43 protein-coding genes (2 of these 43 cut by a window edge) are annotated in these 57671 nt (G+C 69.3%); 25 read left to right on the top strand and 18 right to left on the bottom strand.

Features of this window, described 5'->3' with window-relative positions; genetic code table 11:
* The 14 genes from OZ403_RS39095 to OZ403_RS39160 all read left to right on the top strand — a co-directional run.
* Positions 1-1460, top strand: partial view of a hypothetical protein gene (locus tag OZ403_RS39095; protein ID WP_268783157.1) — the 3' portion only. It extends 778 nt beyond the left edge of the window; 1460 of the gene's 2238 nt are visible here — the last part of the coding sequence; the start codon falls outside the window, past its left edge; its stop codon occupies positions 1458-1460.
* A 5-nt stretch (positions 1461-1465) separates the two neighbouring features.
* Positions 1466-2518 carry a hypothetical protein gene (locus OZ403_RS39100; protein WP_140796235.1) on the top strand — a complete coding sequence of 351 codons (1053 nt, stop codon included), beginning with the start codon at positions 1466-1468 and terminating at the stop codon, positions 2516-2518.
* A gap of 119 nt (positions 2519-2637) precedes the next feature.
* Positions 2638-3201 carry an RNA polymerase sigma factor gene (locus OZ403_RS39105; protein ID WP_140878132.1) on the top strand — a complete coding sequence of 188 codons (564 nt, stop codon included), beginning with the start codon at positions 2638-2640 and terminating at the stop codon, positions 3199-3201.
* A gap of 74 nt (positions 3202-3275) precedes the next feature.
* Positions 3276-3998, top strand: coding sequence for a hypothetical protein (locus OZ403_RS39110; protein WP_268783158.1), 723 nt, complete (start codon positions 3276-3278; stop codon positions 3996-3998).
* Positions 3995-5584: a hypothetical protein gene (locus OZ403_RS39115; RefSeq protein WP_268783159.1), complete on the top strand. Its 1590-nt coding sequence runs from the start codon at positions 3995-3997 to the stop codon at positions 5582-5584. Before OZ403_RS39110 ends, OZ403_RS39115 begins: the two co-directional genes overlap by 4 nt.
* Before the next feature lie 40 nt (positions 5585-5624).
* Positions 5625-9440, top strand: coding sequence for an FG-GAP-like repeat-containing protein (locus tag OZ403_RS39120; protein WP_268783160.1), 3816 nt, complete (start codon positions 5625-5627; stop codon positions 9438-9440).
* 104 nt (positions 9441-9544) lie between these two features.
* Positions 9545-10240, top strand: coding sequence for a class I SAM-dependent methyltransferase (locus tag OZ403_RS39125; RefSeq protein ID WP_442929828.1), 696 nt, complete (start codon positions 9545-9547; stop codon positions 10238-10240).
* A gap of 102 nt (positions 10241-10342) precedes the next feature.
* Complete coding sequence (locus OZ403_RS39130) at positions 10343-10621, top strand: hypothetical protein (RefSeq protein ID WP_140796240.1); 279 nt, start codon at positions 10343-10345, stop codon at positions 10619-10621.
* Between the two features lie 19 nt (positions 10622-10640).
* Positions 10641-11066 carry a DUF4326 domain-containing protein gene (locus OZ403_RS39135; RefSeq protein ID WP_268783162.1) on the top strand — a complete coding sequence of 142 codons (426 nt, stop codon included), beginning with the start codon at positions 10641-10643 and terminating at the stop codon, positions 11064-11066.
* Between the two features lie 21 nt (positions 11067-11087).
* The gene (locus OZ403_RS39140; protein WP_268783163.1) at positions 11088-12053 is read left to right on the top strand and encodes an ornithine cyclodeaminase family protein; all 966 of its coding nucleotides are present in this window, start codon (positions 11088-11090) and stop codon (positions 12051-12053) included.
* A 250-nt stretch (positions 12054-12303) separates the two neighbouring features.
* Positions 12304-15153 carry an Ig-like domain-containing protein gene (locus tag OZ403_RS39145; protein WP_268783164.1) on the top strand — a complete coding sequence of 950 codons (2850 nt, stop codon included), beginning with the start codon at positions 12304-12306 and terminating at the stop codon, positions 15151-15153.
* Positions 15154-15551: 398 nt separating this feature from the next.
* The gene (locus tag OZ403_RS39150) at positions 15552-17318 is read left to right on the top strand and encodes a chloride channel protein (RefSeq protein ID WP_140858093.1); all 1767 of its coding nucleotides are present in this window, start codon (positions 15552-15554) and stop codon (positions 17316-17318) included.
* A gap of 25 nt (positions 17319-17343) precedes the next feature.
* Positions 17344-17622: a hypothetical protein gene (locus OZ403_RS39155; RefSeq protein ID WP_140796245.1), complete on the top strand. Its 279-nt coding sequence runs from the start codon at positions 17344-17346 to the stop codon at positions 17620-17622.
* A gap of 291 nt (positions 17623-17913) precedes the next feature.
* The gene (locus OZ403_RS39160; protein ID WP_268783165.1) at positions 17914-20772 is read left to right on the top strand and encodes an Ig-like domain-containing protein; all 2859 of its coding nucleotides are present in this window, start codon (positions 17914-17916) and stop codon (positions 20770-20772) included.
* A gap of 1 nt (position 20773) precedes the next feature.
* Here OZ403_RS39160 and OZ403_RS39165 read toward each other — a convergent pair whose 3' ends face one another.
* Both OZ403_RS39165 and OZ403_RS39170 read right to left on the bottom strand, forming a co-directional pair.
* Positions 20774-21154, bottom strand: a complete 381-nt coding sequence (locus OZ403_RS39165) for a helix-turn-helix domain-containing protein (protein WP_140796247.1) — start codon at positions 21152-21154, stop codon at positions 20774-20776.
* Positions 21155-21252: 98 nt separating this feature from the next.
* On the bottom strand, positions 21253-21774 hold the full coding sequence (locus OZ403_RS39170) for a hypothetical protein (protein WP_140796248.1): 522 nt from the start codon (positions 21772-21774) through the stop codon (positions 21253-21255).
* A gap of 473 nt (positions 21775-22247) precedes the next feature.
* Between OZ403_RS39170 and OZ403_RS39175 the strand changes: the two genes are divergently transcribed.
* The 3 genes from OZ403_RS39175 to egtD all read left to right on the top strand — a co-directional run bounded on the left by OZ403_RS39175 (position 22248) and on the right by egtD (position 25034).
* The gene (locus OZ403_RS39175) at positions 22248-22448 is read left to right on the top strand and encodes a hypothetical protein (protein ID WP_140796249.1); all 201 of its coding nucleotides are present in this window, start codon (positions 22248-22250) and stop codon (positions 22446-22448) included.
* Between the two features lie 207 nt (positions 22449-22655).
* Positions 22656-23999 (top strand): ergothioneine biosynthesis protein EgtB, encoded by a 1344-nt coding sequence (egtB, locus tag OZ403_RS39180; RefSeq protein ID WP_268783166.1) that lies wholly within the window; start codon positions 22656-22658, stop codon positions 23997-23999.
* A gap of 9 nt (positions 24000-24008) precedes the next feature.
* Positions 24009-25034 carry an L-histidine N(alpha)-methyltransferase gene (gene egtD, locus OZ403_RS39185; protein WP_140800549.1) on the top strand — a complete coding sequence of 342 codons (1026 nt, stop codon included), beginning with the start codon at positions 24009-24011 and terminating at the stop codon, positions 25032-25034.
* Between the two features lie 66 nt (positions 25035-25100).
* On the opposite strand, the gene OZ403_RS39190 is transcribed toward egtD, so the two are convergent.
* The 8 genes from OZ403_RS39190 to mnmG all read right to left on the bottom strand — a co-directional run bounded on the left by OZ403_RS39190 (position 25101) and on the right by mnmG (position 40134).
* The gene (locus OZ403_RS39190) at positions 25101-25301 is read right to left on the bottom strand and encodes a hypothetical protein (RefSeq protein ID WP_140796252.1); all 201 of its coding nucleotides are present in this window, start codon (positions 25299-25301) and stop codon (positions 25101-25103) included.
* Between the two features lie 299 nt (positions 25302-25600).
* Positions 25601-26146, bottom strand: a complete 546-nt coding sequence (locus tag OZ403_RS39195; RefSeq protein ID WP_140800550.1) for a hypothetical protein — start codon at positions 26144-26146, stop codon at positions 25601-25603.
* Positions 26147-26148: 2 nt separating this feature from the next.
* Positions 26149-26601, bottom strand: a complete 453-nt coding sequence (gene bacM / locus OZ403_RS39200) for a bactofilin BacM (protein WP_140796254.1) — start codon at positions 26599-26601, stop codon at positions 26149-26151.
* Positions 26602-26604: 3 nt separating this feature from the next.
* Entirely contained in the window at positions 26605-27495 is an 891-nt protein-coding gene (locus tag OZ403_RS39205; RefSeq protein ID WP_140796255.1) for a ParB/RepB/Spo0J family partition protein, read from the bottom strand.
* A gap of 25 nt (positions 27496-27520) precedes the next feature.
* Complete coding sequence (locus tag OZ403_RS39210; RefSeq protein WP_140796256.1) at positions 27521-28312, bottom strand: ParA family protein; 792 nt, start codon at positions 28310-28312, stop codon at positions 27521-27523.
* Between the two features lie 8385 nt (positions 28313-36697).
* A complete protein-coding gene (locus tag OZ403_RS39215; RefSeq protein ID WP_237081667.1) occupies positions 36698-37354 on the bottom strand; it encodes a hypothetical protein in 657 nt (218 codons plus the stop codon).
* Between the two features lie 180 nt (positions 37355-37534).
* Positions 37535-38188 (bottom strand): 16S rRNA (guanine(527)-N(7))-methyltransferase RsmG, encoded by a 654-nt coding sequence (gene rsmG / locus OZ403_RS39220; protein ID WP_140800552.1) that lies wholly within the window; start codon positions 38186-38188, stop codon positions 37535-37537.
* Positions 38189-38286: 98 nt separating this feature from the next.
* Entirely contained in the window at positions 38287-40134 is a 1848-nt protein-coding gene (gene mnmG, locus OZ403_RS39225) for a tRNA uridine-5-carboxymethylaminomethyl(34) synthesis enzyme MnmG (RefSeq protein ID WP_268783167.1), read from the bottom strand.
* Positions 40135-40889: 755 nt separating this feature from the next.
* Between mnmG and OZ403_RS39230 the strand changes: the two genes are divergently transcribed.
* From OZ403_RS39230 to OZ403_RS39240, 3 genes are all read left to right on the top strand, one after another.
* Positions 40890-42152, top strand: a complete 1263-nt coding sequence (locus OZ403_RS39230) for a multidrug effflux MFS transporter (protein WP_268783168.1) — start codon at positions 40890-40892, stop codon at positions 42150-42152.
* The gene (locus OZ403_RS39235) at positions 42149-42928 is read left to right on the top strand and encodes an alpha/beta fold hydrolase (RefSeq protein WP_140800555.1); all 780 of its coding nucleotides are present in this window, start codon (positions 42149-42151) and stop codon (positions 42926-42928) included. The genes OZ403_RS39230 and OZ403_RS39235 overlap by 4 nt, the downstream gene beginning before the upstream one ends.
* Before the next feature lie 180 nt (positions 42929-43108).
* The gene (locus OZ403_RS39240) at positions 43109-43858 is read left to right on the top strand and encodes a hypothetical protein (protein WP_268783169.1); all 750 of its coding nucleotides are present in this window, start codon (positions 43109-43111) and stop codon (positions 43856-43858) included.
* 70 nt (positions 43859-43928) lie between these two features.
* Here OZ403_RS39240 and OZ403_RS39245 read toward each other — a convergent pair whose 3' ends face one another.
* Positions 43929-46760 (bottom strand): M16 family metallopeptidase, encoded by a 2832-nt coding sequence (locus OZ403_RS39245; RefSeq protein WP_268783170.1) that lies wholly within the window; start codon positions 46758-46760, stop codon positions 43929-43931.
* 220 nt (positions 46761-46980) lie between these two features.
* On the opposite strand from OZ403_RS39245, the gene sppA reads away from it, so the two are divergent.
* The gene (gene sppA, locus OZ403_RS39250) at positions 46981-48771 is read left to right on the top strand and encodes a signal peptide peptidase SppA (RefSeq protein WP_237077882.1); all 1791 of its coding nucleotides are present in this window, start codon (positions 46981-46983) and stop codon (positions 48769-48771) included.
* Positions 48772-48855: 84 nt separating this feature from the next.
* Here the strand turns inward: sppA and OZ403_RS39255 are convergent, their stop codons facing one another.
* A complete protein-coding gene (locus OZ403_RS39255) occupies positions 48856-49449 on the bottom strand; it encodes a cysteine dioxygenase (protein ID WP_268783171.1) in 594 nt (197 codons plus the stop codon).
* Between the two features lie 295 nt (positions 49450-49744).
* Between OZ403_RS39255 and OZ403_RS39260 the strand changes: the two genes are divergently transcribed.
* From OZ403_RS39260 to OZ403_RS39275, 4 genes are all read left to right on the top strand, one after another.
* On the top strand, positions 49745-50986 hold the full coding sequence (locus OZ403_RS39260) for a general secretion pathway protein GspE (RefSeq protein WP_268783172.1): 1242 nt from the start codon (positions 49745-49747) through the stop codon (positions 50984-50986).
* 399 nt (positions 50987-51385) lie between these two features.
* Complete coding sequence (locus tag OZ403_RS39265) at positions 51386-51712, top strand: ArsR/SmtB family transcription factor (protein WP_011557403.1); 327 nt, start codon at positions 51386-51388, stop codon at positions 51710-51712.
* On the top strand, positions 51709-52149 hold the full coding sequence (locus OZ403_RS39270; protein ID WP_140796266.1) for an SRPBCC family protein: 441 nt from the start codon (positions 51709-51711) through the stop codon (positions 52147-52149). Before OZ403_RS39265 ends, OZ403_RS39270 begins: the two co-directional genes overlap by 4 nt.
* Before the next feature lie 17 nt (positions 52150-52166).
* Positions 52167-52553 (top strand): DoxX family protein, encoded by a 387-nt coding sequence (locus OZ403_RS39275; RefSeq protein ID WP_140796267.1) that lies wholly within the window; start codon positions 52167-52169, stop codon positions 52551-52553.
* Between the two features lie 60 nt (positions 52554-52613).
* Here the strand turns inward: OZ403_RS39275 and OZ403_RS39280 are convergent, their stop codons facing one another.
* From OZ403_RS39280 to yidD, 6 genes are all read right to left on the bottom strand, one after another.
* A complete protein-coding gene (locus tag OZ403_RS39280) occupies positions 52614-53219 on the bottom strand; it encodes a Uma2 family endonuclease (RefSeq protein ID WP_174259025.1) in 606 nt (201 codons plus the stop codon).
* 76 nt (positions 53220-53295) lie between these two features.
* Positions 53296-54624 (bottom strand): tRNA uridine-5-carboxymethylaminomethyl(34) synthesis GTPase MnmE, encoded by a 1329-nt coding sequence (gene mnmE / locus OZ403_RS39285; protein ID WP_268783173.1) that lies wholly within the window; start codon positions 54622-54624, stop codon positions 53296-53298.
* Positions 54625-54673: 49 nt separating this feature from the next.
* Complete coding sequence (locus OZ403_RS39290) at positions 54674-54901, bottom strand: hypothetical protein (protein WP_140796270.1); 228 nt, start codon at positions 54899-54901, stop codon at positions 54674-54676.
* A gap of 48 nt (positions 54902-54949) precedes the next feature.
* Positions 54950-55732: a hypothetical protein gene (locus tag OZ403_RS39295; protein ID WP_140796271.1), complete on the bottom strand. Its 783-nt coding sequence runs from the start codon at positions 55730-55732 to the stop codon at positions 54950-54952.
* Positions 55729-57540, bottom strand: coding sequence for a membrane protein insertase YidC (yidC, locus tag OZ403_RS39300; RefSeq protein WP_140800563.1), 1812 nt, complete (start codon positions 57538-57540; stop codon positions 55729-55731). The genes OZ403_RS39295 and yidC overlap by 4 nt, the downstream gene beginning before the upstream one ends.
* A 49-nt stretch (positions 57541-57589) precedes the next feature.
* Positions 57590-57671, bottom strand: partial view of a membrane protein insertion efficiency factor YidD gene (gene yidD, locus OZ403_RS39305; protein WP_140796273.1) — the 3' end only. 137 nt of this gene lie beyond the right edge of the window; the window shows 82 of its 219 coding nt (coding positions 138-219); its start codon lies off the right edge, out of view — the gene reads right to left on this strand; the stop codon is at positions 57590-57592.

Genomic DNA, 57671 nt, shown 5'->3' on the forward strand with positions numbered 1-57671 from the left:
AGGCCCAGCTCGCCCTGCCCGCGAATGGTGGCAGCTGCGTGTTCCACGTCCAGCTCGGCTACGCCGGCGGCGACAGCTGTCACATCCAGGTCGGCTTCGATGACGGCACGGGCGACGACGAACTCTGGGTCTGCAACTGGCGGAGGCTGGAGTCCGAGTTCGTCGTCCCCCACAGCGACTTGCGCCAGGGCTGGGACGAAATCGTCAACAACGACGACGTGGCCCCCAGGCCTCACGCGACCTTCAAGGCCGCCCTCAAGCGAATCCTCGACCCGCTGTTCATCGAGCTGAACTTCCCCGATGCCTTTTGCGCCGTCTACACGGCCGCCAACATCAATACCCTGCTGTCGGCGCGGGGGGGCGTGGATACCTTCATCATGCCGGGCGCGTACGTCCACCCCAGGCTCACCGCGGACAAGAACTGCACGTTCCTGCCCCCCACCGACCTGGATGCCCTCAGGGACCTCGTCCTCCACAATGCGCCGGCGGATCCTCGCCGGTTCATGCTCGTCTGGACGGACATGCTGCCCAAGACGCTGTCTGACGATGACGCAAACGTGGCCGCCGCGACGCCCGGCGAGTACGTGGCCGTGTTCGAGGCCAAGGACACCCCGGTGGAGCACTCGACAGCCAAAGGGCAGCTCACCGCCCTGCGCAACCCCGTGTGCACGAGCGCCGCGGACCTGTGGGGCGTGGAGAAGGTCTACTGGCGCATCACCGGCTTCCGCAAACAGGGCGACACCGAGTGGTTGGAGAAGGAGGTCATCTGGAAGGAGGACGAGCCAGGGCAAAGCGAACTCAACTCCCTCTGGAATTACTGGGAGGAGCCCACGGAGGTGCTTCCAACGACCGAGGCGGAAGCCTCGAAGTGGGTCGACTTCGTCTCCTCACAGAAGTTCAAGATCAAGCTGCCCAACACGGACCCCAATGACCCCGGGCAGTATCTGGACTGGAACGGCTACGAGCACCGAATCGTGGTCACCGTGGGGCTCCGTCACTTCCAGATGGGGGCGAACGCCAACGCCGTCCAGGGGAAGATAAGGATGACGCCGTGCATGGGCCTTGGCACCGCCGATGGCGTCGCGCGAACGCTGTGCCATGAGATGGGCCACAACCTGGGCCACGCGTACATCGAGAACAAAGGTGAAGCGACCGACAAGCGAGGCCGCCTCCCCAGGCACCAGATTCCAGGCATCCCGTTCGACGCCTTCATCCCCGCGGGCTTCTTCTATGCAGGCCGCGGCCACAAGGGCGCGCACTGCGCGCATGGATTGAAGGCCGCTGGAAAGAACCTGGGCGCCAGGAGCTTTGCCCCTGCCGACTTCCAGCTCGACACCAACTGCGTTCTCTTCGGCCAGGGTGACCAGACGAAGACGGTGCAGTTCAACTACTGCCCGGAGTGCACGCGCTACATCCGGGCCAGCGACGCGCTCGACATCACGACGAACTGGAAGGCCTAGTGGACATGGCACCGGGCATCTTCGAAATCGAGGGCCAGGACTACTGGACGGACCCGTTCAAGTTCAGCGCACGGGTGCTGCGCAAGTTCCTCCCCGAGGGACGCTATGGGCTGTTCCTGGACACGCCAGCGGAAGCGAACCTCGTGCGGATCGACCGCATCCCCCTGCTGGCGCTGTACGCGGCCAGGCAGCAGGAGATGCGCATCTACGACCCATGGAGCACCGGCCATCTCGTGGCCGTGCGGATGGAAGACCGGACGCTCGACATCACTCCGCTGTTCGAACCACCGGAGCAGCCGGGGCTGTTCGACCAGGACCCGCCGCCCTCCGAGCCCCCGGGCTCAGGCGCCCTGGCCGTCGTCGAGCAGACGGACGCGCTCCGCCTGGATGCCCTGCAACAGCCCGGGCACTACGTGCTGACGGCGCTGATGCTGGACCGCACGTCCAACCGCGTGCAGCTCCACATCACCCGCCCCACGCCTGGCGGATACCAGGACGAGGAGGTTGCTCGCTTTCTGGAGGCCATGCGTCAGCAGCCTCCACCGCCCGAGCCCGTGCGGTATGCCCCCGGCGAGGACGAGCGCCAGTTCAAGGCCCGACCGGACAGTCCTCCCGCGCCGGAGGCCCCGGGCATCGCCGTGCACGGTGAGCGGGTGTTCCTGTACGAGCAGGGCCGGCCCGCATGGATCCGCGGCACCTTCCAGGTGCCCGTGCTGGCCCACGAGCGGGTTCCGCCCAGGCCCGAGAAGGACGACGACGGCTACGGCGAGCCCCGCCCGGTGGCCATCGTCCCCGTCTTCCTGGTGGTGATTGGCAGTCGCACGGGCGAAGCCGAGGTGATTTCCCTCCGCGTCCCCTGCTTCCAGGACGCGCCCGTGGAAGCGGGGTCCCTGGTGACGGGGCACTTCGAATACGACCTCTTCCAGCACCCCGCCTTCACCGGGAAGGCCCAGACGAACTTCGTCTACGCCTTCTGTGGGGAAGCCATGAGCGGTCCCACGCGGATGGCCGTGGTGACGCGCGACATGCTGGAGTTGGGGGGCCGCCGCCGGCCGTAGGTCTCCACGCCCGGGCGGGTTCCTTTTCCGGAGCCCGCCCGAAAATGGTTTCGTCCATTTTCCCCGCCCCGGACGTTGGGCATTTCGTGGACCCTGCAGGCCCCTCCAGACGCGGCCCCTTGAGCGACGACACCTCGGCGGAGGCACGCCAGTGGCTTGCCCGGTTCCATGCCGGGGACGCCCGGGTCCTCAACGCCTGCTACCGGGACCACTTCGACACGGTGTACCGCTCCGCCGCTCGCGTCCTCCCGGCAGTGGACGCGGAGACCGTGGTTCACGACGTCTTCCTCCGGCTCGTGTCCGATGAGGCCGCGCGCCGCTCCTTCCAGGGTGGCTCCCTGGCGGGATGGCTGCACATTCTCTCCCACAACCTCGCTGTGGACCGGGTGCGCCGTCAGCGGCGTGAGTCGGACGCCCTGGCCCGGCTCGCCATGGAGTCCTCAGTGTCCGAGGACCCCACCCCGCCCGAGCCCGGGCTCGACGCCAGCCTCCTGCTGGAGCGTTTCCGTCAGGAGTGCCTGCCCCCCAAGTGGGCCCCCGTCTTCGAGGCCCGCTTCGTGCGCCAGCTCAGTCAGCGCGAGGCTGCCACCGCCCTGCGCATGCGCCGCACCACCCTGGCCTACCAGGAGCTGCGCGTCCGCCAGCTCCTCAAGAAGTTCCTCCTCACCCCGGAGGCCCGATGAGCCCCTCCTGCGCCCTCCTCCCCCTCGTCGACCGTCACTTCTCCGGGCGAATCGCACCTCTGGATGAACGGCGCATGCGCGAGCACCTCCCGGACTGCGCCCACTGCCGCGAACGCTATGAGCGCCAGCTCCTCCTCGCCCGGATGGACCCTTCCGCTCCGGATGCGCGGACACGGCTGGCCCGGGGATTGGGGCTCGGCGCGTCCGCGCTTCCACGGCCCGAGGGGCGCGCATCGGATGCGCGCGCCAACGCGCCGCACTGGTGGCACCTCGCGCTGGTTCCCGTGGCGGTGGCCTGCCTCACGATGCTCGTGGTCCGCCTGCCCTCCGCCGCCACCGACGACACGGGCTTCACCGCTCGGGGCGCGGGCAATGCGGCGGCCCAGGCGCGGCTGCTCGCCTACGCCGTGACGCCCGGTGGCCACACCACCCTGCTAGGCCCCGCGCTGCGGCCCGAGCAGGAGCTGGCCTTCGCCTTCCGCAACCCCGACGCGCACCGCTTCCTCATGGTCTTCGCCCGGGACACCGCGGGCCGCGTCTACTGGTACCACCCGAGCTGGACCGACCCGGCGAGCAACCCCTCGGCCATTCCCATCCCCGATGGGGACACCTTGCGCGAATTGCCCGAAGCCATCTCTCATCCGCTCGCGCCCGGGGCCCTCACCCTTCACGCCGTCTTCCTGGAGTCGCCGCTCACCGTGAGGCAGATGGAGTCGCTCGTGGAGCAGGGCGACCTCGACACAGTGCTCCCCGCCGGCGCGGATGTCACCTCGCTCCAGCTCCAGGTCATCCCATGAGATTCGCCGTCCTGCTTTTCGCCCTGCTTCCGGTGGTGGCCACGGGGTCCTCCATGACGGAGGCCATCCCGCCTCATCCGCGCACAGTGTCCTTGGAGGCCGCGACGCCGCCGCGCACCGCCTCCTTCGCGCTCATCATCGGCGTCAATCGCAGCCACGAGCCGGACCAGCTCGCGCTGCGCTTCGCGGATGACGATGCCGCGCGATACCTGGACCTGTTCCGCATGCTCGGCGCGCGCACGTACCTGCTCGCGCGCATGGACGACAACACGCGCCGACTGCACCCGCAGGCCGCCGCCGAGGCCCTGGACCCCAAGCACCCGGAGCTGGCCTCCTCCGTGAAGAAGCTGGGCGAGGACATCGCCTTGGCGCGCAGCCGTGGCGTGGAGACCGTGGCCTACGTCGTCTACGCGGGCCACGGCAACGTGCGCAACGGCGAGGGCTACGTCAGCCTGGAGGACGGTCCTCTCACCGGGCAGATGCTGTCCTCGGACGTGGTGGGGAAGCTCGGCGCCGACCGCGTCCACCTCATCGTCGACGCGTGCTACTCGTACTTCCTGGCCTACAGCCGTGGGCCTGGCGGACAGCGGCGTCCTCTGCCCGCGGGCTTCACGCGCGCAGTGGGCCTGGCGCTGGCGGACAACGTGGGCCTCCTGCTGTCCACCTCGTCCGCTCGCGAGAGCCATGAGTGGGAGGCCTTCGAGGCCGGCGTCTTCAACCACGAGGTGCGCTCGGGCCTCTTCGGCGCGGCGGATGCGGACGGTGACGGGCAAGTGAGCTACCGCGAAATCGCCGCCTTCGTGGAGCGCGCCAACGCGGCCATTCCGAACGAGCGCTTCCGCCCCCAGCTCCACGCTCGGCCGCCCAAGGGCTCCGAGCTGCTGGTGGACCTGCGCCCGGGGATGGAGCGGCGGCTCGAGGTCGACGGCACCCAGGGCGCGCACTACCTGCTGGAGGACACCAACGGCGTGCGCCTGGCCGAGTTCCACAACGCCCCGGGCCAGTCCCTGCGCCTGCTGCGCCCGCCTCCGCGCGGCCCCGTCTTCCTGCGACGCATGGGTAACGAAGCGGAGTACCCGCTGCCCACCGCGCCAGACGTCGTGCGCCTGGAGTCCCTGTCCGCCGAAGCGCCCCGCGTGGCGTCACGTGGCGCCGCGCACGCGTCCTTCCAGCACATCTTCACCCTGCCCTTCGGCAGCGACACCGTCGCGGGCTTCGAGTTCCGGGCGCCGCCACCCCTGACGCTGACGGAGGTCTCCGATACGGGGGGACGCTCCAGCCTCCGGAAGCAGCTCGGCTGGGGCGCGCTGGCGCTGGGCGTGGCCTCCGCGGGCGTGGGCATGTGGGCCACGATGGAGGCTCGCGACATCCGCGGCAGCATCTCACCCGGCCTGCCGCAGCAGGAGGCCGCCACGCGCAACCGCCGCATCCGCGCCTACAACACCGCCAGTGGCGTGCTCTACGGACTGGGCGGCGCGGCGGTGCTGAGCGGCGCGCTGCTGTTCCTGTGGCCGGACACGGACACGGTGCCACTGGCCACCCTGAGCTCGGATGGCGCGGCCCTGGGCCTTTTGGGCACATTCTGATTCGTCCAACGCGCGGGCGCCCTTCGTTGTGAAGCTTGAAATGAAGACATCTCCTCGGCTTCCTTCCCGCGTCCTGAGCCTGTTGCTCGGCGCCCTGCTGGTCTCCGGCTGCATCAACCCCGTGAACGAGGGTGAGCGGCCCTGTCCCTGCACCGACGGCTGGACGTGCTGCCCCGACGCCAACGTGTGCGTGACGGATGCCGCCCGGTGCGAGCAACTCCGGCCGCCCAAGCCACCCGAGCCCACCGCGCCGTCCACACCGCGCCTGGTGTCCGCGATTCCCGACCCGGGCACGGTGGCGCTCACCTGGTTCGAGCCCGCGCAGAATGGCGGCAGCGCGATTACCGGCTATGACGTGGGCGTCGAGCCCTTCGAGGACGGCATCCAGGTGCAGGTGGAGGGCACCACCGCGCGCGTCACCGGACTGCGCGCCGGAGGCACCTACCGCTTCACCGTCACCGCGCGGAACGCCGTGGGCGTGAGCCCCGCGACGGGCGTGGACTCCGTGCGCCTGCCGGATGTGCCCACCGCGCCCCTGGCCCTCGCGGTGGAGCGCGGAGACCGGCAGGTGCGCGTCACCTGGAATGCGCCCGCGTCCGACGGTGGGCGCTCCGTCCTCCACTACGTGGTAACGACCTACCCGAGCGGCGCGAGCGTCGAAACGGACGGCCCCGTGCTGACGGCCACCGTGGGCGGACTGACGAACGGCGTGGCCTCCACCTTCACCGTGCACGCGGTGAACGCAGTGGGCGTGGGCCCCGCGTCCACGGAGTCCGCGTCCGCCGTCCCCGCCGCCCGGCCCGGCGCGCCCGTGTCAGTGGCCGCCACGCCCAGCGTGCGCGCGGCAACCGTCTCCTGGCAGCCGCCCGAGGACACCGGCGGCCTGACGGTCTCCGGCTACGTGGTAACGGCCGCGCCTGGTGGCGCCACGCAACAGGTGGACGGCTCGGCCAACGAAGCCACCTTCACGGGCCTTCCGAACGACACCGAGTACACCTTCACCGTGGCCGCTCTGAACGACGTGGGCCAGGGGCCCGACGGCAGCACGGCCTCCGCGCGCACGCACGCACCGCCGCGCGCGCCCGCCTCCGTCCAGGCCGAGCCGGGCGTACGCTCGCTCACCGTGACGTGGGGGCCCCCGGCGTCCGACGGACGCTCCAGCCTCATCGGCTACACCGTGGTGGCCCAACCTTCAGGTGTGAGCGTGGCGGTGAACGCGGACGCGCACAGCGCCGTGCTGGAGAACGTGCCCAGCAAGAAGGCCCAGACGGTCTCGGTGGTGGCGCACAACGCCGTGGGTGACAGCCCCGCCGCCACGGCTGGCGCGCCCGTGAAGACGCAGCCTGCCCCCGTGGAAGTCACCCAGTTCGACATTCCCTCGGCGGTCCGTGGCTGCCAGCCGGTGACCTACACGCTGCGGCAGGTGGACGGGGAGCGCGCCGACGTCCTGGTGGAATTCGATGCCACGGGCAGTGGGACGTTCACCCGCGCGACCCAGGCGGGGGACTCCTATTACGAACGCGCGTCCGGCCTGGTGGCGCTTGAGGCCTCCGCGCAGGGAACCGCGCACACCTTCCGCTGGAACCGCCCCAAGGATGTGCCGGGCGCCGCGCCGACGGCCCGGGTTCGCATCACCGCCACTGTCCCCGGTACTGCACCCGCGACGCGCACGCACGCCGTGGCACTGACCGCGCCGGAGATGCGCTGCGAGGTGGACCTGGACTCCAGCCCCGTGCAGACGATGCCCCAGAACTCTGCGGGAAAGACGTACGGCACGGCGCTCGGTGACTTCAACCAGGACGGCAAGCCGGACATCGCCGTGCTTCACGACGCCAACGCCGACGTGCGCTTGCTCCGCGGGCTGGGCAATGGCGGCCTCGAGTTCCAGAACGCCCAGCCCAACATGCTGATGAGCGGCAAGCACCTGGTCGCCGCCGACGTGGACCAAGATGGCGTGTTGGACCTCGTTTCAGCCAACGCATCCTCCAGCCCAGGCGTCTACGTCATGCGCGGTCAGGGACAGGGCTACTTCGAAGCGCGCACCTACAACCCCATCCAGAACCAAAACAACCGCGACCAAACCTACGACCTCACCCCGCCCGTGGTGCGAGACCTGGATGGCGACGGAACGCCCGAGGTCGTGGTCTCCCTGCCCACCCGAGTCGTCGTCATGCGCCACACGGACGGAGGCAGGCTGACAGTTGCCTTCGAGGGCCCCAAGCTCCACCACCAGGCACGAGGCGCCGTGGTCGCCGGGGACTTCGACAACGACGGGCGCCTGGACCTGGTGGTCATCGGAGGTGCCATCCAGGCCTTCTACGGTCGGGGCTCGCTCACCTTCGCGTCCGAGCACATGGGTTCGCTGGAGGGCAATACCTCCTTCGCCACGGCCGCCGACTTCAACGGGGATGGCCACCTGGACATCGCGGCCCTCGTGGTGGGCCAGAGCGAGTCCGCCATCCACTTGCTGCAAGGTGACGGCAACGGCCGGTTCGCCGCTCCCCTGCGCCTGCATCAACACACCTGGCACAGCTTCGGCGCGCAGAGCCACCTCATCTCCGGTGACCTCGACGGAGACGGACGGCAGGACCTGGCCTACACGCACGCGGATGCGAACACCGTCACCCTCTTCCAGGGACGCGGCGATGGCACCTTCGAGCCTCGCACGCTGCCCGCGGGACGGTATCCCTCACGACTGGTGGCGGGAGACTTCGACGGCAGTGGCAAACCGGACCTGGCCGTGCTCTCCGGGATGGAGCAGACCGTGCGCGTGCTGAGGAATTTGGAGGCACCCACGCTCCCGGCCATGGGCGCGCTCTTCGTCACCGGCGACTTCGACGGAGATGGCCAGGACGATGTGGCGTCCCGGGTGGATGGCAGCCTCCAGGTGCACCTCACGCGCGCGGAAGGAGGGCTCGTGCTGCGTGGCCCCTTCATGCTCCCGGAGGAGGCGTGGAAGCTCCTGGCGGGCCGCTTCGACGCAGGTCCGACGGTGGACGTGCTCGCGCTCACGCGCCAGGACGTGCCCCCCTACGGACAGTCGCTCGTGCTGCTGCGAGGCAACGGAGATGGAACCTTCCGCCCGGGTGAGGTGCTGTCCCTGGGAGAGGACTTCACGGCGTTGAGCACGCACCATCTCGTCACGGGAGACGTGGATGGGGACGGCGACCTGGACGTGGTCATCGACCTGTCACGCAGGGAGGGCGAGTTTGATTCCGTCGAGTTGCGGCTGCTGCGCAACGAAGGGGATGGAACCTTCGCGCACGGCGGCGTGCTCGCCACCTACTCCTCGCGCCCCCTGCTCCTCTCACGAGACCTGAACCAGGATGGCCAGACGGACCTGGTGGTGGTGCGGAGGACGTATCCGACCTTCGAACTGCTCATGTTCGAGGGCCGCGCCAATGGCACGCTGGTCCGGCGGAGTGAGTTCACGCCGCTCATCCCATCCTGCAACCCCGCTGGCATCGTGGCCGAGGACCTGAACGGCGACGGACTCGTGGATCTGGTGGTGTCCTGCCAGAGCATGCTGGACGGCGTCCTCCCCATCATCAGCTCGGGCAACTTCAGCTTCTACAGAGGGCAACCCGCGCGCCTCGGGGCTCAAGGCGGACACCTCACCGCCAGGGACCTGGACGGGGATGGCTTCCCCGAACTGCTCATCGCATCCCCCGAGCACCACGCCGTCTGCGTCCTGCCCTCCTGGGGTTACGCGAGCTTCGGCACCGCCAGCTGCTTCGGAACGCTGAACACCCCACACGAGCTGGTGCTGTTGGACGTCGACCACGACGGCGTCCCCGAGGTGCTCACCGGGAGCGGCATCCTCGGCACCCACACCACGCTGCTGCGCATCCGCTGACGCGAAGCAACGGGCGCTGTTCCTCGGAGTGCTATCCTCACGAACTCCGAGGAACCGTGACGGAGCCCCCCTCTCCCCCGCCCGAGCAGGACGACGACTACGGCATGTCCCTGCCGGCACTGGTCGTCCTGCGCATCAGCATCGTGTTCATCGAGCTGTTCACCCGGCTCGGTGACGTCCTGGTGCTGCTACGGCGGCCCCGGCTGCTCCCGCCCTACCTGAGCCTGTGGCTGCACGAGGTGCGCGTGTCGCCCTACCGCCTGAAGCGCTCCTTCGAAACGACACGCGTGCTCCAGGCGAGCGGGCAGATTTTCAAGGAGCTGATGTACGGCGAGATGCCGGTGCACACGGGGGTGTGGCTCTTCTGGAAGGCCGGGCTGGGCCGTGGCTCGCGGCTGGTGGACCTGGGCGCGGGACGGGGCCGCACGCTGCTGGCCGCGCGCTGGCTGGGCGCGGAGGCTCGCGGCGTGGAGTTGATGCAGCACCATGTGGACCTGGCCCGAAAGTCCGTGGAGAAGGCAGGCGCGCAGCTCATCGTGGGCGACGCGACCCGCGCGGACCTCCAGGATGCCACGCACGTCTTCACCAACTGGACGGCGCTGACGCCACAGACGCGGGCCCGGCTGGTGGAGCGCTTCCGCACCTGTCGGCCGGGAACTCGCATCCTCACGGTGACGCAGCCAGTGGAGGCGCCGGGCTTCACGGTCCTCTCCAAGCACCGGCTCCTCTTCACATGGGGACCGGAGCACGTCTGGATTCAAGAGGTTCGCGACAATGTCGTTGGAGATGCAACCAATTGACGCGACTTCCTGTGACGCGGGCTCCATGTCTACGCTCCGCGCCACGACGCCGGGCCGACTGGGCTCAAGGCCCTGGGCCCGGGCGTCCAGGAGCTGAATCACATGAAGGCATGGATGACGGTGGTGTCGCTGGCGGTGGTTCCCCTCGCCGTGGGTTGCACGTCGTCGCGCGAGCTGACGCGGGCGCGCGTGGAGGCGAACACGCTGCGCAAGGACGCGGACACGTTGCGCGGAGAGAACGCGACGTTGAAGGAGCGCGTCAGCGAGCTGGAGGGGCAGCTGGCGAAGGTGCTGGAGGAGCGCGACACGCTGAAGGCCGCCGCGGAGACTCCCCCGGAGCCCGTCGTCGCGCCCGCCGCGGGCAAGAAGCGCAAGAAGTAGCGTTCGCGAGGCCACGCCGATGACCGTGACGCGCACCACGGCGGTCCATGTCCACGACGGCTGCGACGTGTACGTGGGCCGGGCCTTCCGCGCCTATGCGAAGCCGAGCCCGCTCAACCCGGTGCCCGGCCGCTTCGGCAACCCCTTCAAGCCCGGAGGCGTGCGCACTCCAGGCGCCATGCTGCGTACCTACTTCGCGCCGTGGCTGGGGACGCTTCCGGAGGCGGAGCAGGAGCGCATCCGCCAGGAAGCCCTGCGCCGAATGGGGCCGGACGAGGACGCCTTCGACGCGTTCCGCTGGTACCTCGCGCTGCGCACCCGGCATGACGCGGACTATCGCGCCGCCGTGCTGGCGTTGCGTGGCAAACGTCTGGGCTGCTGGTGCAAGCCTGGTCCCTGCCACGCGGACATCCTGGCGGAGTGGGTGGACGCACCGTCGGCATAGGGAGCGCGATATAGCGCCGCCATGCCCACCCTCATCCTCAGCGCGAAGGACCTCCGCAGCCTGTACACCGTCGAGCTCGGCCTCACCGCCGTCGAGCGGGCCTTCCGTGCCCACGGCCTCGGCGAGTCGCTGATGCCGCCCAAGGTGTACCTGTCCCTGCCTTCCTACGACGGCGACTTCCGCGCCATGCCCGCGTTCCTCGACGGCGCCGCTGGCGTGAAGTGGGTCAACGCCCATCCGCGCAACCCGGAGAAGCACGGCCTGCCCACCGTCCGAGCCCTGTACATCCTCAGCGACCCGGACACCGCCTCCCCGCTGGCCATCCTCGACGGCACCTTGCTCACCGCCTGGCGCACCGGCGCCGCCGGCGGCGTGGCCTCCAAGTTCCTCGCGAAGAAGCAGCCGCGCACCCTGGGCCTCGTCGGCTGCGGCGTGCAGGCCCGCGTGCTCATCGACTCGCACCGCGCCCTCTTCGGCGACCTGGAGCTGCTGCTCGCCGACGCCTCCGAAGCCGCCGCCAAGGCGCTCCAGGCAGAGAAGGGCGGCCGCATCGTCAGCACCCAGGAAGCCTGCGCCGCCGACATCGTCTGCACCGCCACCCCCGCCCGCGTTCCCGTGGTGAAGCGCGAGTGGTTCCAGCCCGGCGCCCACATCAACGCCATGGGCGCGGACGCCCCCGGCAAGCAGGAGCTGGATGCGCGCCTGCTCACCGAAGGCCGCGTCTTCATCGACGACACCGAGCAGGCCCTCCACTCCGGCGAGGTCAACGTGCCGCTGCATGACGGCCTCCTCCGCCCCGAGCAAATCGCCGGCACCTTGGGTGAAGTCGTCTCCGGCAAGAAGCCCGGCCGCACCAGCGACACCGAACTCACCGTTTTCGACTCCACCGGCCTCGCGCTCCAGGACGTCGCCCTCGCTCGCGCCCTCTACGATGCCGCTCTGAAGCGAGGGCTCGGACAGCCCTTCGACATCGTCGGAAACGGATGACCCAGTGGGTCAGCCCTACCCCGTACATCTTGTGACTCATTCGAAACCTGCAGGACTGGACAGTTCCAATAACACAGGAGTATTCCCTAACTGCGCAGTCCGGGGGGATGCTCTCAAAGCCGCAACAGTCACCCTGGGTGAAGCGCGGAGATAGCGCTCGCCCAGCGCTGCCGTCGTGCGTCTGGAGCGCTCCTCCCGGAGGTCGCGCGGGGTGCCAATCCCGGCACCCGCCTCTCTTCGGAGACCTCTGATGGCTCACGTCCCCCGGCGTCCCTCCTGGCGCCACCTCCCCGCTGTCTTGCTGCGGCTGGTGGCGCTCGTCCCGCTCGTCGTCGCCCTGCCCTCAGCCGCGCAGACGCAGACGAACACCCAGTCCACGCAGCGCGCCATCAACTTCCTCAGCGCGGACGTGGTGCACTGGACGCAGGAGAACAACTGCGTGGCCTGCCACCGCCAGGGCGCGGTGGTGTACGGCCTGTCGAGCGCGCGCGCCAACGGCTACGACATGAACGCCGTCGTCAGCAACGGGCGCACCAACCTGGCCAACCTGGAGCTGCTGGCCCAGCGCATCCGCAATGACCAGCTCGCCAACGGCTCGTGGATTCACGAGGGCACCGCGTTCCGCTACGAGAAGACGTCCTTCTCCGTCTTCGGCCTGGCGGGCTACGACGAGAACGTCTCCACCCAGTACAGCAACGCGCTGGTGAACGCGGCCAACTGGGCGCTGACCACGCAGGAGCCCAGCGGCCGGTGGCCGAGCGACCACGCGCACTTCCCCGTGGACCACGGCAGCGTGTCCACCACCGCGCGCATCATGACGGGCATGGCCCAGGCGAAGCAGCGCGTGGACCCCGCGCGCGCCGCCGCGTACCAGGCCGCGCTGGACCGCGCCGCCGCGTACCTGCGCGCCAACCTCAACAACAACGACACCAGCGCGCCCGGCAACGGCATGCCCTACACCTTCCAGGTGGCCTGGACGGTGCTGGGCCTCAAGGCCGCGGGCCCCGGCCTCAACGACGTCAACACCGGCGCCATCAACACCCTGGCCGAGCGGCTCATCACCCGCACCTCCCCCGGCAACGCGGGCTGGGGCAACCTGCCCAACGAGGAGTCCAACGACTTCGCCACCGGCAGCGCCATCTACGCGCTGTGCCTCGCGGGCCGTGAGCCCGCCACCGACCCGCGCCTGCGCAACGCGATTGAGTGGATGAAGACGCGGCAGTCGCCGGACGGCAGCTGGCGCACCGGCTCGGCCACCTTCGACATCCCCACCACCTTCGCGGCCCTGGGCCTGTCGTGCTTCGGTGACTTCAGCGTGCGCGTCTCCGTCGTTGGCGCGGAGCGGCAGGAGCTCCTGGTGGACAACCCGTCGCCGCAGCAGGCCACGTTCACCTTCACCGTGAAGAACCACGGCTATCAGGCGGACACGTACACGCTGAGCACCCAGGGCGGCCTGCCCGGGTGGACCGCGACCGTGAGCCCCGTCACCCTCTTCCTGCCCGCGGGCGGCGAAGGCACCGTCACCGTCACCGTCAATGCGCCACCCCGACTTCTGCCCGCGCTCACCTCCGCGGTGACGCTCATCGCTTCGTCCGGCGGCGCGCCCGGCGTCACCGGCTCCGCGCGTGTGGCGGCATACACCCCGCCCCTGCCGCCCGTGACGGGTCTGCCCACCGTCACCACCATCGTGACGCCCTCGGCCAACGCGCGCGTCACCATTGGCAACGGCACCCTGCTGTCGGCGCGCGTGACGAACGGGGGCGCCATCGTCCCGGGCCCGGCCCATGGCGTCGTCACCTTCTACGTCGCGGGCGTGCCCGTGGGCGCGGACGTGGACGCGGATGGCGACGGCATCTACGCCTTCAACTGGGTGCCCGCGGTGGACAGCTGGACCATCACCGGCGCGCAGGACTACCGCGCGGTGTACTCCGGCGTGGAGCGGCAGGCCCCGCTGGCCAACCTGCTGGGCAGCACGGCGTCGAGCACCCTCATCATCGACCCGTTCCCCCACCTGACGCCCATGGTCACCATCGGCAACCCGCCGGCCTTCACGCGGGAGACGGCCCTGGACATCTGGGGCTACGCCACGCCGCGCGCGCCGGGCGCCGTCATCACCTACGCCGCGTTCATCATCAACGGCGGCGCGCCCATCGTCCTCACGCCGGGCAACGGCGGCCTCATCTACACCTCCATCACGCTGGAGGAAGGTCCCAACATCATCCAGATGACCGCGCGTGACAGCTTCGGCGGCGTCACCACCAAGCAGGTCAACTTCACGGTGGACCGGGTGGCCCCCATCCTCACCATCCTGTCGCCCGCGGAGAACGCCGCGGTGAACACGCCGGTGGTGACGGTGCGCTCGTCCGTGCAGGACCAGACGCCCGTGCGCGTGGAGACGCAGTGGGTGAACAGCTCGCTCTTGGAGTTCGGCAACGGCACCGTGGAGCACCCGGTGAACGTCAGCTACGGCAACCAGGTCATCCTGGTGCGCGCCACCGACAGCGCCGGCAACGTCACCGAGAAGCTGCTGTACCTGTGGGTGGACACGGGCACGCCCGTGGTGAGCACCAACTTCGCGGACGGCCAGCTCTACGGCCCGCTGCCCAACGGCACCTTCCAGTACGCCATCAACGTGCAGACGGTCTCCGCCACCACGGTGCGCGTCAACGGAGGGGCGCCCTTCCACCTGCCTCGCGGCGGCGGCCAGATTCAGACGTCGGTGACGCTGGCCCCGGGCGTCAACACGCTGGGCATCTCCGTCATCAGCGAGACGGGCATGACGGCGAACCTCGTGCGCCGGGTGAACTACGACGTGCAGGCCCCCACCGCCACGCTGCTCAGCCCCACCGCGGGCAGCACCGTCAGCGGCACCATCACCGTGCGCGCGAACGTCACCGACAACTTCGGCCCGGTGACGAACGTGGGCTTCAGCCGCGACATGTCCGGCATCCGCGTGGGTACCCAGCAGTCGGACGGCACCTGGACGGCCCAGTTCGACACGCGGGAGATGGTGAACGGCGCGCACACCATCGACCTGTGGATGAACGACGGCGTGGGCAACTTCGCCGTGCAGAGCTTCAACATCGTCGTCAGCAACTGACGCGGTGAACAGGGGCCCACCCTGACGTCCTGGGTGGGCTCCGGCGACGTGGAGCGCCGCGGCCGTCACATGCGAGGCCGCGGCGGCCCGCCAGCCTCTGCGATGCACGCGGCCTGGGCGCTCCACGCGGTACGCGGCGCACCCAAGGCTCGGTGCACGGACGCCCCCGCCCCCGGCATCTGCCGCCGAGCGGCCACCTGCCACCCGTCCCAGGAGGGCAAGCGCGGCGCCCACGGAGCGATGCGTGCCCGCCCCTCCCCATCGGGATTGCGGCCCCGGACGCAAGCCGTTCCCAGGTCGGAACAAGGCGGGGCGGGGCCTCATCCCACGGCCGGGTGACGGCCAGCCCCAGGCCCCCGGCCCCTCCCGCCCGGAAGCAGGGCCTAACTTGGATCCGCGTGGGTGCCCGACACGCAGCCAACGGCCCTCCCGGCATGGACGGCGCCCACGGGTGGGGCGGATCCATCCGGGCGCTGATGGGGAGCCTCACCGGCCCGGAGCAGCGCTTCTGGCTGCTCGTCGTCGCGGTGGGGCTCATCGCGGGGCTGGGCGCGGTGGCGCTGCTCAAGGTGCTGCGCTTCACCCAGCAGCTCTTCTGGCGCAGCACGGGCGAGGACTTCCTGGCCGGCGTCGCGGCGGCCCCCACGTGGCGCCGGGTGCTCATCCCGATTCTCGGCGGCGCGCTGGTGACGCTGCTGACGCTCATCGTCGGCCGGCCCATGCGGGGCCACGGCACCGCGGGCATCATCGAATCCATCTGGGTGAAGTCCGGCCGCCTGTCGCTGCCGCGCGCGCTGCTGCGGGGGCTGGTCTCCATCCTCGCCGTGGCGATGGGCGCGCCGCTGGGCCGCGAGGGCGCGCTGCTGTCCACCGGCGCGGCCAGTGGCTCGTCGCTGGCCCGCTGGCTGCGGCTGGGCCCCGGGCAGGCCCGCCTGCTGGTGGCCTGCGGCGCGTCCGCGGGCATGGCCTCCGCGTACAACGTCCCCATTGGCGCGGCCCTCTTCGGCCTGGAGGTGCTGCTGGGCAGCTTCGCGCTGGAGCTGTTCGGCCCCATCGTCGTCTCGTGCGTGGTGGCGACGCTCGTGTCACGCGGCCTCATCGCGGACCACCCCAGCTTCGTGATTCCCCACTACACGCTGCTGCACCCGCGCGAGCTGGTGCTGGCCATGCTGCTGGGCGTGGTGCTGGGCGTCGCGTCCGCCTTCTACGTGCGCGGCATCAACGTCATGTCGGACCTGCTGGACCGGGCCGCCGCGTGGCTGGCGCCCTTCCTGCCCCTGCTGTCCATGACGGTGGTGGGCGTGACGGCGGTGTGGCTGCCGCAGCTGCTGGGCAACGGCTATGACGCGGTGAACGCGGCGCTGCTCAGCAAGCTCTCCCTGGCCCACCTGCTGCTGCTTCCGCTGGCGAAGCTGGCCCTCACCGCCACCTGCGCGGGCGCCGGCGTTCCCGGCGGACTCTTCACCCCGTCCCTCTTCTACGGCGGACTGCTGGGCGGCGCCTTCGGCATGCTCGCCGAATGGGTGCTGCCCGGCGGCGCGCCCAGCGGCGCCTACGCGCTGCTGGGCATGGGCGCGGTGCTCGCGGGCACCACACACGCGTCGGTGTCCGCGGTGCTCCTCATCTTCGAGCTCACCGGCGACTACCCGCTGGTGCTGCCGCTGATGCTCAGCGCAGTGGTGTCCGCGGTCGTCAGCCGGCGCCTGGAGCCGGAGTCGCTGTACACATCCGTGCTCAACCGCCGCAACGTGCGCGTCCCCGCCACCGTGCCGCACTGGCTGCGCCAGGAAGGCGCCCGCGCGCTGCTCAAGCCCGTGCACCAGCGCGTGCCTCCGTCGGCGCCGCTCCAGGAGGTGCTCGCGTTCCTGCTGGAGCAGCCCCTGGGCCAGGACCTCTACGTCACCGATGAAGCGGGCCGGTACCGTGGCGCGCTGGTGCTCGACCAACTGAAGGGCCATCTGCCGGACCACACACAACTGCACGCCACCATCGCCGCGGACCTGATGGACGTGCGCGTGCGTCCGATTACGCCCGGCCTGTCCCTGGGCGAGGTCGCCGCCCGCTTCACGGCGACCTCCCTGGAGCGGCTCCCCGTCGTGGACGGAGAGCGGCGCCTGCTGGGCACAATCTCCAAGCAGGACGTGTTGAAGCAGGGGACCTTCTGAGGAACGCGGCGTGGAAGACAGACGGATGCTGCACGGACCGGCGCGCGCATGGAGCATCGTGCTCATGGGCCTGCTGTGCATGGTGCTGAGCGTCGTCCTGCTCCACCGCCCACCGCCCGAAGGCCCGGCTGTCACCCCACCGCCCGCCCGTCCCCTCACGCCCGAGGAGCGCCGGGCCATGTACCGCGCGTGGCCCCTGTTCGAAGGCTGGCCCCTGCCACATCTGCCGCCGGAGACACCCGTCCCAGGAGACGAAGCGCCGCCCCCAGGCGACGCGCGCCGCCCCGACGAAACACCGCGATGACGCCGTGCAATGCCTGTCGCGTGAATGCGTGTGATTCACCGCCAGCACGGCATCCAGCGAATGCCTGGCGTGTCATGTCAATCGCGCTGGAGCCGTACACGCGGCGCGTCAGCGCGATGAACATGGATTGCACATGTGTCTCGAATGCCTCGGGCGAAGTGGCCTCGGGGTGGTGCGCGACCCTCATGTGAAGGTGATGGCTGTCATGCCTCCAAGACAGGCATGCGCTCACTTCCTCGGGTGCTTTGCTTGCATGAATACCCAGAGCGGTATCCTTCGAGCGAGCCCCCCATGCCCTCACACGCCGCTTCCCCTGCCTTGCCGCGCGCCGCGCTCGCGCGCGTCACGTTCTTCCTCGTCACACTGACGGGGCTGCTGCTCGCCGGGCCCGCACACGCGGCCACCAACGCCGAGTCCGCGCAGCGCGCCATCAACTACCTCAGCGCGGACGCGGCGAACTGGTCGGTGCGTTTCGGCTGCACGTCGTGCCACCGCCACGGTGCGGCGATGTTCGGCCTCGCGAACGCGCGCACCACCGGCTACGACCTGGACGCGCTCACGTACAACGGGCGCACCAACCGGGAGAACCTGGAGTTCATCGCCGGGCGGCTCGTCTCCGAGCAGCGCGCGGACGGCTCCTGGTTCCACGAGGGCATCTTCTATCCCAACGCGAAGACGAGCTACTCCGCCTTCGGGCTCGCGGGGTACGACGCGCACCTGGGCACCCAGTACTCGGACGCGCTGGTGCTCGCCGCGGACTGGGCGCTGACGCGGCAGGAGGCCACTGGCCGCTGGCGCGAGGACTTCCCCTTCTACCCGGTGGGCTACGGCCACGTCGGCGTCACCGCGCGAATGATGACGGCCATTGCCCAGGCCCGGCAGCGCGTGGACCCGGCCCGGGCCTCGCGGTACCAGGCCGCGCTGGACCGGGCGGCCGACTACGTGCGCGCGCACATGAATGACTGGACGGATGGCCCGGCCACCGACGGCCAGCGCTACACGCACCAGGTGGCGTGGGCCATGGTGGGACTCAAGGCCGCCGGTCCAGGCGCCAACGAGGTGAACACCCAGGCCCTGGAGACCCTGGCCACGCGGCTTCTGTCCACGCGCGCGGGCGGAGGCGCGCCGGGCTGGGGCTCGCTGGAAGGCGACGTGCCGGACGAGTTCGCCACCGGCATCTCCCTGTATGCCCTGTGCCTGGCGGGCCGGAAGCCCGGCGCGGACGGGCGCATGTCGGAGGCGCTGGAGTGGCTCAAGGCACGGCAGGCGGTGAACGGGAGCTGGGGCGCGGATACGCGCTATCCGGACATCCCCACCACCTTCGCCTCGCTGGGGCTGGCGTGCTTCGGCGACTACAGCGTGGGCGTCACCGTGAGCGGTGGGACGCGCCGGCCCTTCGAGCATGATTTGCCACGCATGCAGTCCGTCACCTACCCCGTCACGGTGCGCAACCATGGCTACCGGACGGACAGCTACCGGCTGAACACCCAGGGCGGCCTCACCGGTTGGACGGCGACGCTGAGCCGCACCACGCTGGAGCTGGCACCGGACACCGAGGCCACCCTCACGCTCACCATCACCGCTCCGGAGGGGCTGGAGCCGTCGCTCTCCTCGGACGTCATGGTGGTGGCGGCCTCCCAGGAAGCGGAGGGAGTGAAGGGCTCGGTGCGCGTCACCACCTACACCAACCCGCCGCCGCCCACCGACGGCGTGCCCACCACCACCACGCTGCTTTCGCCCGTGGACGGACAGCTCACGGTGGCGCTGAACAACACCCTGTCCGCGCGCGTGGTGGATGACCGCGGCTGGGAGGCGCGAGGCCCGGGCATGGGCGTGGTGACGTTCTCCGTGGCGGGCGTCACGGTGGGCGCGGACAACGACGCGGACGGGGACGGCGTCTACGCCTTCGTGTGGCGGCCGCGCGCCTCCACCTGGAGCGAGCTGGGCGTGCAGGACCTGCGCGCGGTGTACTCGGGCGTGTCGCTGGCGCCCGCGCGGGAGAACCGGCTGGGCAGCTCCGCGTCGTTCGCGGTGGAGGTGCACCCGTCCCCCTTCCCCGCGCCGTCGGTGACGCTGTGCGGACTGCCGGACTTCACGGACGCGCTGACGCTGGAGGTGTGCGGCTTCGTCACGCCGCTGGCGGCGGGCGCGGAAATCGACTCGGCCACCTTCGTCATCCAGGGCGTCAGCCACCCGGTGGCCCCCGAGCCCAGCGGCGGCTACGTGGACACGGTGCTGCCGCTGGTGGACGGGCCCAACGTCATCCGGCTGGTGGCCACCGACTCGTTCGGCGGCATCGCCAGCGAGGAAGCCGTGGTCATGGTGGACAACACCGCGCCGGAGCTCACCTTCCTCTCACCGGCCAACGGCGCGGCCATGAGTTCCTACAGCGTGGACGTGCGGATGGTGGTGCGTGACTGGTCGCCGGTGCGAGTGGAGACCAACTGGGTGCAGGTGACGGACGTGCCCGCGGGCGGCGGGGACGTGACGCACCGGGTGGACCTGTGGCCGGGGGAGAACCTCATCCTGGTGCGCGCCACGGATTCGGTGGGCCACGTCACGGAGCGGATGCTGACGGTGTGGGTGGACGCGGAGGCGCCGTGGGTGTCCACGGGTCTGCCGGACGGGTGGCTCGTCGGGCCGCAGCCGGGGAACGCGATGCCCTACGACATCGGCGTGTACTCCGCGTCCGCGACCACGGTGACGCTGTCCACGGGGCGGACGTACACGCTGCCCCGGGGTGGCGGCGGCGTGCAGGCGACGCTGGACCTGGTGCCTGGGGACAACGCGTTCACCATCGACGTGACGAGCGAGACGGGCATGCGCACCACGCTGTCACGCACGGTGCGCTACGACGACGCCGCGCCGGTGGCCTCACTGGTGCTGCCGGTGCCGGGGCAGACGTACAGCGGAGTGATTCACATCACCGCGCGGGTGACGGACGCGGTGAGCGGCGCGCGGTGGGTGGCCTTCACCCGGGATGGCTCGGGCATCCGGACCGCCACGCTCCAGCCGGACGGCACCTGGACGGCGGAGCTCGACACGCGCGAGCTGGTGGACGGCGAGCACACCGTGGAGGTGTGGATGGATGACCCGGCGGGGAACTTCGCCATCCAGACGTTCCCCTTCGCCACGCGGAACCCGCCGTAGCCTACTTCTTCTTGTGCTGCATCGCCGAGGCGACCAGGTTCATCAGCTTCAGCTGCACCGCCGTCAGCTTGCGCAGGTTGCGCATCAGCCGCCGCATCTCCGGCGTGTCCTCCTCGCGATTCTTCGCGGCGGCCTTCTCCTTCACCGGCGGCGGGGCGGTGAAGCCCTCGCCCAGGCCCAGCAGTTCGTGAGGCGGCACGTTCAGCACCATGCACAGCCGGCGCAGGTTCTGGACGCTGGGCAGCATGTGGCCGCGCTCCAACCGCCCGTACACCTCCGACGCCATGCCAATGCGCTCGGCGACATCCGCCTGCGTCAGCCCCATCCGCACCCGGGCGGCCCTCGACGCGGCCCCCAGCATGCTCGCCAGTTCTGTGTCCATGCGTGTGTCAGTCCACGGAAGAAGGGCCGGCCCAGCTAACCCTCAAGGTCGGGTACTTTCACCATACCTTCCGCGTTTTTTCAAAGCGCTCGCGTGCCTCAGCGAGCGGGGGTGCTCTCCGCCGCATCCAGCAGCAGCCGGCGACGCTCCGCGGCGGTGAACAGCGACGCCAGCGGCAGTCCCAGGAAGAAGGCGTGCACCACAATCTGGGGGAACTGCGGCACGTCCAGGAACCACGGATACGAGCCACGCCCGATGAACTGGAAGTTCACCAGCCACACGAAGATGCCGTAGAGCATCCCCACCGCGGCCTGGAACTCCCAGCGGCTGCGCCCGTCTGGCGGCAGGAACGCATCCAGCACGGAGTAGAAGAGCCCCACCACCGCGGAAATCACCAGGTGGACGCCCATGCCCAGCAGCAGGGCCGTGCTGTCGGAGACCGCGGCCGTGAAGGCCGACGGCCCCAGGAGCACCCCCGCGGACATGCGCACCGGACGCATCGGGTTGTCCCCCGACGCCACCGCCAGCACCACCTCCGCCAATGCCAGCACCACGCCCGCCGCCATGCCAAAGAGCAGGCCGTTGGTGGCGGACCAGGGAGTGTACCTCCGCCGAGCCATCCTTCCTCCTTGCCAGGGCCCGCCGCATGCTCGGCCCTGCGTTCAACCTGGGCACGCCCGGCACAGGCGGGCAGCCACGACGCGGCGGGGGTCCGCGACGCCGCCTCCCCGGCCGGCCACCGGGCCGGCCTCGCATTTCCAAGCCGCGCCCCGCTCCCGGGACATTCGCGTCACGCACCGCCGGATGGGACCCGGCCAGGCGGCCCCCGGAAGGCCGTCAAACAGTGACTCCCGGGACTTCGAGCCTGTCCTTTCTTCTGCCTCGGCTGTCGCCAGCCTGTAACTCCTGCAGCACGGGTCACCCGGCACCTGCCCCAGCTTGTTGAAAATCCAAGCGACGGGGGTGGGCACGCCGTTGGCATACGAAGCATCCCGGAAAGGACGAAGGACACCGGGATATGCCGCAGCTCCGCCAACGACAGGGCCCTCACCGCGTGCATTACGCGCCGCAAGCGTGGCGGGAGGTGGGCCGCATGACGGCGGAGACGTTCCATGCCCTGCAGCAGGTGCTGGAGCGCCTGGGCGACCCGGCCCTGCGCGAGCCCCAAGCAGGCAATGGCCTGGTCGCGCGGCATGTCGTGCCGCAGCACGGGCTGGAGCTGGAGTACGCGTGGGACGAACGCTCACGCACGCTCACCCTGCTCGGCCTCGCCCGCGTCCCCAGTGAGCCATGAGCGGATCCGCTCGTGGCCGGGGAAAGTGTTTGAGCTTCAACCTTCATGGCGGATTTCTCGGTTGGGCCCAGGACGTGGATCCACACCCGGCGTAGAGACAAGGCGTTGGGGGCGCACGGGCAACGTGCGGTCCTTCACGAGCCGCTCGGGCGCCGGTGAGGCGGGGGCTTACCTCCGCGCCGGACGCCTCCCTACCTTGGACGGGTGATGTTCCAAATGGCCGAGGAACGGAGTCACCCGCGAGAGGAAGGCGGGGCCCATCCACCCTGGAAGTCCCGTGCCTGGACCGAGCTGGAGACGGCGCGCGCGCGCGTGCTGGCGATGCTCGGCGGGCTGCCCGAGGACGAGCTGCGCCGTCAGCATTCGCCGCTCATGTCGCCGCTCATCTGGGACGTGGCGCACGTGGCCAACTATGAGGAGCAGTGGCTGCTCCGGGCGCTGGGGGCGCCGGCCATCACCGACCCGGCGTTCGACGCCATCTATGACGCCTTCCGGCACCCGCGCTCCACGCGCGCCGAGCTGCCGCTGCTGCCGCCCGAGGCCGCCTTCGCCTACGCGCGGCGCGTGCGTGAGGCGGTGCGCGAGCACCTGCACCGGCTGCCCGAGGACAGCACCGCGCCGCTGCTGGTGGGCGGCTACGTCTTCGGCATGGTGGCGCAGCACGAACAGCAGCACGCGGAGACGCTGGCCGCCACGCTGCAACTGATGACGTCGCCGGAGTACCACGTGCCCTCGGCGCGCCCGCGGCCCCGGCCCGGCGCCGTGCCTCAGGCAGAGGTCTTCATCCCCGGCGGCGAGGTGCGGCTGGGCAGCACGTCGCCGTGGGCCTACGACAACGAGCGGCCCGCGTTCTCCCAGTACGTCGCTCCGTTCCTGATGGACGCGCACCCCGTCACCAACGGCGACTACCTCGTCTTCGTGGAGGCGGGTGGCTACGAGGACCCGCGCTGGTGGGACCCCAAGGGCTGGGAGGCCGTCCAGGCAGAGGGGCTGAAGTCCCCGGGCTTCTGGCTTCCCCAAGGCAACCACACCTGGCTGCGGCGGCGCTTTGGCCAGGTGGAGCCGCTGCCCAAGGACGAACCGGTGCAGCACGTGTGCTGGTACGAGGCGGACGCCTACGCGCGCTGGGCCGGCAAACGGCTGCCCACCGAGGCCGAGTGGGAGAAGGCCGCGCGCGGCAGTGACGGCCGCCCCCGCGAGTACCCCTGGGGCGACACGCCGCCCACCCGGGCCCACGCCAACCTGGACGGAGGCACGTGGGGCCCGGCGCCCGTGGGCAGCCATCCGCGAGGCGTCAGTCAGGACGGCGTCTGGGGATTGCTGGGCGACGTGTGGGAATGGACCGCGAGCGACTTCCGCCCGTACGCGGGCTTCAGCGCCTTCCCGTACCCCGAGTACTCCGAGGTGTTCTTCGGCGAGTCCTACAAGGTTCTCCGAGGAGGCGCGTGGGCCAGCGCACCGGTCGCGGTGCGCAACGGCTTTCGCAATTGGGACTTCCCCAACCGCCGGCAGATTTTCGCCGGCTTCCGCTGTGCACGGAACGCGAGGTGAGGTGAGGCGATGCGGGTGACGACGGTACCGACGGTGGCGACTCCGGGTGAAGACGCGCAGCACACGCCGGGAGTCCAGGTGGACGTTTACGTGAAGCCGGGCGACGCGAAGCGCGCCCTGCGGGAAGAAGCGCTCCAGGGACTGTGCGGCACGCCCAAGGAGCTATCTCCCAAGTGGCTCTACGACGAGCGCGGCAGCCAGCTCTTCGACGACATCACCCGGCTGCCGGAGTACTACCCGACGCGGCGCGAGCGGGAAATCCTGCTGGCCCATGCCGGTGACATCGCCCGCTTGAGCGGCGCGGACACGCTCATCGAGTTGGGCAGCGGCACCAGCGAGAAGACGCGCCTGCTCCTGGACGCGCTGGAGGAGGCGGGCCGGCTGGCGCGCTTCGTCCCCTTCGACGTGAGCGAGGCCTTCCTGCGGCGCGCGGCGTCGGGCCTGGCGCGCGAGTACCCGGGCATCACCGTGCACGCGGTGGTGGGCGACTTCGAGCGCCACCTGGGCCAGCTCCCCAACGGCGGCCGGCGGCTCGTGGCCTTTCTGGGCGGCACCATCGGCAACCTGAAGCCGGCGCAGCGCGCGCTCTTCCTGAGGCAGCTCTCCGCCGGGCTGCAGCCGGGAGACGGGCTGCTCCTGGGCACCGACCTCATCAAGGACCGCGAGCGGCTGTACGCCGCCTACAACGACAGCGCGGGCGTGACGGCCGCGTTCAACCGCAACGTGCTCAAGGTGCTCAACCGCGAGCTGGGCGGGGACTTCGACCCGGACGCCTTCGAGCACTTCGCGCCCTTCGACGAGAAGAACGCCTGGATTGAGATGCGCCTGGTGTCCCGGCGCGCGCAGACGGTGTGGCTGTCCACGCTGCGCAAGCAGGTGGACTTCACCGAAGGGGAGGTGCTGCGCACGGAGGTGAGCTGCAAGTTCCACCAGCAGCAGGTGGCATCCGAGCTGTCGGCCGCGGGACTCACGCTGGCCGAGTGGTGGACGGACGCCGCGGGCGACTTCGCCCTCTCCCTGGCCTTCAAGCGCTGAGGCCAGGTGCTGCTTTCAGGGGCGCGGGGCGGGGACTCACCCCGCCTTCGCGCCCTTCGCCGTACTTCAGCGGCGCGGGTTGCGGCGCGACGAGCCGCCACGCACGGGAATGGGCACCGGCACCGGCTGCGCGGACGGCCGCGTCCATGCGGCCCATAGCGCCCCCAGCCCGGCGACCACGAGGCCGCCCACGGCGATCAGCTGCTCTCCGACGGGTGCGATGTCCACGGTGGCGAGCTGGAGGGGGAGCATTCCGGAGAACGACATGCGGGGACTCCTTGCGAGGGCACTGCGTGGAGGTCCTGGATGGGTCCGAGGCGAGCACCCAACGCAGTCCGGGAGGGTGAGGTTAAAGATTCGTGACGGCCAGGGGAAGTCCCTGAGCGTCAATGTCGGCGTGGCGTGCATGGAAGTGCACCCTGAAATGCATAACGTTGGGACACCCGAGCCGCGCCGGATGTTCACGAGGCGGTAACGGATGCCCGCTCGCCTGCATCAACTCCGCCAGGAGGTGACACTCCCACCTGCCTCGACGTGTGATTGCCTTGGACGCGCGGTGCTGCTCGCTATGGCAGCGAGCCCTGGACCTGGATTTCGCGGCAGGCCTCGGTGGCACGCAGCACATCCTCGGCGGACGCGCCCGGCAGGCTGGCACAGAGGAACAAGTCGTTGCCCACGCGCCGCGCGCCGAAGAAGCCAGGGGCTTCCGGGCCCACGCCCCCATCCGCCAGCTTGGGCGCCAGGGTGATGCGCAGCAGCGAGTAGCGCTCCGTCTCTTCTTCCTGGTCCAGCGAGAGCTCGAAGTCCTTCAGCTCCTCGCGGACGCGGTCGGCCAGGGTGTCCACGGAGGGCAGCTGCTCGCCGTCCCCGCGCCGCAGGTCCACCCGCAACACGGGCCGGCCGGGCGGGCCCGCCTGGAAGCTCTCATCCGGCGCCACCAGCGCGGACCAGCCGTCCGGCAGCGGCACCTTCACACCGGAGCGGATGGAGGACGGACGGCCGTCATCCTCTCCGGTGCCGGAAGCAGCATCCTCCTGGCCACAGCCCTTGCAGCCGCCCAGGAGGGTGAACGCCAGCAGTGAAGCTGGCGCCATGTGCTTCCAGGAACGCACGCCTACTTCTTCTCGCCACCCGGAGGCGGAGGCGGACGGGCGCCAGCGGTGCCCAGGTTCTCCATCTTCAGCGAGCCCTCGAAGATGACCCCGCGGTCCATGGACAGCGACGGCGTCTCGAGGTTGCCCTTCACGCGGCCGGGCGTCTTGAGCTCGATGATCTGCGTCGCCTTCACGTTGCCTTCGACCTGGCCGTTGATGATGACGGTGCCAGCCTGGATTTCGGCCTGGACCTTGGCGCCATCCCCAATGACGAGCACGTCCTTGGTGATGATCTGCCCCTGGAACTTGCCGTCGATACGGACCTGCCCTTCGAAGGTCAGCTTCCCTTCGAACTCGCTCCCCTTGCCCAGGAGCGTGTGGACCTCACCAGAACGCTGCGACACGGATTCCTCCTCCCGCCTGAACAGAGGCTTGCTGGATGCTTCGTCTTTTTTCCCGCCAAGGAGCGCCACGTCCTACTCCTTCCTGAGAAGCTTCAAGAGCCGGTCGAGGTCATCGTACGAGAAGAAGTCCACCTCGATGGTGCCCTTTCCGGGGCTTCGTTCGGTGAGCCGGACCTTGGTACCCAGTCGCCGCTGAAGCTCCTCCACCAGTGACTTCACCTGCGGGCTCTGCTTCGGTGCCGCCTTGCCCGCGTCCTTCTTCCCGCTGGTGCGACTCTGCTGGACCAGCCGCTCCGTGTCACGCACGGAGAGCTTCTTGTCCGCGACTTGCTTGGCCAGGTTCTGCAGTTCGGGCAGCCGGGGCACGCCGAGCAGCGCGCGCGCATGGCCCATGCTGAGCGAGCCGTCCGCCACCATGCCCTTGACGTCCGCGGGCAGCGCCAGCAGGCGCAGGGCGTTGGCCACCGTGGAGCGCTCCTTGCCCACGCGCGCGCTGACCTGCTCTTGGGTGAGCTTGAACTCCTCCACCAGGCGCTTGTAGCCCTCCGCCTCTTCGATGGGGTTCAGGTCCGCGCGCTGGAGGTTCTCCACCAGCGCCAGCTCGAAGGCCTGGACCTCCGTCACGTCACGGACGATGGCGGGCACTTCCTTGAGACCGGCGGCCTGGGACGCGCGCCAGCGGCGCTCGCCCGCGATGATGCGGTAGCCGTCACCGTCCTTGCGGACGAGGATGGGCTGGAGCACCCCCTGCGCCTTGATGGAGTCGGAGAGCTCCTTGAGCTTCTCCTCGTCAAAGTAGGTGCGCGGCTGGTCCTTGTCGCGGTGGATGGACTCGATGGGGAGCTTGAGGACGCCGGCCTTCGGGGCCTGCTCGCCCTTGCCGGAAGAGGTGGCGCCCGCCTGGGGGATGAGGGCGGACAGCCCGCGCCCCAGGGCCCGCTTCTGCATGTCTGCTTTCACCACGTCGTGACTCCAGCCAGGGCGCGGCTCAAGCCACGCGCCTGCGAGGGCTCTTGGGGGTGTCCCGCTTCATCAGCTCGCGGCCCAGCGCGAGGTAGCTCTCACAACCCTTCGACTTGATGTCGTACAGGATGATGGGCTTTCCGAAGGAGGGGCACTCGGACAGGCGCACGTTGCGCGGCACGATGACCTCGAACACCTGCTTCTTGAAGTACCCGCGCACCTCTTCGACGACCTGGTGGGCGATGTTGGCCCGCGAGTCGAACATGGTGAGGAGGATGCCCTCCATCTTCAGGTCCGGGTTGAGGCCCTGCTTCACCAGGTCGATGGTGTGGGTCAGCTGGGAGAGCCCCTCGAGCGCGTAGTACTCGCACTGGAGCGGGATGAGGACGGAGTCCGCGGCGGCCAGCGCGTTGAGCGTCAGCAGGCCGAGCGACGGCGGACAGTCGATGATGATGTAGTCGTATTCGGGGGCCAGCGGGCGCAGGGCATCGCGGAGGCGGAACTCGCGGTTGTCCTGGTTGACCAGCTCGACCTCGGCGCCGGTGAGGTCCGGCGTGGCGGGCACCACCTGGAGGTAGCGAAGCTCCGTGGGGTGGAGCAGCTCCTTGATGGGCCGGTCATTGAGCAGCGCTTCGTAGATGGTGCCGGTGATGTTGTCCTGCTTGATGCCCAGACCACTGCCCGCGTTGCCCTGCGGGTCCATGTCCACCAGCAGCGTGCGGCGCTCCGCGGAGGCCAGGCTCGCGGCGAGGTTGATGGCGGTGGTGGTCTTCCCGACGCCGCCCTTCTGGTTGGAGATGCAGATGATACGACCCACGGTGGCCCATCCTCTCTCTCCCCGGCCGTTGGCCAGGGCCCCGCGCGTGATGCAGTGCACGGTTGCGCGCTGATCCACGCTGCTAGCACGCGGTTTGGTATCGGATCAAATTCACGGCGAGCCTTGCTTCCCTGCTCTCTTCACGGGGGGTTGCGCGGAAGAGGCCTGGAGGCTGGCCGGGGGTGCCTCCTTATATAAGGAGGCGGTGCGCCGGGGTGCCAGTCGAACGGGGCCACGGAGGGCCGGTGTCAGCCCCCTATATAATGATGCGGCCGTGGCGCTGGTCCGTGGGGGCCCTCACGGGGCGGCACCTGTTCCGCCCGGCCGTGGCCACGGCGCCCCCAGGCTGGAGACGGCGCGTTTCTCGTGGAACCCCACGGCTGCGCAGCGAGCGAGCAGGCGGGAAGGAAGCCCTCGTGGAATAGAACGCGGCGGATCCGTTTGCGGGGTTCGCGGACCTTTGAACCAGTTTTCAGGGGGTCGGCGGCGATGAACTTCCGAGCGGAGCCCACGAACGTGCGTCGCGTTCGTGCGCGAGGCTGGGCTTCTGGGTTCCCTGAACGTGGATGCAGCCGCGCGTTTCGGGCCACGGGCATCCGTGGGTTCTGTCCTCACGCGGTGACGTTGTCGTGGGCAGCGGGTGCGTTTCGCACGATGCCCGCGTGAGGCCGCGGTCGGGGTTGCCGGTTGGCGCGCGAAAGACACGCGCTGATTGCTTCAGCGCATCACACGCTATCGGTGGTGGGCCGTCCTCGGGCACGACGCGGTGCCATTGGCAGTGTTGGGCCCAATGGTTCCGCATCCGACCGGCTTTGCTCTGCACATCTTCGTGGCGCAACCGATGCACCGCCTCATTCGGGGCAGTGCAGCAAACTCGCGCACGCGACTGGAAGCGCCCCATGCCGCGCAGTTGAGCCATGCCGTCACCCCATGAAGCAACGCGCGTTGAAGCGGCCCAGGCCTTGCCGAGTGCAACCTGCGAGCGTCAATGAGCCACCGGCTCGAGTGACGCTGACACGTGTCCTCCATGTTCCGCGTGGAACGGGCGACGGAGTCCTGCGCGGCGATGGTGCGTTCACATGAGCCTCAACGTCAGCCATCCGCATGAGCCTCGCCGCCGGCGGACCACATGGCCACGCACATCGGTTCTCCCTTGCCGAGGATTCCCGCCGCGAGGCCCTACCCTCTTGGAATCGCGCGCGGCGCGTCTGACCCGGTCACGTGGTTCGAAGCGAACTCCAGGCGAGGACCCATCCCCCTCGCTTCGGCCAACGACCGCAGGCAGCACATCGACGAGGTCAGTCCACTTGCCGGCCCAGCTCAGCGGACTCACCACTCGGGACGGACAGCGATCGCGCGAAGCATGCCGCGACGAACGGCGATGCGGATGGCGACTCACACCAGCACGAGGTTTTCCCCGCGGGGATGTTCATCAGGGCCACGCATCCGATGACGGCAGGCGAGGAACTCCATCGGACTTCGCCAACCACGGCGAGTTCGTTTCGAGCCCTCCAAGTGTGCCGGAGGCGGGCCGCTCGACATGGGTACGCAGCGCCAGACGTCGCATCGATGAGGTTCTGCGTCCGGTGGCATCACCGGAAGCTCCACGCCCACTGAGGGCCACACGAATCGCGAGGCGGCATGCCGTCACATCGATGCCTCAACCGAGGTGCCATGACTTCCCATCAGGAACAGGGACCGGATAGCGCACCGTTGAGCGGGCTCAGGTGGGGTAGGCCGCAGCTTCTCCTCGGTCACATTGAGCCCGGTTCTGCCTTGAGCCAGAGCTTCATGGCGACATGCGACCGTGCCGATGACGTGGCCCGAACTGCTGCTCGTCCACGTCGACTACTCCGCATGGGACTCGCACCTCGCTGAGCCGGGGGCGCCCGCCAACCTGCAGACGTACCGATGCAGCAGCACGAGGGCAGTCCGTACTCGCCATTTGCTCCACACGGAACTCGCGCCTCGGTGAGCAGGAACTCAGGAAGGAGTGTCGACGTACCGGTGTCGCAGTCTGAATTGCCGCCTGTCCCTGCCATCTGCGCCACACGGACCTTGCATCTCGGTGAGCACGAACTCCGGACGGCATGCGATGCGGCCGGGCTGACGTCGCGGTCTGCGTCGGCTCCAGTCCTCGCGGGCTGCATCACGCGCCATTCACGCCTCGGCGAGCATGGGCTTCGGACAGCATGTGGCCGGGCTGACGTCACGGTGCGAATTGCCGCCGGGCCTCACCGGCTGCGCCGCACGGAACTCGTGTCTTGGTGTTCATTCGTTCCGAGCGACCTGCGGCCCTACGGACGCCGCAGGCTGAGTTGCCGCCATGCCTCGCCGACTGCGTCCCGCGCCTTCACGCCGCGGTGAGCATGGACTCCGGACGGCAAGCACCTGAGCTGCCCCGCGGCTCCGCGTCGACTGCTCCCCCGCCGAACGCGCGTCACATGACCATGGTTTCAGAACGCCACGCGGCCATGCCGATGCCGCGGTCCATCCACCCCACCACTACTTCTCACCGCCTGCTCCATCCGCGCGAGCCTCGTGCCTCGTTACGCATGAGTTCGGACGACATGCAGGTGTGCCGATGCGACGGTCCGAACCACTGCCCATCCCCGCAGCCAGCTCCATCCCCTCGCACTCGCACCTCATTGCGAATGCGTTCCAGATGGTACGCGGCCGTGCCGATGCGGCAGTTCAAGCCACTGTCCATCGTCGCCGCTCGTTCCGTACGGACTCGCACCTGGTGACCATCACGTCAGGACAGCGTGCGGCTGTGCCGATGCGGCAGTTTGAGCTGTCTCCCGTAAGCCCCCAAGCTCCACTGGGTCTCGCACCGCATCCACGCGGACACCCGGCGACATGCGGTCGTCCCGATACGGCAGTCCGCGTCGCCGTCAGTCCTCGCCCCATTTTCCACACCGCCATCGCGGCGCATCCGCGCGGGAACGAGGCGGCACCTGGTCGAGTCGAATGCGGCAGTGCAGCTACCGCCTGTCTGAACCAACCGCGCCAAGTGAACTCGCAGCTCGTCCGCGCATGAGGCGACCTGCGCTCGTGCCGACGCGACCATCCGAGCCACCGTCAGTCCGCACCACCTGCTCCACTTGGACTCGCCACTCACCCGGGCATGAAATGGCCTGCGTTCGTACCGACGCGGCAGTCTCAGCCATTTCCAGTCCGCACCGCCTGCTCCACTGGGGTTCGCAGCGCACCCGCGCACAGGAAGACATCCGCTCGCGCCGATGCGGCCATCCGCGCCATCGCCAGTCCTCAATCCCTGCTCCACCTGAAGCTCACCGCCCCTCGCGCGAACCAAGCGGCCTTCGCGGGGACGCAGCAACGCGGCGGCAGCACCACTCCGACGTTCAACGCGCTCCACGGGGAACGCCCCGCGTTGAGCACAGATGTCGAAGAGCGCGTGGCAACTTCAGCGCGGAGCGCCGGGATGGAGCCCGCACAACGCACGACCGACGCTGCCCAGGAATCTCCATCAGCATGTGCACCGAGCGGCCTGGGTGTTTGGCTCTGCACCGCACACGGACGCTCCACATGGAGCGCGTGCATCGAGCCAACGACACTGGCCGGCAAGTGGCGCACCCATCCTGTGCCTCCATGCATCGCGAAGCTCTTCAGGCGTTCCACGTGGAACAGGCGCTGGGTGGCGGATGGGCAAAGGCCCTCTTGTGACCACCTTTCCGTGACACACGACGGTGCGCTCACCGCACCATGAGAAGTGAGCGCCTCACGGTCCTGGATGTGGAGCCGTCAGCGGACTCTTCTGCGCGGTGCTCGCGCCCGCCACCAACCCGTTCGGCGTTCCACGTGGAACAGGCACTGAGCAACCCGCCCATGAGCAGTCGCGCCGACCCACTTCGCTGAAGTGCACGCGTCAGCGCGCGCATCCTCTTCGCCAAGCGCCAGGAACTCACACCAAGCGGAACGCATGCGCGAATCGATGCGGTGCGCAGGCGCCCACCACCACCATCGCCGACCCCGCGAAGTGCACATGCCGAACGGCGGTTCCAACCACCGCGAAGAAGCACCTGATGCGCCGCTTCTTCGTTCCACGTGGAACACGCGTTCGCGAACTCGCTGGGGCGCCACCACGGCGGACCTTGTTGAAGAGGTGCGCAGGCCGTTCCATCTAGAAGGTGGAGCAAGGCGATGGCCGCTGCTCATCGGCGCGGGCCTGCTCCAGGGATGGCGGGTCACCGCGTTCCACGTGGAACAAGCCACCAGACCCGCCTCATGCCCAAGCTCCTCCATGGCGCAGAGTTCGAGCCCACGCCGTGTTCACGTTCCACGTGGAACAAGCAGCGTGCGTCTCACATGTGCACGGCGGCCAACGCATCCATGAACTGGAAGCCCAAGAAGCCGCGAACCACGCGGCTCCGGCCGCTTCGATGAAGCCTCGTCCACGTTCCACGTGGAACACGCGATGAGGCGCGGTCATGAGCAGGGCTACGCCCAACCGCCGTGTTGGCGTGCCCATGCGGCCACCCGCGTTCCACGTGGAACGGTTCGAAGCAGGGCACGCGAGCACGCTCAACCATCATGCCGGGCACGCCCATGTCGTCCGCGTGTTCCACGTGGAACCGAGCACGCACTTGAGCAAGCCAAACGCGCCCAACACGCCAACCTGCCCATCGCTCCGGCGTTCCACGTGGAACACGCCGTGAGCTGAACACGCGAGGAAGCAGGCGCTCGCGCACCATCAGGTGCGGCGCTCCATGTTCCACGTGGAACGGGTAGCGAGCGCCGCGCGTGTTCACGCCGCCTCGCGCATTTCGGCCGCTCACCCATGGCCTCCGTGTTCCACGTGGAACGAGCAACGGGCTCCGCGCCGGGACCTCCAGCGTTCGCTCATCCCAACGATGTGCCCAAGTCGATGAGTCCAGGCCGTCTCGCTGTTCCACGTGGAACGGTCAGGCATATGAACTGCGCATGCAGCAGACCGCTCTGCTTTCTCGCACCTCCCGCACCACGTGAACGGCGATGGGCATCGCGCGTGTGCGAGCCACACCCGTTCAGCGCGGCCACGCACCAACGCCTCTTCCTGCTCCGCATGGAATCGCGGAGGCCCTCGCGCATGAACGAGCCCCACTCGTTCAGCACGACCCTGCGCGTGTGCCGTCTCCCTGTTCCACGTGGAACCACAGAAGGCATGAGGCATGTGCAAGCCGCACCCGCTTCGCGCAAGCGCGCACCAACGCCTCTTCCTGCTCCGCATGGAACCGCGGCTGCCATACCGCATGAACGAGCCCACTCGTTCAGCGCCACCACGCGGTTTTGCCCTCCCTTGTTCCACGTGGAACCGCGAGAGGCATCGCGCATGAGCGAGCCGCACACGCTCAGCGGGACCACGCATCAACGCGCCTTCCTGTTCGACGTGGCACCACGAGAGGCATCGCGCATGAGCGAGTCACACCTGTTCAGCGCGGCCACCCGCGCGTCCCTTCTTCCTGCTCCATGTGGAACAGTGAGGGCACGCGCATGAGCCGACCGCGTTCGTCCAACGCGGCCAGACACTCGCTCCTTCCTTCTTCACGGAGCACGATGGAGTGACGAGCAGCGCGTTGCATGCGTTCGACATGGCTCGTCGCACTCCCCTCCTCCACGTTCCACGTGGAACAGCAAAGGGCCCGCGCATGAGCAGGTCGCATCCGTCCGACGCGACCATGAGTTCGCGCCTTCTTGCTCAACGGGGAACGACGGTGGCACCGCGCATGAGCAAGCCACTCCGGTCACCACGACGGCCCGCGCTTCCACCTTCCTGTTCCACGTGGAACTGCCCGACCAAGGTGGATGAGCGCTCATCGAAGCCGCGTGCTCGCAGCTCCCGCGCTCCGCGTGATGCGGAAACCCAGGTGAGCACGCGAACAGATGACGACCGCCTTCTGAGGTGATGCGCTCCATGTTCCACGCGGAACGAGCGCCAGGTCGAAGACGAGGTCAGCCGATGCCGTTCACCGCGAAGACGTGCGCACGCGGGGGACGCTGGCTGAGCCCGCGAACAACTGACGCCCGTCACCACGCTCCGTCCCCCTGGACCACGCGATGTCCCGGGCATGAGCACTGGCGCCGCCAGTTCTCCGTGATGACGTGTCCATGAGATGCCCACGCTCAACGCGGATGGCGCCTGCGCAACACCCGCGACCCGCCGCGCTCCTCCACCACGACGCATGAGCATGCCGAGTGTCCCGTTCCACGTGGAACGGGCCCTGGGCCAGTCGCGTGAGCGAACGGCATCCACCCGTCACAAGCCGTGCTCGCATCCACATCGCTCCGGTCATCGCCTCCGGGGCCATCCAGTCCGGCGCGCCGGTCGGGCGCCGCGCGTAACCGCCGCGAAGCCATGCTCGAAGCCCACTCCCATCAACGTGAGGTTTGTCCGGAACAGGCACGCGTCCCTGATGTCGATGCGACCGCTTGCGCATCGCGACTCACGGAGCGCTTCCATGTCGAGACCAGTGCCACCACGGTCCGCTTGAAGCACGAGCCCGATGAACGCGCGCCGGATGAGCGCCCTCGCGAGAAGTGGCGCGGCCATCACGCATCACCGTTCACATGTGCTTGAGCGAAAGGTGCCGCTCGCTCGCGGAGCCATGGCGAGATGCGCAAGTGGTGCCGTAACGGATGCTCCCCTCCCCTGCTCCACGTGGAACGAGGCCCATCGGTTCAGCCGATGAAGAACCACTGTCCCCGGCTGCCTTCGCTACGTCCCCAATGGGTTGTCGCGCGCACCACGCCAACACCTGGGTCCAAGCCAGGCACTCGTGTCACGAGCACCATCACGGCCTGAACTGGGACCGTGCCGCGCGTCGCGAGCATGAATCCGCGAACTCGGTCACCGCTGCTGCCCGCGAGCAGCGCAGTCAGCCACCCACACGCAGCCGGACTTGAAGGACCACAAGAAGGCGAGCCACGGCACCCACCGAACCCACTGGTGGCGTGCGGGCTCATGACCACCATGAAGCCCTAAGCAGCACCGCGCACGAAGTAGCCGAACGCGAAGCTCCATCCCGGGTGTCCTCGTGACCTCAATCCAGCCTTCAACTGAGCGCAGCCGGGGAGACTTCGCGACCCAACGAGACGGCATCGCCGAGACGGACATGCGATGCACCTTCATCCATCCGAAGCCTCGAAGCCTCACGGAGACAGACCGCTCCGCACAGGACGGACGCGTAGCCCCGTGTGCACGAAACCGCGGCGAGGATGCACGTCGTCGTCACCCCATCCCGACTTGCATCAAGTTCCCCACGAGGCACCGTGTCGCGACGTTCGCTCGCGCCCGATGCGCAGACTGTCCCAATGCCAGGAGCACGGATGCAGCGTTCAGGATGACGGCATGCCCGCTGGCAGCATCAAGGACGTGAGCCTCTTCCGTGCGATGAAGTCGACCCGCTCGTCGCATGCACGCCGACCAGGCGCTGGCCCGGCTGTCCGGTCAGCGTGGCCTTCAGCTCGGCCTCTCTTCACGGACATCGCCTTCGAACAAGCTCGCCCTAGGAGGCGGCGCACTGCAGACCCATGTTGAGAACGCAGCCTCGCGCGCGCATCCACCACCGCTCGCGGAGCAGTGACTCACGTCGGACTGCGAAGCGCCGTTACGGAAATCAGGTGCGGGCGGCTCACAGCCCGCAGCCAGGCAAGCAGCTCCACTGCCACACGGACTCCGTGCATCCGACGGCACGAGCGTTGTCCTGCCTGCTCAAGAGAAGTGAGCCGACCGAGCCCACGCAGCGCTCCATCAACAGCCCGCGCCTCGACATGCACCTCGATGAACAGTGACGCGGCCGTGGTGGTGCATCAACCAACCGCCCGTCGCCCTTCATGCAGCGACCAACGTGCAGCGCAGACTTCCAACGATGCGCTCAAGTCGCTGCGAGCAAGGTCATGCACCGAGCGTGGCGCTTCACCATCCAACCGCTCGCCCCCTGCACCGAGCGATCGACTTGCAGCTTCGATTGCCGGCCTTGCTTCCGAGCCACTGTGAACAAGGACGTGCACCAAGCAGGGCCGTGTCCCCTCCCCTGCTAGCGCCGCTGGAGTCATCCGCATCAAGTCGGGCAGTCAGTCGTGGGGAATCCGCGTCGGCTCAGCTGCCGTCGCGAGTTGCTGGACACATCAGCAGGCACGCTCGTGGAGGTGCACGGAGTCGCGCTTGTTACGACACGGCGCCTGCTCGCTGCTTGGACCTGCCCGTGGAGGCGACTGTCGCGATACAGCAACGCTCGCCGCCACCACGGACGCACGAATGATGCGCCCGCGTCGTTGTGAGCAAGCGCGCGCTGCCCCATTCGTCATCGGCGGTTCAACGCCAACGCGGGGCGCGAGGTGCGCACATCCAGTTCGACACGCCCACCACGCGCCCGCGGAAACAGTTCAGGAACGCGGAGCAACAGGCTCCACGAAGTACGTCTGTTTGTGCCGTGGGTCCGCCTCGTAGGCATCAGCGAATGCGTGAGCACCCTGCTCACTCTGAAGCCGAGCCACCTCCGCGCGATTGCCGTGCTCATCCTGACGGATGACGGCCCAGTCCTTTCGCGCGGGTTCCCCAGGGGCCGGCGTGCCGCGGAACTCGACGTAATACGACTGCTTGTGCGCACGCTCTTCGAGGATGCGCGCGAAGCACGCCACATGCGCGCGCTCGGGCGACAGCGCGATGTCGTAGCGATTGCCCGTCTCATCCATGCGCGTGACTGCCCAGCCTTCACGCAGGAGCGGGAGCCCCGCGTCCGCTCTCCATTCCACGACCTCGTCCTTCAACCCCAGGTGGGCCATGGCGTGGTCGACTTCCAAGGGCTCGATGAAGACATGGAACCGGTCGGCCTCTCGCAGCGAGACGACCACCAACTCGAGCCCACACTCGCTGCGCCAACCCCAGTGCGCCTCCAGGAAGCGGCCGTCATCGCGAGTCACCACGAGATGTGGCGGGCCCCACTGGCGCTCGAAGCTGGAGCGCGAGGCCTTCAACGTGACGGCGTGAGCGTGACGCTCGAACAACCAGACGCGAGGACGGTCCATCGGAAGCGGCTTCATGCGTGGCACCTCCGCCGTGAAACCTAACGAGGCCCCTGGCTCGCGCCACCCTTCCCTCCCGGTGGGATGCGCGCCGCTGAAGTCACTCAGCAGCGCCGTGCATCCTCGGGAGGAAACACCGCCGTGTCACGCTGCCCGGAATCACCCACGGGCCGGCGCGCACGGCGGCACTCCCCTCCCCTACTCCTTGGCGAACACCGCCACCTGGCGTTCGGCGCCGGAGAACGGCAGCCGGTACGCCCGCGCGGACACGACGCGCAGTTGCCGCTCCGCCGCGCGCGCCGCCAACTCCGCGTCCGTCTGCGCCTTGCCGAGCATCGCCACCACGCGCCCGCCCGGCTCGACGTACGCGGGCGCCAGCGCGAGCCAATCCGGCAGGTCCATGAAGGCGCGCGCAATCAGCACCTCGGCGCGCGGAATCCCTTCCGTCTCCGGCTGGCCTTCCGCACGCGCGTGCAGACCGCGCACTCCTTGCAAACCCAGGCTCGCCGCCGCGGCCTTGATGAACGCGACCTTCTTGCCCACCGTGTCCACCAGCGTGACGCCCAGCGCCGGCAGCGCGAGCTTCAATGGCAGACCCGGGAAACCCGCGCCCGCGCCCAAGTCGAGCAACGTCGCCGCGCCCGTCACCTCCGGCAACACCGCGAGCGAATCCAGGAAGTGCTTCTCCAGCACCTCCTCCGGCGCCGTAATCGCCGTGAGGTTCACCTTCGCGTTCCACTTGAGCAGCTCGCTCATCAACCGCTGGAGCCGCGGCCCCAGGTCCGCCGCCACCGTCACTCCCAGCGCCCGGCACCCCGCCGCGAGCTGATCCTCGAACCGCGCGTTATCCACAAGCCCTCCGCGTCAAACCTACCTGCAACCCACTGGAATCATTCAGGAGACTGCAAGGCCTAAAGTTTCCCACACGTTGTCCACAGCCCCTTATTTGATCAGTCCTCGGGCTGCGAGCAGACTGTGGGCGCCCCTGCTCCGCGCTTGAGCGCCACCAGCAGCAGCGACACCGCGGCGGGCGTCAGCCCCGGAATCCGGCGAGCCTGCCCCACCGTCCCCGGACGATGCGCGGTCAGCTTCTCCACCGCCTCCGAACTCAGCCCCCGCACCTCATGGAAACGGTAGCCCTCCGGAATCCGCCACCGGTCCGTGGACTCGGCCTCGCGCGCCGCGGCCCTCGCGGCCTGGGCCACATAGCCCTCGTACTTCACCTCGACCTCCACCTCCTCGGCGACGTCGGGTGACAGCACCGGCCAGTCCTCGCGGCCTTCGCCCAACTGCGCGTATGTCACCTCCGGCCGCCGCAGCCGCGCCGCCAGCCCGGTGCGCTTCAGCCGCGCCACCTCCTCCGTCACCGCGCGGCCTCGCGCCTCCGCCCGCTCCAGGGCCTCGCGCGGCAGCAGCCCCACCCGGTGCCCGTGACGGGCCAGCCGCAGGTCCGCGTTGCCCTCGCGCAGCTTCAGCCGGTGCTCGGAGCGGCTGGTGAACATGCGGAACGGCTCGTCCACGCCTTTGGTCACCAGGTCATCCACCAGCACCGCGCCGTGGGCCTCGTCGCGGCCCGGCAGGAGCGGCGGCTCGCCCTTCATCTGGAGCGCCGCGTTGATGCCGGCCCACAGGCCCTGGAAGGCGGCCTCCTCGTAGCCCGAGGTGCCGTTGAGCTGCCCCGCGAAGTACAGGCCGGCAATGGCCTTCGTCTCCAGCGTGGCCTTGAGCTGTGTGGGCGGCGCGTAGTCGTACTCCACCGCGTAGCCGAAGCGGACCACCTCCACCTGCTCCAGGCCCGGAATGGTGCGCAGGAAGGTGAGCTGCACGTCCGCCGGCAGGCTCGTGGACAGGCCCGCCGGGTACACCAGCGGCGACGTGGGCCCCTCCGGCTCCAGGAACACCTGGTGCTTCTCGCGCGAGGCGAAGCGCACCACCTTGTCCTCCAGTGACGGGCAGTAGCGCGGCCCCCGGCCGACGATGTCCCCCTGGAACAGCGGCGAACGGTGCAGGTTGTCGCGCAGCACCGCGTGCGTGCGCGGCGTCGTCGCCGTGAGCGCGCACGTCACCGAGGGCTGACGGGGAAACGGCATCCCGCCCTCCCCTTCCACCTGGGTGCGCCAGGAGAAAGGCCGCACGCGGGTGTCCCCCGGCTGCGGCTCCAGCGCGTCCCAGTCGATGCTCGCGCGCGCCAGCCGCGCCGGCGTGCCCGTCTTGAAGCGGCCCAGGGTGAAGCCCAGCGCGCGCAGCGACTCCGACAGCCCGCGCGCCGCGTCGTCACCCAGACGGCCGCCGACTTCCTTCTGCTCGCCCACGTGCATCAGCGCCTGGAGGAAGGTGCCCGTGGTGAGCAGCACCGCGGAGGCGGACACCTGCGTGCCGTCCCCCAGCACCACGCCTTCCACCCGGCCTCCGCCAGCCACCAGCGCTGCGACTTCGCCCTCGCGCACCGTGAGGTTCGGCTGAGAGAAGAGCACTGCCTGCATGCCGGCCGCGTAGGCATCCCGGTCACACAGCAGGCGCGAGGCCTGCACCGCGGGCCCCTTGGAGGCGTTCAGCGTCTTGAAGTGCGTGCCCACCTTGTCGGCCGCGCGCCCCATCTCTCCGCCGAGCGCATCCAGCTCTCGCACCAGATGGCCCTTGGCCGTGCCACCCACCGCCGGGTTGCAGCTCAACACCGCCGAGCGCTCGCGCTTCAGCGTCAGGCCCAACGTGGCCAATCCCATCCGCGCGCAGGCGAGCGCCGCCTCACTGCCCGCATGGCCCAGCCCCACCACGATGACGTCGTACCGGAGTCCCATGTCTCACGAAGGTCGCGGGCGACACGGGCAGGCTGACCTGCCCCACCGCCGTTTCGCGCCTTCGTATGGCGCCCAACCCGGGCCCTTGGCAAGCAAAGGCCCCCGAGAGAGGCAGGGCACCCGGTGGAGCGAGCGCCCTGCCCTGCCCTCGTTCGAGAATTTACGGAAGCGCGCGAGGCAGGCAGTGGGAGGGGATGAGGCGCTGTCTGCCTCGCGCGCACCGGCCACCTGGCGGAAGGTCGGGCCCGGCTTTCGAGCCGGACCGCGCCCCCCGTCCCGGGCGGCAAAAAACCAAATCGTCGCGTGGTGAGAAAGGAATGGCGCCGCCCGCCCCCCCGGGTTGACGGCACCTCCCCGCTCAACGGACCCGAAGGCCCGCCCCACGCTGGCGCGGCCCCCGACCCCCATGGCCAGGGCACCACGCTTCTCCCCCGCGCGCGACGTCACCTCTCCGCCGCGCGCGGGGGAATCGGGTGTCGCGTACACGGATGGGTGGACTCGCTCCGTGCGGTGAGGGCGCAGTGGCGAAATCAAGCTCGGGCCGCCAGGGCCCGACACCTTCGTGTGCGCGACGGGAAAAGGAATAACCCGGGGGTCTGACATGCCGATGGCGGCCCACGAGGCTGCTCGCCGGTGGTGTGTACAGCCATGGCGTTCCCTTCCAGCAATCGTGCTTCTGGGCGCGCGGCACATTCACGGTGCGGAGCCGGGGAGCCGGTTATTCGCCGGGGCTCGGCCCTCGGCCCAGGGAGTCCATGACCACGCCTTCGACCAAGCCCACTGAGAAGGGCACACTCGGCCTCGAGCTGCTGCTGGGAACGCTGACCGCGTTCGCACCGCTCTCCATCGACATGTATCTGCCGGCGCTGCCGCGCATCGCGGAGGACCTGCAATCCAGCGCGCCCGCCATCCAGCTCACGCTCGCGTCGTGCTTCGCGGGATTGGCGCTGGGCCAGCTCTTCACGGGCCCGCTCATCGACCGCTTCGGGCGCACGCGTCCGCTCTACGCGGGTCTGGCGCTGTACGTCCTGGGCTCGCTCGGCTGCGCGCTGGCACCGTCGGCTTCCATGCTGGTGGCCATGCGCTTCGTGCAGGCGCTCGGTGGCTCGGTGGCATTGGTCGTTCCACGCGCCGTGGTGCGCGACTTGTGGTCCGGCGCCAACGCCGCGCGGACGATGTCGCGGCTGATGCTGGTCATGGGCGTGGCGCCCATCCTCGCGCCGCTGCTGGGCGGACTGGTGCTCCAGTATTCGGGATGGCGGGCCATCTTCGTGGTGCTGGCGGCGGTAGGCGCTGTGGCGCTGGCCTGCGTGCTGAAGTCGCTGCCGGAGACGGCGCCCCCGCACGTGGGTTCGCAGTCGATGCTCTCCCGGATGGGCGCATTGATGAAGGACCCGGACTTCGTGGGCCCCGCACTGGCCGGAGGCTTCGCGCAGGCGGGCATGTTCGCGTACATCGCGGGCTCGCCATTCGTGTTCATCTCGCTGTATGGCATTCCGGAGGAGCACTTCGGCTGGTTCTTCGGCGTCAATGCGATGGGGTTGATTGCGGTGGCGCAGCTCAACCGCAAGCTGGTGACACACCTGCCGCTGCACCGGCTGCTGCGTCTGGCATTGAGCCTGTGCGTCGTCACGGCGGTGGCCGTGCTGGCGGTGGCGTGGACCGGCTTCATGGGCCTGTGGGGCATCGCCGTCACGCTGTTCTTCTTCGTGTCGGCCATGGGCCTGGTGGGACCCAACGCGGCTGCGATTGCACTGGAGCGGCATGCCGCGCGCGCGGGCATGGCGTCGGCCGCGCTGGGCGCGCTCCAGTTCACCGCGGCGGCCGGCGCATCGTGGGCCGTGAGCACGTTCAACAATGGCACCGCGATGCCCATGGCCGGTGTCATGGCCGCCATGGCACTGCTTGCGTGGCTCGCCGCGTTCTTCGGGCTCCGGGCACGCACGCGCCAGCAGGGGGCAGGGGAGGGTGCCCAAACGCACGGGCCACGAATCGTGTCATCGTCCTCCGCGCCATGACTTCCACCTCGCGCACCGTCCAGGGACCCACGGGCCAGCTCGCAGTCACCGACACTGGCAGTGGTGGCCTCCCCGTCGTCTTCGTCCACAGCAACGCCTCCCGTCGTGAGCAATGGGCCGCACAGCAAGCACACCTGAAGCAGCGCTCCGTGTCGTTCGACCTGCGTGGCATGGGCGACTCGGAGCTCGACGCCCAGGGCCGCTACGGCGCCGAGGACATGGCCAATGACATCCACGCGGTGGCCACGGCCCTGGACCTGGAGCGCTTCGTCCTGGTGGGCCACAGCTTCGGCGGCTACGTCGCGGCGGAGTACGCCCGTGGCTGGCCCGAACGGCTCGCCGGGCTCGTCATCGTGGATGCCGCGGGGACGATGCCACCGCTTCCGCCCGAACAGCTCCAAGGCTTCCACGAAGGCACACGTCCCGAGTCCTACCGCGCCTTCATGGACGCATGGTTCACGCCCATCCTCCAGAACGCGAAGCCACACACGCACGAGTCGGTGATGCGCTGGCTGCATGCCACGCCGCGCGAGGTGGTGGTCGGCGCGCTGGAGAGCATGCTCACGTTCAATTCGGACCGTGTGCTGGAACGCTACAAGGGCCCCCTCCACACGCTCGTCGTGGATGCCTTCATCCAGCCCAATGCCTACCACCTCCTGTACCCGGGCACGCCGCACACCGTGTTCTCAGGTGTCAGCCATTGGCTGATGATGGATGCACCGGAGCGCTTCAACGCCGCGCTGGATGCATTCCTCGCCACACTGGCGCCGCGTTGAAGGAAAGGGGAGGGCGCGTCACATGCTTCGCACCGCGTCCTGGACTTCGCGCATGGCCATACATGCGAAACGTGACGCGTCAGGAAATTCCCAGCACCCGCTCCTCGACGGAGCGGTGTAGCCCGCTGCGTCAGGAAAGCAGGCACGGCCATTGCTGGGTTTCACATGCAGGAGGCTGCAATGAGACGACTCCGCCGCACCTGCTTCGCGCTGGGGATTTCATTCGTCGTCACCGGATGCACCACCACGCTGTACAAACCCAATCAAATCAGCGTGCCGCTCCTGAGAGAGGAGGGTGAGCTGAAGGGAACACTCGGCAACAACAACCTCCAGGTGGCCTGGTCCCCACGCGAGGGCGTGGGCTTGCTGGCCCAGGGTTATTACGAGCGGTACGCGGAAGGGGAGCGCCGCGCGAACGGCGCGCTCGGTGAAGTGGGCGGCGGCCTCTACGGCACCTTCCTGGGAAACGCCGTGTGGGAGGCCTACGGCGGTCTGGGCTACGGCCAATCCACCGCGAGCGACCGGCTGGAAGCGAATGGCGCCATGCCCCGCGACGTCGGCTTCACGGCCCGCGCAGTGCGTGCCTTCATCCAACCGAACCTGGGCTACGTCACGCCCTACTTCGAGCTCGCGGGCTCGGTGCGCCTGTCCGCGGTGAAGTACGTCTCGCTCGACGCGAACGGCTACACCGACGCGGAGCGCTCCCGCGAGTTCCTCGTGGCCGACGACGTGACGCGCCCCGTGTGGCTTTTCGCCGAGCCCGCCGTGACGGTGAAGGGCGGCTACAAGTGGGTGAAGGTCTACGCCCAGCGCGCGTGGGCGCTCAAGCTGGGTGGCAAGCCGCTTCCCCATGAGCGGGACAGCACGGTGGTGGGCCTCAGCGTGGACGTGGCCAGCTGGTACCACGATTTCCAATGGGGCTCCCGGTAACCAAAAGCCCCGCGGCGCCACAGGGGCACCGCGGGGCTTGATTCCCTCACAGGGGTGACGGACTACGGCGTCACGGCGCGGCCGGGACCTTCGCGGGAGGCGCGGCCTTCTTCTGCGCGGTGGCGAAGTCTCCCGCGCGCACCTGCGTCACCTTCGTCCAGTCCAGGTGACGCTCCATGGCCTTGCGCACGTCCTCCGGCTTGAGCTGGGTCAGCTTCTGCTCCAGCGCCGCATCGAAGGCCAGCGTGCGGCCCAGGAACAGGTAGCTGGCGAGCTGCCGCGCGAGGCTGCCGTCCTGCGCCCGCGCCGACTGCCGGTACTCCAGGATGCCCGTGCGCGCCTTCTGCAGCTCCTCCGCCGAGTAGCCCTTCTGCACCGCGCGAGTCACCTCTTCACGCATGGCCGTCTCCAGCCGGGCCGCGTTCTCCGGGGCGTAGATGGCGTACGTGAAGAAGGTGCCCACTTCGTCGACGTCGCTCGCGTCCAGGCTGCTGGCCACGCCGTAGGAGAGGCCGTCCTGCTGACGGATGCGCGTGGCCAGCCGCGAGTTGAGGAAGCCGCCGCCCAGCACGAAGTTGCCCAGCACCAGCGCCGGCCAATCCTTGTCGTCCTTGCGAAGCTTCAGCGACTGGCCCGCCATGTAGTACGCGTTGGCCTTGTCCGGCGTCTCCAGCGCGACGGACGCGGACTCACCGCCGCCGAACACCTGCTGCACGCGCTGGTACGGCGCGGGGCTCTTCCAGTCGCCCAGGAGGGTGCCGGCGAGCGCCACGATGTCCTTGGACTCGAAGTCACCCACCACGGCCAGCTCGCCATTCGACGCGCCGTAGAAGGCCTTGTGGAAGGCACGCGCCTGCTCCAGCGTGGTGTCCTTCACCCCGGCGATGCGCTCGTCCAGCGTGGCCACGTAGTAGGGGTGGCCCTTCGGGTAGTGGCCCGACAGCGAACGCCAGAAGGCGATGTTGCCCAGCGTCTGTGGCTCACTGCGCTCGGACTCCAGCGACGCCAGCCGCTCCTGCTTCAGCATGGCGAACTCCTTCTCGTCGAAGGAGGGCTCGCGCAGCACCTCGGCCACCAGCTTGAGGACTTCCGGCAGGCTGTCCCGCGGGCACTCGATGGAGGCGGAGACACCGGTGCTGCTGCCATCCACGCCCACGCGCGCCTTCAGCTTGTCGAACGCGTCCTGGAGCTGCTGCCGCGTGCGCTTCTTCGTGCCGCGCATCAGCATGCGTCCGGCGTACTGCGCCGCGTCCGACTTGCCGCGCAGCGCCTCCTCGGTGCCCCAGCGCAGGGTGAGGGACACGTTCACCATGTTGCCGCGCGTCTTCTTCGGCAGCACCGCGTACTTCGCGCCCCCCGGCAGCTCACCGCGCTGCACGCGCGACTCGATGTTGGCCGGTGACGGGTCGAACGCCTCGCCCTGCGCCACGGCGTCACGGCCCTTGAAGCCCTCCATCATCGTCGCCACGTCCACCGGCGCCGGCAGCTCCGCCCGGTCCGGCTTCGGGGTGGGGATGAAGGTGCCCAGCGTCCGGTTGGAGGACTTGAGGTAGGCGGCCGCCACGCGCGTCACGTCCTCGGTCGTCACGGCCTCGATGCGGTCGCGGTGCAGGAAGAGCAGGCGCCAGTCACCGGTGGCCTCCCACTCCGACAGGTTGATGGCGACGCGCTCGGAGTTGTTGATGGTGAGGTCGATGTACTTGGACAACGTGGCCTTGGCCCGGTTGACCTCTTCCTCGGTGAACGGCGTGCGGGACGCGTCCTCCACCGTCTTCAGCAGCGCCTCGCGGGCCGCGGCCACCGGCTGGTCGTCGCGCATCTCCGCGCTGAAGACGATGATGCCCGGGTCGCGAAGCTGGAGGTTCGACGCGCTCACACGTGAGGCCTTCTTCGTCTCCACCATCGACTTGTAGAGGCGCCCGGAGGGGTTGTTGCCCATGACCAGCGTCAGCACGTCGATGGCCGCGAAGTCGGGGTGCGCGCCTTCGGGCACGTGGTACAGGCTGGTGAGCAGCGCGGTGTCGCCCACGCGGCGCAGCTGCACCTCGCGCTCGCCGTCCTGCGTGGGCTCCGCGGTGTACGTGGCGGGCAGGGGAAGGCCAGGCTTCTTCAGCTTGCCGAAGGTGTCCTGAATCATCGACAGGGCCTTGGCCTCGTCGAAGCGGCCCGCCACCACCAGCATGGCGTTATCCGGCCGGTAGTACTTCCGGTAGAAGGCCTGGAGCCGGTCGATGGGGACGTTCTCCAAGTCGGAGCGCGCGCCGATGGTGGACTTGCCGTAGCTGTGCCAGATGTACGCGGCGCTCATCACGCGCTCGAAGAGGATGCCGCGCGGGTCGTTCTCACCGGATTCGAACTCGTTGCGGACGACGGTCATCTCGCTGTCGAGGTCCTTCTTCGCGATGAAGCTGTTGACCATGCGGTCGGCTTCGAAGGACAGGGCCCAGCGGAGGTTGGCGTCGGAGGCCGGCAGCGTCTCGTAGTAGTTGGTGCGGTCCAGCCAGGTGGTGCCGTTGGGCCGGGCGCCGCGCTCGGTGAGCGCCTGGGGCACGTTGCGCGTGGTGGGCGTGCCCTTGAACATCAGGTGCTCCAGCAGATGGGCCATGCCCGTCTCGCCGTAGCCTTCGTGCTTGCTGCCCACGAAGTACGTCACGTTGACCGTCACCGTGGGCTTGGTGGGGTCGGGGAAGAGGAGCACCTTCAGCCCGTTGGGCAGGCGGTACTCGGAGATGCCTTCCACGCTCGTCACGGGGGCGAGCGCGCGGCCCTTCGCCTTGTTCTGCGTGACAGCGGACTGGGTGGCGGGGGCCTTGTTGGCGGCGGCGGGAGTCTGGGCCCACACTGGAGTGCCGGCCACCATCATCAGGGCCGCCACCAGGGAGAGCGGGGTACGACGCTTCATGCGGTCCTCGCGGGTCGTCTGGGAGTGCACCGGCTTCTAACCCGAGATGTCCCCCGGGCCATCCCGAACGGTGGCACTCCGAGCAACCCGGCATCGCGGACGTACCGTCACGCAGGGAAAGCACGGGGACGCGCAAGCATCGTCGCCCGCGCGCGTTAGTAGTAAGCACCCCTTGCCAGGGCCGTACCCTGTCTCTCCCGGGCATCAGGAGTCCCTTCGGATGAAACGATTCTTCATCGGCGCGCTGGCCTTCGTGGGCGCGCTGTCTGTCCTCTTCGTGGTGGGCCTCGTGGGCCTGATGCTGCTCGCGTCCGCGAGCAAGCCCGGGGTGCCCTCCAACCTCGTGCTCGAGCTGGACCTGGAAGACCCGCTGTCGGAGCACGGGGGAGGGGACTCGCTGGTGGGGGCCTTTGGCGAGGAACCCACCACGGTGCGTGACGTGGTGGAGGCGCTGGAGAAGGCCGGAGACGACGCGCGCGTGAAGTCCCTGCTGGTGCGCATCGGCCATCCGGGGACGCCGGCCGCCACGCAGGAGCTGCGCGACGCGGTGAAGGCCTTCCGCGCCAAGGGCAAGAAGGCGGTGGCGTACTCCGACACCTTCGGCGAGCTGGGCAACAGCACGCTGGGCTACTACCTGGCGTCCGCCTTCGACGAAATCTACATCCAGCCGTCGGGCGACGTGAACATCAACGGGCTCGCCTTCGAGCTGCCCTTCGCGCGCGAGGCCTTCGCCAAGCTGGGCGTGACGCCTCACTACTTCGCCCGCTACGAGTACAAGAACGCCATCAACTCCTACACGGAGCAGGACTACACCGCGCCGCACCGCGAGGCCACCGAGGGCTTCACGAACAGCCTCTTCGGCCAGATTGTGCGCGGCATCGCCGCGGACCGCGGGCTGACGGAGGACGTCGTGCGCGGCCTCATCGACAAGGCGCCGCTGATGGCGCAGGAGGCGGTGGAGGCGAAGCTGGTGACGGGCCTGCGCTACCGGGACGAGGTACTCGGCGGGCTGAAGGAGCAGGCCGGCGAGGGCGCGCGCTTCCTCTACGTGAAGAAGTACCTGGAGCGCGCCGGCAGGCCGAACGTGTCCGGGAACACCATTGCCCTGGTGTACGGCGTGGGCGAGGTGATGCGCGGGAAGAACCAGTCCAACCCGCTGTCGGGTGGACAGTCCATGGGCGCGGAGAGCGTCGCCGCGGCGCTGCGCAAGGCCACCGAGGACTCGCGCGTGAAGGCCATTGTCTTCCGCGTGGACAGCCCGGGCGGCAGCTACGTGGCCAGCGACACCGTGCGCCGCGAGGTGCAGCGCGCGAAGGAGGCGGGCAAGCCCGTCATCGTCACCATGGGCAGCTACGCCGCCAGCGGTGGCTACTTCGTCGCCATGGAGGCGGACCGCATCGTCGCGCATCCGGGCACGCTCACCGGCAGCATCGGCGTGTACGCGGGCAAGTTCGTCACGGCGGGCTTCTGGGAGAAGCTGGGTGTGAACTTCGACAGCGTGGCCGTGGGGAAGAACGCGGAGATGTTCGGCTCGGACGCGGACTACACGCCGGAGCAGCAGGCCCGCATGGACGCGTCGCTGGACCGCATCTACGCGGACTTCACGACGCGCGCGGCGGCCAGCCGGAAGCTCCCGTTGGAGAAGCTGCAGTCGCTGGCCAAGGGCCGCGTGTGGACGGGCGAGGACGCCCTGGAGCACGGGCTGGTGGATGCGCTGGGCGGCTATCCGAAGGCGCTCGAGCTGGCGAAGGAGGCCGCGAAGCTGCCGGCCGATGCCCGCGTCAACGTGGAGGTGTACCCGCGCAAGAAGCCCGCGTCCGCGGTCCTCTCCGAGCTGCTGGGCCAGACGGGCGACAACAGCGAGGACGACGCCGCCTCCATCAGCGTCCTGTCCCCCTGGACCACCCTGGTGGCGGGCGTGCGCAAGGTGTACGCCGTGGGTGCGCGGATGGGCCTCTTCGAGGGCACGCGCGGCGAGCTCTACGCCCCTCTCCCCGAGGCGAGCTGGTAGCGCGTCCTCCCAGGACGCGGACGCGTGGCACCGGGACGCTTCGGTGCCACGCCGCGCTGCTCGCGGAGTCCCTCCGGGGACGACTCAGAATGACGCCGGCGGTTGCGGCACGTCCGGTAGCTGGGTGAGCGGGCGGCCGAACATGGAGTGGTAGCGCAGCTCCCGGGAGACACAGCGCTGCCTCCGCGTGTCGAAGACGAGGCACCGGTCCACCGGCCCCGCGTAGACGTGCAGTGAGACGGCGGGGCCTCTCGCCGCGGTGACGCGGTGGATGGGGGCCTCCGGGCAGCGGAAGTCGACGAAGCCCGCGCCCACGGGGCCCACCATGACGGGAGGCCCCAGCCGGGCCGGCCCCGGTCCCAGGCCCCCAGCTTCCAGGGTGTAGTTCTCCAGCACGAAGACCCCGGACTGGACGCTGAACCAGCACTCCTGCCCGTCATGGTCGTGGATGGGGGAGAAGGTGCCCGCGTCCCAGCAGTTCAGCAGCACCTCCAACCTGGCATCCCGGTAGATGAGGTTGCGCGTGTAGCGCCCTCGCCGGAAGTGCAGGTAGGGCTGGAGGCTGGCCGGCTCCAGCACCAGGCCCGCCAGGCCTTCTCCCACGCCCTCCAGGCCCGGCATCCCGCCCGCCTTCTCCCGAAGAAGCTCCACCCATTCGCCCAGGCACATGGCGTTCATGGGAGTGAAGCTAGGCAACGCTCCGACACGGTGCTTTCCGGCTTGTCGGGCGGAGGACGGCTCGACGCGTCGCAGCGCACGTGAGGACAGGTCGACCATCGAGTAGCAGACGCCCGCGCCCGGCGAGGGGGATGGGGCTCGGTCCCCACCTTGCAGGTGGCGCGGCGACGGAAGCGTCTGTCGCCTGCCGGGAAGCTCCCAGGCGAATGGAAGCGTAGAAGACATTGTGACCTTCCCGGACTCGGGCTGCCCCACGGGGCTGGCGGCCAGGGCGGAAGGCGTGAGGGGGGACGAGATGAAGAAGCGACTGGGTGACATCCTGCTGGAGCGGGGTGTGGTGGACGCGTTGCAGCTCCACTCGGCGCTGGCGTACCAGCGCAAGTGGGGCGTGCCGTTGGGGCAGGTGGTGGTGGACCAGCGCTTCAGCACCGCGCAGCAGGTATTGGAGGCCCTGGCCTTCCAGGCGGGGATGCAGACGGTGGACCTGGACGTCCAGCCGCCGGACGCGAGCTTGACCTGGCTGATTCCGGAGCGCGTGGCGGAGGCGCACCGGGTGGTGCCGCTGAAGCTGGAAGGGCAGGGGGGCCGGGACTCGGTGCTGGTGGTGGCCATCGCCGCGCCCGCCAGTCTGGCGTCCCTGGACGCGGTGAAGAGCGTGTCCGGCAAGCCGCGCGTGGTGGCGAAACTGGCGTCGGATGTGGCCATCCGCAGGGCCATTGGGCGGCTCTACCGAGGGGAGACGGGTGACGCGGCGCCCCGGCGGGCCGGCATGGAGAGCTTCTCGCTGCCGGAGGCGGACGAGAGCATGCCCATGGTGCTCGGCGGCAGCATGGCGGAGCTGACGAACATGGAGGCTCCTGGCGGTGAGGATGGGCTGCCGCTGCTGGGCTCGCTGGAGGAGGTTGTCGTCCAGGCGCAGGCGGTGCCCGCGGAGATGAGGCGGCTGGTGCAGGCCATCCGCGCCATGCCCGAGCCGCTGGCCGCTGTCGCGCAGCCGCTGCCCCTGGAGGCAGGGCGCTCCGAACAGGCCGCGACGCCCGCCACGACGGAGGGCTTGCACCTGGCGCATGTCTCGCGGCCTGGGTCCACGAAGGCGCCGTTCTCCGCGCGCGCCATGCAGCTCACGGTCGGAACGCGGAACCACGTCCCCACGGCGTTGCCCATGCTCACGGCCGCGCAGCCGGTGCCCATGGCTCAGGTCCTGGTGTACGGCTGGGGTGAGGAGGCCACCACCGGGCTGGTGCGAGTGATGTCCGAGGCGGGCCTGCGGGCTCAAGTCGCAAGCACGGAGGAGCTACTCGCGGCGAACGCGGCCCAGGTCGTGGTAGCGCCGCTGCCGTCGATGGAGGCGCTGCCGCGTCAGGTCCACGCGCAGGTACTGGTCGCGGGCAAGATGCCGGAACAGGACCTGCCTCGCGCCCAGGCGGTGGGGGCCCGCGGCTTCCTCGCCGCTCCGGTGGATCCGGATCTCCTCCTGCGCGCGGTGCGGCGGCTGGCGCGCCCCGCTGGTGGCGCGGATCTCAAGCGCGCCAGCTAAGGGGCAGGAAGAACCACCACGGCAGCAAGTCGAAGCGGGGCGCCGAGGTGGCGGCGCTCTTCTACTCGCTCGTCGAGACGGCACGCCTGCGCGGCGAAGAGCCGGGCCACGACATCCAGCGTGCTGCGCTGGCTGCCATTCAGAACCCGGAAGCCGTCACGCTCCCCAAGAGCCAGGACAGACATTCGCGCCCGCCGGACTTCCCAGCCAGGTCAGGCCTGCACCGGCACGGGGCACGGCGAGCAGATGCCTCGTTTCAACCGCTTCGCCCCAGCTCCGCGACGGTGAACGACGGCTCGGACGACATCCGCAGGCACTGAGTGAACAAGTCATCGCGCCGCGCCACCTTCATCCAGCCGCTTGACAGGTAAGCATCTCCTTACGCATTATCGGTGCACGATGATGCACACCGAGCCAGGGGTGTTCGGAGCGATCAGCCATCCGGCGCGGCGCCGCATGCTCGACCTGCTGGTCGACGGCGACCGCCCGGTGAATTCAATCGCCGAGAACTTCGAGATGAGCCGCCCGGCGGTGTCACAGCACCTGCGCGTGCTGCTCGATGCGGGCCTCGTCACCGAGCAACGGCACGGCAGGGAACGGCGGTACCGCCTCGTGCCGGAGCGACTGGAGCCGGTACGCGACTGGATTGCTCACTACGAGCGGTTCTGGGACGACAACTTCGCCCGCCTGCGGCGGCACCTTGAGAAAGGCGACAAGCAGCAATGACGACAAAGACAATCCGACGGGAGCTGAAGTTCACCCAGTCGCCCGCCGTCGTGTGGCGCGCGCTCGCGACCAGCGAGGCGCTCGCTGACTGGATGTACCCGAACGACTTCGAGCCGCGCGTCGGGCATCGCTTCACCTTCCGCGTGCCTCCGGACCCTCGGGCCCAATTCGATGGACTCGTCGTGCAATGCGAGGTGCTCCGGTGCGCGCCTCCGTCCGAGCTCGAGTTCACGTGGGTCGTTGGCGAAGGCTGGCTGGATACCCGCGTCAGCTACCGCCTCGAAGCCGATGGCGATGGGACGCGCGTGCTCTTCGAGCACTCCGGCTTCAAGGAGGACCAGGCGTTCCACGGCGCCGAGTACGGCTGGAAGATGATGCACGGAAAGCTCGCCAAGACACTCGAGAAGGCATCAGACAACCCGGCCCTCAAGGCCTGAACACCGAGCCCCCACCCATGAACATCGTCTTCTGGATTCTTCAGGCCGTCCTCGCGCTGCTGTTTCTCGCGGGCGGGTCGTACAAGGCGTTCTCGTTCCAGCAGCTCGCGAGCCAGTTCAGCGAGGTCCCCCTCGGGGCCTGGCGGGCGCTCGGCTTCCTTGAGATGGCCGGTGGCGTGCTGCTCATCATCCCGGCGGCGTTCAAGTGGATGCCCAGCCTCACCGCGCACGCGGCCGCGGTGCTCACGTTCGAGACGTTCGCGCTCGCCGTGCTGTACGCGCGTCATTCAACGAAGATGACGCCCGAGAACCCGATGCTCTGGTCACTCGTGATGGGTGTGCTGATCGCCTTCGTGGCGTACGGCCGCTACATCCTCAATCCGGTGGTGGCAGCCGCCGCGTGACGCCATGACGGACGATGCCCGCGACATCGCCCGTGAACTCAGCGCGGGCGCCAACGCGCATCACGGAACAGCCGCCAGCAGAGAGGGCTTCTCGGAGCCCTCGGGCAGCCACAACGAGCCCAGCTCCAGCGTCGAGGACGGGAAGGGGTCGGCACGCACCAGCGAGTCATCCTCGTAGCTTCCCGTCAGCAGCCAGCCCCGCTTGACGCGCTGGTACACCTCCAGCGTGCGCGCGGCGGGGTCCACCAGCCACACGTGAGACACGCCCGCTCGCGCGTAGAGCGGCAGCTTGCGCGCGCGGTCCAACGCGGCGGTGGAGGGCGTCAGCACCTCGCAGACCCAGTCTGGCACCAGCGTGAGGAAGGGGACGTCCGGCTCGAAGGGGACGTCCACGCGCTCGCGGCGCCAGCCGGCCATGTCCGGAACGAGCATGTCGTGACCGAGGTGCAGCTCGGGCGCGCGCAGGAAGCACCAGCGGCCACTGCCGCCACGACGCTTGTCGAGCTGCTCCCCCAGCTCCACGCCCAGCATGAAGGCCGCGCGCGTCTGCGCGGCAGTGGGACGAGGCGAGGCGACCAGCTCCTCGTCCAGAATCTCCCCCACCCAGCCCGAGGGCAGGGCCGAGAGCATCGAATGGTTCGCCAGGGGGATGATGCCTTCAATCACAGCGCCTCCGAGAATCACCGGTTGAGGCGGGCATTCTAGGGGGCCGTCTGACACGTCCTCCGCTCGACGGAAGGCGTCATTTCCCGATGCAGAAACGCTGGAAGATTGCGTCCAGCAGGGCCTCCGAAACCACGGTACCGGACACTTCGCCGAGCGCCTCCAACGCGAGCCCCACTTCACCAGAGACGACTTCCAGGGTGGACACGCGCGAGGCACTCACCGCGCGGCCCAGCGCCTCGGACGCGCGACGCAGGGCATCGGCGTGACGCTCGGAGACGAGCGCCACCGCGGAGGGCGTGCCACCGCCCCACAGTCGCCCGAGCATGTCGGAACGAAGCGCGTCCACACCTTCACCGGTGAGGCCACTCACGCGCTGGCGCGGTGAGCCTGGCGCTTCCGTCACGTCGCACTTGCCGTCCACCACCAGCACGGGCGTGCCACCCGCGTCACGCGTCCACGCGTCGGCCTCTGCTTGCGTGACACCCGGCGGCAGCACGAGCACGGCCAGGTCCACGCCGGAGAGCAGCTCACGCGTGCGGGCAATGCCCAGCGCCTCGACGCGCCCCGGCGTCTCCCGCAGCCCCGCCGTGTCGAAGAGCGTCACCGCCAGCCCGTCCCATTCGACACGGGCCTCTAGCGCATCGCGCGTGGTGCCCGGCTCGTCATCCACCAGCGCGCGGGACTCGCCCACCAGCCGGTTGAACAGCGTGGACTTGCCCGCGTTGACGGGACCGAACAGCGCCACACGCGCGCCCCGGCGCACCAACCGGCCCCGCCCGGCCTCGGACAACAGCGTCTCCGCCTGAGCGCGGAGCGCGGTGACGCGCTCACCCACGTCCTCATCCGCGCCCTCTGCTTCATCGGGGAAGCTGAGCACGCCCTCCATGTCCGCATGCAGCGCGCGCAGCGGATCCTCCAGCGCCTGCACACGCGAGGCGAGCACACCGGAGAGTCCCGCGGCAGCAGCACGCACCGCGGCCTCCGAGTCCGCCGCCACCAGGTCCGCCACCGCCTCCGCGCGCGTGAGGTCCAACCGCCCGTTGAGGAACGCGCGACGCGTGAACTCACCCGGCGCGGCGTGGCGCACACGCGCGTCCTCCAACACCCGAGCCAGCAGCAACCGCAAGAGCCGCGGACTGCCGTGCGCCTGCAGCTCCACCACGTCCTCGCCCGTGAAGGACTGAGGCCCACGGAAGTAGAGGAACAGGCCCTCATCGAGCGAGCGGCCCTCCGCGTCCACGAAGGACGCGAGGTACGCATGGCGCGGCGTGGGCTGCGCGGGCACACCCGGGGCCAGCAGCCGGCCCACATCCAGGGCCTCGGGGCCCGACAGCCGGAGGATGCCCACGGCGCCCGCGGCAGGTGCGGTGGCCAGGGCGGCGATGGTCATGGAAGAAGACGTCATACGCGGCCGGTGGAGCGCATCCACCCTGAACAGCGCGGGCCCCGCTGATTCAGCGGGCGCCCATGGGAGGCGTGGAGCCGCGGGCGGCCTTCTCCACGGCCTCACGGTTCTCCTCGATGTACCGCTCCACCGCCTCGTCCTCGAGCTCCAAATCTCGCAGGACGCCCGGATAGACGAAACGGAACGCGGGGGACTCCTCGTCCCCGCGAAGGCGGAAGCTCATCTTGAGCACCGCCGCGCCGTACAGCTTGTCCTTGAGAGCTTTCGCCTTGCCCATCCCTCGTCTCGCTTCGGGAGCCTCGGCGCGCGCGGCGCGCCCAGCGGCTCACGCGTCGAAGTCGTCCTCGTCGTCCGGCAGCATGCTCCGCTTGGGAAGCGGGGCGGGCTTGTCCGGAGTGAACACCACGCGGCGGTTTCGGCCCTCGCCTTCCGCCGCCACCTTCACGCCACCCACTCCTTCTACTGACGTGAGGACGCGCGCGCGGTCTTCAAGCTTCATGGCGGCAATCGCGTAGAAGCGGCCCAGGCTGCCCGACTTCTCCGCGAGTTGTCTGACGGCCGCCATCAGCGCGGCATCCTCTTCCACCGCCACCGAGCGCTCATCCCCCTCGCCCTTGCTGGCGGGAGCAGCCTTGGCGGCGGACGCCTGCGCACCCCGCTGGCCTCCCTTCGCCGGAGCAGGCGCTGGCGCCTGGGCCGCCGCGGCACGGGGCGCGGCGGGGGAGGGGGCGGGCGCGGCCGGAGCCGCGGCTTGAGCCGCCGCGGCCTGGGGCTCACGGCGCTGCCGGGGCTCCGGATGCACACCCGCACCCAGCATCACCCAGCGCCGGTCAGCGCCAGGGCGATGCAGCATCTTGTTCAACAGGAACTGGAGCGAGTCCACCACCTGACTGCGCCGTCCCACCTCCACGCCAGGAGGCGGTGCGGGCTCGAAGTGGAGCGCCACCGACAGGCTGCCGTCGGCGGCGTCCTTCATGTCCAGCCGCGCCGGGAAGCCCATCAGCCCGAGGATGTCGCCGAGGAGCTTCTCCACACGGCCCCGGAACTCTCCGGACGAATCGCCGGAGGCCGGGGTGGACGGCGTCTGCTGGGGAACCTGCTCGCTCACTTGCGCCTGCCTCCCGCACCGGCCACCGCCGGCGTCCCACCGCCCGTCTGGGGCTTGTTCCGGTCCAGCCACTTCCGCAGGCCGTACTGCTGGGCGATGGAGAGGATGTTGTTCGTGAAGATGTAGAGCGAAAGGCCGGCCGGGTACTGGAGCAGCGTCAGCGTGAAGATGATGGGCAGGAACCAGGTCATGATCTTCGCCTGGGCCGCATCCATCATCTGCGGCTGCATCTTCTGGGTGATGACCATGGACACGCCCAGCGCCAGCGGCAACAGGTACGTGGGGTCCTTGTAGGTCAGGTCACGCCAGATGGGCCCGACGAAGGGCTCGCCGTAGATGTCGAAGCTGTTGCGCAGCGCGGTGAACAGGGCAATCCACACCGGCATCTGGATGAGGAGGGGGAGACACCCGCCCAGCGGGTTCACCTTGGCCTCCTGGTACAGCTTCATGATTTCGAGGTTCTGCTGCTCGCGGTTGTCCGCGTGCTTCTTGCGGATCTCCTCCATGCGCGGCTGGAGCTTCTTCACCTCTTCCATGCTGACCATGGAGCGGTAGGTGAGGGGCAGCAGGAAGAGCTTCACCACCACCGTGAGCAGGATGATGGCCACGCCCCAGTTGCCGGTGAGGCCGTAGAAGAACTTCATGACGGTCAGCAGGACCTTGCAGATGACGGCCCAGATGCCGAAGTCCACCGTCTCCGCCAGCGGCGGGTGGAAGGCGGCCTCGCCCAGGCCGGTGGACGCGCGCAGCGAGGCGCCGGGCACCAGGGACAGGATGTCCGGGTCCTTGGGGCCGAAGTAGCCGCCGAAGCGCAGCGTCACCGTCTCGCCCGGGGCCGCCGTAATCGGGAAGGACGCCGTCACCTTGCGCAGGGTGGGCGTGGCCTCGAAGGAGCACGAGCCGGCGCGCGGCCCTTCCAGCGGGTAGAGCGCGGACAGGAAGTACTGCTGGTCGATGCCGAAGAACTGCACCGGGCCGCGGGCGTCCTCGGCGTCCGGAGCGTCATCACCCGGGCTCATCTTCTGGAGCTTGTCACCCACCCAACAGGCGGAGCGGCTCAGGTTGCCCACGCCGCCGAAGAAGGACGGTGCGTGCTCGAAGTTGGGGTCGATGGCGCGGTTGTGGTGCACCTGCAGTTCGCCGCTCTGCGGCTGGCCGGAGGTGTTGCGCACCTGGAGGGTGTAGCTCAGCTCGAACCCGTCCTGGGGCCACTTGAGCGTCTTCACGACCTCCCACGGACCGCGGCGGCCAGTGAAGGTGACGCCGTCCGCGTTGCCGGGGGCGCCTTCATCCAGGGCGTAGTTCAGGTCCGCGGGCAACGGGCTGGCGCCGGTGATGGACACGGCCAGCGGCAACGGTTGGCCCGGGGTGGGGCGCGCCAGGTCCATCTGCGGCGCGGGAGGAATCTCCTTGCCGAACAGCTTCTGGAAGCCCTGGGCGACGCTGAGCTCCTGCTGCTCCCGCATCTTCGCGCCCTTGAGCACGGCGGCGGTGAGGCCGGCGCCCTCGGAGGAGAAGGCGTAGGTGGCCTCGTCGCGCTGCAGCTCCACCTTGCGCGCCGGAGGCGGCGGGGCCTCCGCGGTGGCGCCCGTCCCGGTACCGCCTTCGGGAGGCTGGACGGCCGGGGGGGTGCCGGCATCGGCGGGCGCCGTGGCCACCACGCCTGCGTCGGGAATTCCCGAGTCGGGCGGAGGCGGAGTGGGCGCGAAGAAGAAGGTGTAGACGGCAGTGGCCGCGAACGAGAGGGCCAGGGCCGCCAACAGTCGCTTCTGCGAATCGTTCGACTGGGGCGAGAGCGGATCGTTCATAGACTCCCCCCTCCACGGGGGAGAGGGCGGCAATGGGTGGAACCCCTCGTCACGGCACCGGGTCGATACCGCCGGGGTGGAAGGGCTGGCAGCGCACGAGCCGCCAGAGAGTGAGCCACGACCCCTTGAGG

The organism is Myxococcus sp. NMCA1 (assembly GCF_026810205.1).
Classification (GTDB): domain Bacteria; phylum Myxococcota; class Myxococcia; order Myxococcales; family Myxococcaceae; genus Myxococcus; species Myxococcus xanthus_A.

What these genes read in the sequence shown, in the direction of transcription:
- OZ403_RS39290 (WP_140796270.1), bottom strand. Translation starts at nt 54,901, where the DNA reads ATGGGCAAGGCGAAAGCTCTCAAGGACAAGCTGTACGGCGCGGCGGTG.
- OZ403_RS39235 (WP_140800555.1), top strand. Translation starts at nt 42,149, where the DNA reads ATGACTTCCACCTCGCGCACCGTCCAGGGACCCACGGGCCAGCTCGCA.
- OZ403_RS39265 (WP_011557403.1), top strand. Translation starts at nt 51,386, where the DNA reads ATGATGCACACCGAGCCAGGGGTGTTCGGAGCGATCAGCCATCCGGCG.
- OZ403_RS39140 (WP_268783163.1), top strand. Translation starts at nt 11,088, where the DNA reads ATGCCCACCCTCATCCTCAGCGCGAAGGACCTCCGCAGCCTGTACACC.
- OZ403_RS39255 (WP_268783171.1), bottom strand. Translation starts at nt 49,449, where the DNA reads ATGAACGCCATGTGCCTGGGCGAATGGGTGGAGCTTCTTCGGGAGAAG.
- yidC (WP_140800563.1), bottom strand. Translation starts at nt 57,540, where the DNA reads ATGAACGATCCGCTCTCGCCCCAGTCGAACGATTCGCAGAAGCGACTG.
- OZ403_RS39125 (WP_442929828.1), top strand. Translation starts at nt 9,545, where the DNA reads ATGTCCCTGCCGGCACTGGTCGTCCTGCGCATCAGCATCGTGTTCATC.
- OZ403_RS39135 (WP_268783162.1), top strand. Translation starts at nt 10,641, where the DNA reads ATGACCGTGACGCGCACCACGGCGGTCCATGTCCACGACGGCTGCGAC.
- OZ403_RS39190 (WP_140796252.1), bottom strand. Translation starts at nt 25,301, where the DNA reads ATGTCGTTCTCCGGAATGCTCCCCCTCCAGCTCGCCACCGTGGACATC.
- OZ403_RS39110 (WP_268783158.1), top strand. Translation starts at nt 3,276, where the DNA reads ATGCGCGAGCACCTCCCGGACTGCGCCCACTGCCGCGAACGCTATGAG.
- OZ403_RS39100 (WP_140796235.1), top strand. Translation starts at nt 1,466, where the DNA reads ATGGCACCGGGCATCTTCGAAATCGAGGGCCAGGACTACTGGACGGAC.
- OZ403_RS39215 (WP_237081667.1), bottom strand. Translation starts at nt 37,354, where the DNA reads ATGAAGCCGCTTCCGATGGACCGTCCTCGCGTCTGGTTGTTCGAGCGT.
- OZ403_RS39130 (WP_140796240.1), top strand. Translation starts at nt 10,343, where the DNA reads ATGAAGGCATGGATGACGGTGGTGTCGCTGGCGGTGGTTCCCCTCGCC.
- egtD (WP_140800549.1), top strand. Translation starts at nt 24,009, where the DNA reads ATGCGGGTGACGACGGTACCGACGGTGGCGACTCCGGGTGAAGACGCG.
- OZ403_RS39170 (WP_140796248.1), bottom strand. Translation starts at nt 21,774, where the DNA reads ATGGCTCGGCGGAGGTACACTCCCTGGTCCGCCACCAACGGCCTGCTC.
- OZ403_RS39240 (WP_268783169.1), top strand. Translation starts at nt 43,109, where the DNA reads ATGAGACGACTCCGCCGCACCTGCTTCGCGCTGGGGATTTCATTCGTC.
- mnmE (WP_268783173.1), bottom strand. Translation starts at nt 54,624, where the DNA reads ATGACGTCTTCTTCCATGACCATCGCCGCCCTGGCCACCGCACCTGCC.
- OZ403_RS39115 (WP_268783159.1), top strand. Translation starts at nt 3,995, where the DNA reads ATGAGATTCGCCGTCCTGCTTTTCGCCCTGCTTCCGGTGGTGGCCACG.
- OZ403_RS39160 (WP_268783165.1), top strand. Translation starts at nt 17,914, where the DNA reads ATGCCCTCACACGCCGCTTCCCCTGCCTTGCCGCGCGCCGCGCTCGCG.
- OZ403_RS39175 (WP_140796249.1), top strand. Translation starts at nt 22,248, where the DNA reads ATGACGGCGGAGACGTTCCATGCCCTGCAGCAGGTGCTGGAGCGCCTG.
- OZ403_RS39145 (WP_268783164.1), top strand. Translation starts at nt 12,304, where the DNA reads ATGGCTCACGTCCCCCGGCGTCCCTCCTGGCGCCACCTCCCCGCTGTC.
- sppA (WP_237077882.1), top strand. Translation starts at nt 46,981, where the DNA reads ATGAAACGATTCTTCATCGGCGCGCTGGCCTTCGTGGGCGCGCTGTCT.
- OZ403_RS39260 (WP_268783172.1), top strand. Translation starts at nt 49,745, where the DNA reads ATGAAGAAGCGACTGGGTGACATCCTGCTGGAGCGGGGTGTGGTGGAC.
- OZ403_RS39165 (WP_140796247.1), bottom strand. Translation starts at nt 21,154, where the DNA reads ATGGACACAGAACTGGCGAGCATGCTGGGGGCCGCGTCGAGGGCCGCC.
- OZ403_RS39155 (WP_140796245.1), top strand. Translation starts at nt 17,344, where the DNA reads ATGCTGCACGGACCGGCGCGCGCATGGAGCATCGTGCTCATGGGCCTG.
- mnmG (WP_268783167.1), bottom strand. Translation starts at nt 40,134, where the DNA reads ATGGGACTCCGGTACGACGTCATCGTGGTGGGGCTGGGCCATGCGGGC.
- OZ403_RS39275 (WP_140796267.1), top strand. Translation starts at nt 52,167, where the DNA reads ATGAACATCGTCTTCTGGATTCTTCAGGCCGTCCTCGCGCTGCTGTTT.
- OZ403_RS39245 (WP_268783170.1), bottom strand. Translation starts at nt 46,760, where the DNA reads ATGAAGCGTCGTACCCCGCTCTCCCTGGTGGCGGCCCTGATGATGGTG.
- OZ403_RS39230 (WP_268783168.1), top strand. Translation starts at nt 40,890, where the DNA reads ATGACCACGCCTTCGACCAAGCCCACTGAGAAGGGCACACTCGGCCTC.
- OZ403_RS39270 (WP_140796266.1), top strand. Translation starts at nt 51,709, where the DNA reads ATGACGACAAAGACAATCCGACGGGAGCTGAAGTTCACCCAGTCGCCC.
- OZ403_RS39120 (WP_268783160.1), top strand. Translation starts at nt 5,625, where the DNA reads ATGAAGACATCTCCTCGGCTTCCTTCCCGCGTCCTGAGCCTGTTGCTC.
- egtB (WP_268783166.1), top strand. Translation starts at nt 22,656, where the DNA reads ATGTTCCAAATGGCCGAGGAACGGAGTCACCCGCGAGAGGAAGGCGGG.